Here is a 50,042-nt window from a genome sequence, read left to right on the forward strand (position 1 = left end):
GGAACCGTTCGAGAAGTTCGACGACGCAGATCTTCGATTGATCGGGATGTGGCTGGAGCAGAGTCTGGCCCGTTGGCCGATGCGGCGCACCTTGCGCGCGACACCGGATCGCAACGGAAAGCGCATCGACCTCCGCGCCACCATCCGTGCCTCACGCAGCACCGGGTGGGAGCCCGTGCATCTGGCCCGTCCCCGTCGGCGCCGCAGGCGCCGCCGGGTCGTGCTGGTTTGCGATATCAGCCGTTCCATGCAGCCGTATGCGGCGGTGTACCTGCATCTGATGCGTGCGGCCGCGCTGCGCCGGGCAGGCTTTCGCCCGGAGGTCTTCGTCTTTTCCACCACGCTGACCCGGCTGACTCCGGTGCTGGCACACCGCTCACCGGAGGTCGCCCTGACCCGGGCCAATGAGAAGGTGGTCGACCGGTACGGCGGCACCCACCTGGGCCGGGCGGTCACTGAACTGCTGGCGCCGCCGCACGGCAGATCCTTGCGCGGAGCGGTGGTGGTCATCGCCTCCGACGGCTGGGACAGCGATCCGCCGGAGTTGCTCGGCCATGCGCTGGCGCGACTGAAGCGCCGCGCCGCACACCTGGTCTGGCTAAACCCGCGGGCCGGCGCACCTGGGTTTCAGCCGTTGGCCGGCTCCATGGCCACCGCGCTTCCCTACTGCGATGTCTTCCTGCCCGCCCATTCGCTGCACGGTCTGCGGGACCTGTTTGAGGCCGTCGCAGACCTGTCCTGAGTTCCGCTGTTCCGCTGGGCCAGCGCGTCGGCTACTGTCGGCTCAGTTTCATCGCAGTTTGCTAGGGAGGTCCGCTGTGAGTGCATGTCGGTATGTCGGACGGGTCGGGGGACTGGCCGTCGCTCTCGGCATCGGGGCCGCGGTGTTCGGTGCCGTGGACGCGGATGCGTGGGCGGACAGTTCCTCGCCGTCCGCGCCGGTGTCGGCGGGGCCGGCCGATGGGCGATCTTCGCACTCCGCACCGGTTCGTGCCCGGACCCCCAGGCCGGCGGCCGCGCAGGTGACCCGGCGGCCCGCGGCAGCGTCGGGTCGCGGTGCTGCGGTGGCCCGAACGGCGGTGGCCCAAACGGCGGTGGCCCAAACGGCGGTGGCTCGACCGGCTGCGGCCGCACTGACCCAGCCCGTGATCATGGGGCCCAGCGGTGTGCCGATCCCGTCCGACCAGTACGTAGCCAAGGTGATGAACTACTACGTGCGCCAGTCCAGCGGTGCCCCACCGCAGCCGCCCTACGAGGACCCGCAACCGCAGGTCATCTTCACCCCCGAGGGCCTTTATCCGATCACCGGGGTGAAGAGCCTGCCGCTGAACACCTCGGTGGACCAGGGCATCCAGATTCTGTACAAGACGCTCACACCGCTACATGACGGAACTCCGACAACGGTGTTCGGCTACTCCCAGAGCGCCATCATCTCCGGGCTGCTGCAAAGCGGGTACACGACCGGCGGCGTCACCTACAACGTCCCGACCAATATCATCGACACCGTCGACTTCGTTCTCGTCGGCAACGAGCTGAATCCCAATGGCGGCTTCCTCTCCCGATTCACCGCGACCCCGTACGCGCCGGCGCTGTTTCTGCCCAGCCTCGGCATCCCGTTCTACGAGGCCACCCCCGCGGACGCCTATGCCACCACCAACTACACCCTGGAGTACGACGGCTTCGCCGACTTCCCGCGCTACCCGCTGAACCTGCTGGCCGACATCAACGCCGGTCTCGGGCTGGCCCTCGTCCACACCAAGTACGCCCCGGGCCCCAACTGCAGGACGTACTGCACGACCCTTCAGCAGGTTCTGGACGCGATCCCGCTACCGGTTTCGCCGACCTCGACGGAACAGAACTACTTCTTCATGCCGACCGAGGACCTGCCACTGCTGGCGCCGGTGCGGGCGATCCCGCTGATCGGCAACCCGATCGCCGATCTGGTCCAGCCGGTGCTCAAGGCGATCGTGGACCTCGGCTACGGCGACGCGGCCCACGGCTACCCATCCGGTGGCCAGCCGCCCGCGAACGTCCTGGTGCCGTTCGGATTGTTCCCCCAGGTCGATCCGCTCGAGGTTGCGATCAGGGTGTTCAACGGGATCGGCCAGGGGATCACCGACTTCATCAATGACTTCGGACCAACCGGATCTGTCGTTCGGGAACTGTCCGGCATTCAGCAGGCACTGTCCAGCATCCAACTGCCGAACCCGGCGTCCTTCGTATTGCCGGCTCCTGACAGCGTCCTGACCGGCATCCAGAACTTCGTCACCGGTGTCGCCAACGCGATCTCCTACAGCACCGCCAGCTACTACTCGGGGCTGCTTCCGACCGCCGACGTCGCCAATGCGTTCCTGACTTCGCTGCCCGGTTATAGCGTCAGCCTTTTCCTCGGGGGCGTGAAGCAGATGATCGCCGGTGATCTGATCGGCGGTCTGGTGAACGCCATCGGGTTGCCCATCGCCGCCAACGTGGGTCTGGTCACGACGGCCAGCCTGGTGGTCGCGCTGTCGTGGGCACAGGCGATCGCAGGTGTTTTCGGCATCAACCTCAGCGCCTAGTCAGGACCGTTCGAGCCCTCCCGCGGGAGGGCCGCGAAGCTAGGTCTGATCCTCCGGCGCGTCCATCAGCGACAGCCGGAAGACCATACCCAGTAGGAAGAAGATGATCAGCGCCGAGAAGGCGTCGAACCACTGGAATGGGTAGAGGCTCCCGTCGATCGAGAGCACCAAGATCGTCTCGATCAGGCCGAAGCCGGTGAAGAAGACAGCCAGTCTCACCCGGGTGATCTGGCGGTGCAACTGATTTCGCCGGGCCTCCACGGCCAGCGTCAGTAACAGCAGCGGTAGCACCTGAGCCAGGGTGGCGGCGGTGGCGCCGTCAAGCAGGACGATGCTGTGATCGGCCACTCAGCGGCCCGAGGAGGTGCTGCCCCCGGCCTCAGCGGGCAGCGGCGGCGGCAGCGGTACGCCCGTGCTGGGCGCGGCGGTCTGCGGTGCGCTGCTCGCGGTTGCCGACGGTGTGGCGAGGCCCGGTGTCGACGGTGCGGCGGTTCCCGACGTCGACGGCGTAGCCGTTGAGGTGGCGGTCGGCGACGCCGAGGTGCTCGGCACCGAGCTCGTCTTTCCCGACGCGCTCGCCGGCGCCGGGGCGCCGTGGAAGTCGACCCAGGATTCGGTGCGCACGGTTTTACCACCGATAGTGACGCTGAGCGCATTCGCGGTGACCGTGTAGGTCGCGCCATCGTTCGTGACGACGTAGGTGTCGGCGCCGGATTGTGTCGCGGCAGCCACCAGCTTGGCGCCGTCGCTGACCCGAACGCCGCGATATTCGTAGGCGCCGGCCGGGGTCTTGCAGATCGCGACCCGCGAGGTGTCGGTGGTGCCGAACAGCACTGCCTTATCCGGCAGGGTGCACCTGGCAGTGGAGTCGATGTAGCCCTGGCCGTCGGAAGGGGGCGCAGCGGTGGGCGCGGCGATCGCCAAGGGCACACCGATGGCGACGATCGCTGACGCGGCCGCCGCTCCGACGGCCAGGGCGAAATTCCGGGTTGTGGGTTTCATTTGTTCCACGAGAACACATCTGGACCCCGCCCTGCCAGTGATGTTGCCGAGCTACAACGCAATCGTTAGGCGCCCGAGATTCCTCAGACCCACGCGCCGCGGTATAGCACCGCCGCCACCGCGAGATCTTCGTCGAGAACCACGAGATCGGCATTGTTACCAGATACCAGCAGTGGGCTCGGGAGCCCCAGTGCGCGTGCCGGATTGACCGACGACTGGTGCACCGCCAGCATCATGGCCTCATCGCGCGGTAGTTCACTGCGACTCACTGCGAACCTGAACAGCCGGTCCATCGTGGCGGTGCTGCCGGCGATGGTCTCGGTACCGGACAGGTGCGCCACCCCGTCGGTGACATCGACCGCAAGGGGGCCGATCCGGTAGGCGCCGTCGGACATCCCCGCTGCAGCCATCGCATCGGTGACCAGTGCGACTCGGTCTTCACCAACGCTGCCGGTGATGTGGCGGTACAGCGCCGGGTCGATATGCACACCGTCGGCGATCACCTCGACGGTCACCCGAGGATCCTCGAGTAGGGCGATCACCGGACCGGGTTCGCGGTGGTGAATCGGGCGCATCGCGTTGAACAGATGTGTGCCCACCGTCGCTCCGGCCGCGATCGCGGCCCGGGCCTGGGCGTAGGTGGCCTCGGTATGACCAACGGCCGCAACCACATTGGCGTCCACCAGAGTCGCGATCGCCGCTATCGCGCCGGCGCGCTCCGGAGCCAGTGTCACCATCTTGATAGTGCCGTCGCCGGCATCCAGAACCTGCCGCAGTTCAGCGGGGTCGGGATCCCGCAGCAACACGGGGTCATGCGCACCGCAGCGCTGAACGGCCAGCCAGGGACCTTCCAGGTGGATTCCGGCGATCACCCCGTCTCGGACTTCGCCCGCCAGTTCGGTCACCTGCCGGAGCAGATCGTCGGGGCTCTCGGTCACCAGCGAGGCCACCATCGTGGTGGTTCCGTGCCTGCGGTGCAGAGCGACCGTCGTTGCCGTACCCCTCGATCCACCGGAGAAGCTTCCGCCGCCGCCGCCGTGGACGTGGGTGTCGACGAATCCGGGCACCACTGTCACCGCGCCCAGATCCCGGTCGGCACGGCGGCTCGGGACTCCAGCCCCGATTGCGGTGATCGTCGCGCCGGAAACCTCAATCCATCCGGGCCGCAACAACTCTGAGCCGGTAGCGATGGTTCCGGCGGTCAGCAGCACCTCAGATGCCCTGCCAATCCGGTTTGCAGCGGTAGGTCTCGCGGTAGTAGTCGGCGAGTTGCAGCCGCCGCGCTGCGGCATCGTCGATCAGGACGGTGGCGTGCGGGTGATGCTGCATGATCGTGGCGGGCCACATCGCGCTGACCGGTCCCTCCGCCAGGTGATGGATGGCCTCGGCCTTGTTGTGCCCGGTGGCCACCAGCAACAGATGCCGGGCGGCCATGATCGTGCCGAGCCCCTGGGTGAGGCAGTGGGTGGGGACGGCGTCGATGTTGTCGTCGAAGAACCGCGCGTTGTCCATTCGGGTCTGGCGGGTCAGCGTCTTGATCCTTGTGCGCGACGCCAGCGACGAGCCGGGTTCGTTGAAGCCGATATGACCGTCGGTGCCGATCCCGAGGATCTGAAGGTCGATACCGCCGGCCGAATGAATGGCCTGCTCGTAGGCAGCGCAGGCGGCCGGGATGTCGGTTGCCTGACCGTCCGGGCCGGCCACCGCCCCGGGTGCGAAGTCCACCCGCGAGACGAACACCGAGTCGATGACGTTGCGGTAGCTCTCGGGGTGCTCAGGTGGCAACCCGACGTACTCATCGAGGGTGAATCCGCGCGCGTTCTTGAACGACACCTGTCCCTGGGCGCAGCGCGCCGCCAGTTCGTCGTAGATGGCCAGTGGCGAGGATCCGGTGGCCAACCCCAGCACAGCATCCGGCTTGCGGGTCAACAGTGATTCGATGGTGTCGGCCGCCACCCGGCCGATCTCAGCCGGGTCATTGAGGATGACGACTTCCATCTGTTCCTACTTATCAGCGGTGAAAAGAGTTGCGCCGGTGGCTATTCCTGCCCCGGCGGTCACCGCTTCACTGACCGTGACATTGGCCGGATCACGCTCGTCCATGACGACCACCGGAACGATGGGGCTCATTCCCGCCGCGATGATCGCGGGCACGTCATAGGTGATGATCGGCTGGCCGGCGGTCACGGTATCGCCCTGGGCGACGTGGGTGGTGAAGCCCGCGCCATTGAGCTGCACGGTGTCCAGACCCAGATGCACCAGCACACCGACGTTGTCGGTGGTCATGATCACGTAGGCGTGCGGGAGGAGCTTGAGGATCTTGCCGCTGACCGGGGCCACCGCGTCGACCACCTGCTGTGGCGGGTCGATGGCAGCCCCGTAACCCACCATTCCTCCGGAGAAGACCGGATCGGGAACGTCGGCGAGGGCGACGGCCCGCCCCTCGACGGGGGCAAGGACGGTTGTGGTGCTCAAAGGGGCTCCTTAGTTCGGCTGTCCAAAGGATAGAGAGATCGTCGCATCATTGCGGCAAAAACCACCCTCGACGTGGATGGATTGTGGTCTAAGCTTCCGCTCCATGAGCAAAGCCACAGGCGCGCAATCGAAATCCGGTCTGAAGATTCCTGGGTTCGCACAGCTGCAGCGCCTCGGCAAGAGCCTCATGCTGCCGATCGCCGTGCTGCCGGCAGCCGGCATCCTGCTGCGGCTGGGCCAGGACGACCTGCTCGGCAAGATCAAGGCACCGGTGATCGGTCCGTTCTTCCAGGCCATGAGCGCTGCCGGTGGCGCGCTGTTCGAAAACCTCGCTCTGCTGTTCGCCGTCGGTGTGGCGATCGGTTTCGCTCGCAAGGCCGACGGGTCCACCGCGCTTTCGGCGGTGGTCGGCTATCTGGTGATGCAGGCGGTCTTCAAGACGATGTCGCCATTCGTGCTTGCCGGACAGGTGGACACTTCCGGCGGTCAGGCCCAGATCAACTACAGCGTGCTGGGCGGCATCGTGGTCGGTTTGATCACCGCGGTGCTGTTCGACCGGTACCACACCATCCAGTTGCCGTCGTATCTCGGCTTCTTCGGCGGCAGGCGATTCGTGCCGATTGCGGTCTCGATGACGATCCTGGTGGTGGCCTTCGCGATGAGCTACTTCTATCCGATCTTCGATGCCGGACTGACTGGTCTGGGTAAGTTCATCGGCGGCGCCGGCGCGCTGGGTGCCTTCATCTTCGGTTTCGCCAACCGGATGCTGATTCCCCTTGGGCTGCATCACATTCTGAACTCCTACGTGTACTTCATCTACGGCAGCTTCACCCCTCCAAGTGGCGGCGCCACGGTCACGGGCGAGCTGAGCCGGTTCGCCGCCGGCGATCTCACGGCCGGGCGGCTCACGGCCGGCTTCTATCCGATCCTGATGTTCGGCCTTCCCGCCGCTGCCCTGGCGATGATCCACGTGGCCAACGCCCGGCAGAAGAAGGTCGCCTTCGGCATCCTGTCGGCGGCCGCGCTGACGGCATTCCTCACCGGTGTCACCGAACCGCTGGAGTTCTCCTTCATGTTCGTGGCGTTCCCGCTCTATATCGTGCACGCGATCCTGACCGGGCTCTCGCTGGCAATCGCCTACGTGCTCGACATCCACCTCGGGTACTCGTTCTCCGCCGGGCTCATCGACCTGTTGCTGTGGGGCAATGCTCCGGCCGCCAAGAACGTCCCGTTGCTCATCGCGATGGGCCTGGTGTTCTTCGTCCTCTACTACGTGCTGTTCCGGTTCGTGATCACCAGGTGGAATATGCGCACACCGGGCCGCGAGATCGAATCCGAATTCGACGAGGAGGAGACGGCCAACCTCAGTGAGGGCCCCAACGCCCCGACGGCCATCCCCACCGGGGCTGGGGTCGCCACCGCCCCGGCGCGAGCCGATACCAAGGCCGAGCAACTGATCGCGGCCTTCGGCGGCCGGGAGAACCTGGTCAACGTGGATGCCTGCATCACCCGCTTGCGGATGGATGTCGCCGACACCTCCAAGGTCAATCACGACCGGCTCAAAGCCCTCGGCGCCGCCGGTGTGATCGAGGTGGGCAGCAGCGTGCAGGCGGTGTTCGGCACCCAGGCCGAAGCCCTCAAGAACGACATCCTCGACGTTCTGTAGCCGCCCGCCAATCCCGGCTCGCGCACCTGCCCGCTGTTACCGTCAGGTGTGCGAACCGGGGAGATCAAGGCGCTGACCGGGCTTCGCATCGTGGCGGCGCTGTGGGTGGTGCTGTTCCACTTCCGGCCGCTGCTGTGGGAGGCCTCGCCGCGACTGAAGGATGATCTGGCGCCGCTGTTGAACGCCGGCGCACAGGGCGTCGACCTGTTCTTCATCCTCAGTGGGTTCGTTCTGACGTGGAACTACATCGACCGGATGGGGCAGGCGTTCTCACTGCGCGCCACGCTGCACTTCCTGTGGCTGCGCCTGTCCCGCGTTTTCCCGATCTATCTGGTGACCATGCACATCGCCGCGCTGTGGATCATCGTCACATTGCACGTCGGCACCACACCGTCCCCCGACGTCGACAAGTTCACGGCGATCAGCTACCTGCGCCAGCTCTTCATGGTCCAACTCTGGTACGCGCCGTTCTTCGACGACACCAGCTGGGACGGACCGGCCTGGTCGATCAGCGCGGAATGGCTGGCGTACCTGCTTTTCGCACCGTTGATACTTCTTGTCTTCCGGATCGCCCGGGTATCGCGGGCCCGCACCCTGCTGATGCTCGCCGCCGCCGCGGCCCTGCCCCCGACGCTGCTACTCCTGGCCAACGGGGTGCTCTACACACCCTGGAGTTGGGTGCCGCGGATCCTCACGCAGTTCGCCGCGGGTGCGCTGGCGTGTGCGGCAGTGCGGCGGCTGCAGGTTTCCGAGCGGGGCACCCGGGTGGCCGGTTACGCCTCGCTGCTGATCCTTGCCGTCATCGTCGGGGGGCTGTATTACTACGACGCCCACCCGATCGCGGGGATGGTCGACTCCGGCGGCATCCTCGCGGTGTTGTTCATGCCACTGGTGGTGGCGCTGGCCATCGGTGCGGGCAGTCTGCCGGCGCTGCTGTCCACCAGGCCATTCATCTACGGCGGTCAGATCTCGTTCAGCCTCTACATGATTCACGAGCCGGTGCACACCATCTGGAACTGGATCGCGCAGGAACACAGGCTCGCGCTGCCGATGTGGGGGATGAAAATCGTTGTCATCGGGCTCATCGCGATCGCGCTGGTGACCTCGGCGGCGCTGTTCAGATTCGTTGAGGAACCCGCCCGGCGCTGGATGCGGCGGATGGTCGACCACCGGGACGTCAAGGGTGGCGGTGCGCGGCCCCCGGCCGGCGGTCGCCTGCAGGCCGTCGAGGACAGGGTCGTAGAAGGCAGTGGGGGGCTATCGCGCGCCTCCGCCTGAGTGCGGCCCCAGCGGATTACCCTTGGGGCTGGAGGTGCAGGTGAGACTCAAGTGGGCGATCTTTCGGGTCGGCGCGGCGGCCATGGCCGTGGTCGGCGTCGGGTGGTCGGCTGTCCTGGGTGCCGCGCCCGCACATAGCGCGGATCCACCCCGGATCGCGGTGATCGGTGATTCCTACACCGCCGGAACCGACGAGGGCGGCAGCGGACTGAGGTCGTGGCCGCAGATCGCCTGGCAGTTACTGGCCAGGCAGGGCGTGCCGATCGACGCCGATGTCGCGGCCGAAGGGGGCGCCGGCTATGGCCAGCGCGGCAGCCGCGGCAGCATCTTCGAAGACCTGACCGCACAGGCGGTTCGCAATAACGACGCCCTGGTCATCTTCTTCGGCTCCCGCAACGACCAACCGGTGGATCCGCAGAAGTTCTCCGGCTACGCCGCCGAGACCTTCCACCTGGCGCGCTACGCGGCACCGGGGGCCAAGTTCCTGGTGATCGGTCCGCCGTGGCCGACTGCCAGCCCGCCGCCGCCGGTACTCAAGATCCGGGACAGCCTGCGCGAACAGGCCGCCCGGATCGGCGCGGCGTTCATCGACCCGATCGCGGACGGATGGTTCGTCGGCCGCCCCGATCTGATCGGGTCCGACGGCGTGCACCCCAATGACGCCGGGCACGCCTACATGGCGGACAAGATAGCCCCGCTGATCTTTCATCAGCTCACCATCGCGATCTGACCGAAGTGCAGCGCTCCCGGGCGGTGCTGGCCGCATCGCTGACGGCGGTTGCCGTCGCCGGAATACTGCTCGGCGCCGACCGGCCATGGGATCCGGAACCGGCTCGGAACATCGACGGGCCCTACGCGCGTCTGCTCTCGGACTCCACCGATCTGGGCCCGGCGCGCGAACCGCGGATCCAACTGACCGTGGCGTTGCGCGACGACGATGAACCGGTTCGGCTGAACAGTTGGGCGCAACTTCACGAACTGTCGGTGCGCTGGCGCCAGGGTGATGACTGGGCAATCCTGGAGGGCGCTCCGGCCGCGATCGCCGATGCACTCGGGGTCGTCGTGCACGACTACCGCAGCCCGAAGGGTGTTCTCTTCTACGCCTCTCCGCAGCAGCCGACGGTCCCGTCCGCCGCTCACGATGAGGTCGCCGAGTTCGGACGGATCCTGAGTTATACCGATCCCCGCCAAGGCCTACCGCCCACGCCTCCGCGCGACGTTCCCGACGGCGGCCTGCTGCCCACCCAGGTGTCCAAGGCCTACGGTGCCGACGAACTGACCAAATCCGGGTACACCGGTAGGGGCCAGACGGTGGTGGTGTTCAGCTTCGACGGGTTCCGGCAGGCCGATATGGACACCTTCGCCGAGTGGTTCAACGTGCCGAAGTTCACTCCCGAGGTGGTCGGCGGCATGCCCGCTCAGATCACCGGCGAATCCACCATGGACCTTCAGGTCATCCATGCGGTTGCACCGGATGCCCGACTGGTGATGGTCAACGCCCGACCGACAGTGGAGTCCGGCGGCACCTTCGAAAGACTCGGCACGCTGATGAAGTCGGTAGATCAGCAGTTCCCCGGCGCGATCTGGAGTCTGTCCATCGGGTGGGGTTGCGATCGGTTGTTCACCGCAGCCGATCTCGCGCCGGTGCGCAGCGCGATCGCCACCGCCCACCAGCACGGAACGACGGTATTCGACGCCACCGGCGACCTTGCCGGTCTGGAATGCAAGGGGGGGCACAACTGGTCGGACCCGCCCAGCCCGGATGACGTCGGCGTCGATGCGGTCGCGTCCATCCCGGAGATCACCGCGGTGGGTGGCACCACCCTGTCCACCGACGCCCAGGGCGGCTACCTCGCCGAACAGGGTTGGTATGACGTGCCGCTCACCCAGGGCAGCGCCGGAGGCGCGTCGACATTGTTCGGCCGGCCGTCCTGGCAAGCGACCGGTTCCGGCGGCGCCTCCAAGGCCCGGCGGATGGTGCCCGATGTGGCCGCCGTCGCCGACCCGTTCACCGGCGTGAAATTCGTTCTGCTCCAGCAGGTTACGGTCGGTGGCGGCACATCCCAGGCGACTCCGGTCTGGGCGGGACTGGCCGCGGTGATGAATCAGGTGCTCAAGGAGCAGGGCGCCGATCCGCTCGGTGATCTCAACCCGTACCTCTACGCGGTGGCGAAGGGATCGGCCGCACCGGCGTTCCGGGACATCCAACTCGGCGGCAATGCCATCACCGTCCCGCACGCCGGCTACGACATGGTGACGGGACTGGGCAGTCCCCATGTGCTCAACCTCCTCAAAGGCATCCTGCTGGTCCGATCGGCGAACCGATGAAGCAGGTGGCGCAGCCGGATTCATTCGAGGGCTATGCCGTACCGGCCGGGCGCTACACCGCGAAGCGCACCCGCGGACCGCGCTACGTGATCACCGTGGGACTGTGGGTGCTCACCCTGGTTGCGGTGATGATGACCCTGGCCATCGTGGACCAGGCGGTGCCGGACGTGCCAACCCGGTACGTCTGCCCGCCCGACTGCGGCCGGCCGCCGACCGGCCAGCCGGTGGCCACCAACCCGCGCTTCACCGCCGCCGACGGCTCGTTCTCGGTGTCCTATCCCGCACCCGGCGCCGCGTACACCGTCAAGACCGAAGCCAACGGGGTCACCGCCGAGTGGGTCGGTGGTGACGGTGGCACCCTGCGGCTGTTCAGTCAGCCGGCAACCGGCCGGAACGCCCGGACCATCGCCGAGACGCTGCTCAACGAAGCCTTCCCCGGTGCGGTCAAGTCCTACGAGTTGCCCAATGCGACGGTCGGCTACCACCTCGGCTACGGAGAGGTCGCCGACTTCCACACCATGTCGGGTGGGGGTGAGTCCGGCCGGGTGCGGATCATCATCATCGTCGCGGTCAAGAACGATCTCGCCCTGGTCGCCGGCGCCGCTGGCCCGTTCCGCGAGTTCACCCCGAGCTTCGGACCCGGTCCGCCGTCACCGGCCAATCTCCAGATCGCCCAGGACATGGGCAAGTACGTCAACAGTTTCACCTGGCGCGGAGACCCACCCCGCTAGCTGTCGCCGGGCTCCTCGGGTTGCGGTTCGACCGGCGGCTGCCGGTTGAGCCAGTCCTTCAGCCGGAACAACTGACTGGCCACCAGACCCAGACCGAGCAGCAGCAGGCCGCCGACGATCAGCGCAGTCGTCATGGGCACTCCATCTCTCGGTCACTACCCTGGTACCAGTGTCCCAGCAGCCCCGCGATGACGTACGCGCACTGCGCGCCCGGCTGGACCTGCTGAGCCTGCGTGACGCCGCCCGGCTCGGGAGGCGGCTCAAGTCGTTGCGCGGACCGCTTAGCGCTGAGCAGTGGAAAAGCCTGGCAGCTCAGTTCGACGCCGGGGAGAAACTGATCGCCGCCCGCGTCGCGACGGTGCCGGCCATCAGCTACCCGGACCTTCCGGTCAGTGCGTGCCGCGAGGAACTCGCCGCCGCCATCCGCGACCACCAGGTGGTGGTGGTGGCCGGCGAGACCGGTTCGGGCAAGACCACCCAGCTGCCCAAGATCTGTCTGGAACTGGGACGGGGTATCCGCGGCACCATCGGGCACACCCAGCCGCGCAGGCTGGCGGCCCGCACAGTGGCCCAGCGGATCGCCGACGAACTCTGCGTCGAGTTGGGTGGCGCGATCGGCTACACCGTGCGATTCACCGACCAGGCCAGCGACCGGACGCTGGTCAAGCTGATGACCGACGACATCCTGCTCGCTGAGATGCAGCGCGACCGACGGCTGTTGCGCTACGACACCCTGATCCTCGACGAAGCGCACGAACGCAGCCTCAATATCGACTTCCTGCTGGGCTATCTGCGCCGGCTGCTGCCACGGCGGCCGGATCTCAAAGTGATCGTCACCTCCGCAACGATCGAGCCGCAGAGGTTCGCCGACCACTTCGGCGGTGCGCCGATCATCGAGGTCTCCGGTCGCACCTTTCCGGTCGAGATCCGCTATCGCCCTTTGGAATTGCCTGCCGATGATCGTGGCGACATCGTCGATTCGACAGAAGATCCCGACGATCCCGATCATGAGGTGGTCCGGGTCGAACCCCGCGATCAGACCGAGGCGATCATCGACGCTCTCCAGGAACTCTCCACCGAGCCCCCCGGTGACGTACTGGTTTTCCTGTCCGGCGAACGCGAGATCCGCGATACCGCCGAGGCGGTGCGCGCGGCGATGCCCACAGCCGAGGTGCTCCCGCTTTATGCGCGGCTGCCCACCGCCGAACAGCATCGGGTGTTCACGCCGAACACCAGTAATCTGAACCGCCGAATCGTGCTGGCCACCAACGTCGCCGAGACCTCGCTTACCGTCCCGGGCATCCGCTATGTCGTCGACCCGGGCACCGCCCGGATATCCCGCTTCAGTCGCCGCACGAAGGTGCAGCGACTGCCGATCGAACCCATCTCACAGGCCTCCGCAGCGCAACGGGCCGGCCGGTCCGGCCGGACCTCTCCGGGTGTGTGTATCCGGCTGTACGCGCACGCTGACTTCGAGGGCCGGCCGCGCTACACCGATCCTGAAATCCTGCGGACGAATCTGGCCGCGGTGATGCTGCAGATGGCCGCGCTGCATCTCGGCGACATGGAGGATTTTCCGTTCCTCGATCCGCCGGACCAACGCAGCATCCGCGACGGTGTGCAACTGCTGCAGGAACTCGGGGCGTTTGACACCACGGGCGCCATCACCGATATCGGCCGGCGGTTGGCGCAACTGCCCGTGGATCCGCGGTTGGGCCGGATGATTCTGGAGGCCGATGGTCAGGGCTGCGTCCGCGAGGTGCTGGTTCTGGCCGCGGCGCTGTCGATTCCCGATCCGCGTGAGCGTCCCGTCGACCGCGAGGAGGCGGCCCGACAGAAGCACGCCAGGTTCGCCGACGAGCAGTCCGACTTCCTGTCCTACCTGAACCTGTGGGGCTACCTGCGTGGACAGCGGAAAGCTTTGTCCGGCAGCGCCTTCCGACGGATGTGCCGCGAGGAGTTCCTGCACTACCTGCGGGTCCGGGAATGGCAGGACCTGGCCGGGCAGTTACGCAGCATCGCCCGCGATATCGGAATCCGGGAGTCCGGTGACTCCGAGCCCGCGGATCCGGCCCGGGTGCACGCGGCCCTGGTCGCCGGACTGCTGTCCCACATCGGTCTGCGCGAAGGTGACACCCGCGAATACACCGGAGCCAGAAACGCCAGGTTCGTCCTGGCCCCCGGCTCGGTGCTGACCCGCCGCCCGCCGCGCTGGATCGTGGTCGCCGACCTGGTGGAGACCAGCAGGCTCTATGGACGGATAGCCGCGCGGATCGACCCCGACACCATTGAACGGATCGCCGGGCATCTGGTTGCGCGCAGTTACAGCGAACCGCACTGGGATGCCCAACGGGGTGCGGTTGTGGCCTTCGAGCGGGTGACGCTCTACGGTCTGCCGCTGGTCGCCCGCCGCCAGATCGGTTACGCGGCAGTGGATCCGGTGGAGGCTAGGGAGATGTTCATCCGGCATGCGCTGGTGGACGGCGAGTGGCGGACGCGCCATCACTTCTTCGCCGACAACGTCCGGATGCGGGCCGAGGTCGCCGAGATGGAGGAGCGTGCCCGGCGGCGTGACCTGATGGTCACCGACACCGAGATCCATAAGTTCTACGACGACCGCATCCCCGCGGAGGTGGTCTCATCGCGGCACTTCGATGGGTGGTGGAAGAAGCAGCGGCACCTGACCCCGGACCTGCTGACCATGACCCGTGCCGATCTGATGCGCGTCGCCGATGCGGATGCGGACCGGCCGGACCACTGGAAGGCCGATGATCTCGCGCTGCCATTGAGCTATCGGTTCGACCCGGCTGCCGCCGATGACGGTGTCACCGTGCACATCCCGGTCGGAGTCCTGGCCCGCCTCGGCGGCGATCAGTTCGGCTGGCAGGTGCCCGCACTGCGGGAGGAACTGGTTACCGCGTTGATCAAGTCTCTGCCGAAGGATCTGAGACGTAACTTCGTTCCGGCGCCGGATACCGCCAGGCTCGTACTCGGTTCGTTGAATCCGGGTCAGGAGCCGCTACTGGAGGCCCTCCAGCGCGAACTCCATCGCCGCAGCGGGATTCTGGTCCCCATCGACGCATTCGACCTCGACAAGTTGCCGGCGCATCTGCGGGTGACCTTCGCCGTCGAGTCACCCGATGGTTCGGAGGTCGCTCGCGGTAAGGACCTCACCGCCCTGCAGACCACACTTGCCGGAACCACCCAGCGCGCGGTGACCGAGGCGGTGGCAGGGGACTGGGAGCGACGCGGAATACGTTCGTGGCCCGAGGATCTCGACGAGTTGCCCCGCAGTGTGGAACGCATGGTCGACGGGCATCTCGTGCGTGGCTTTCCCGGTCTGGCTGATGCGGGTTCGGCAGTCGATGTCCGGGTGTTCGCCACCGAGGCCGATCGTGACGCCGCCATGCGACCCGGATTGCGCCGGCTGTTGCGACTGGCGGTCCCGTCGCCGGTGAAGGCGTTGGAGAAGAAACTGGATATGCGCACCCGGCTGATGCTGGGCACCAATCCCGACGGGTCGCTGGGCGCCTTGCTGGAGGATTGCGCGGACGCCGCGATCGACGCGCTGGCTCCGGCGCCGGTGTGGACCAGAGCAGACTTCGCCGCACTGCGTCAGCGGGTGGTGAGCGACCTGCCCCCGGCGGCGACGGATATCGTCGGCCGGGTCGAGAAGGTGCTGGCGGCACTGCGCGAGGTCGAGGTGGCGGTTCCGGCCAAACCTCCGGCGGCCCAGGCCGATGGCATCGCCGATATCCGGGCTCAACTCGCGGCGCTGACGCCGAAGGGGTTCGTCGCTGCCGCGGGCGCCGCCCGGATGGGTGATCTGGCGCGGTATCTGACCGCTATCAGCCGGCGCCTGGAGCGCCTTCCCCATGCCCTCGCCGCCGATCGCGAGCGGATGGAGCGGGTCGGCGCCGTTCAGGATGCCTATGACGAACTGCTGCATGCCATTTCACCCACCCGAGCCGGCGGCGATGATGTGCGCGAGATCGCCTGGATGATCCAGGAGTTCCGGGTCAGTCTGTGGGCACAGCAGTTGGGCACCCCGCGGCCGGTCAGTGAGCAGCGCATCTATCGCGCTATCGACGACGTATTGGCCTAGCGTGCTGGCCTAGCGTGCTGGCCCAGCGGCGAATGGAACACCTATGTGTCCGCCTCAGAGCGACACTTGAGCGCACCGGGGCCGATTGTCGCTGTGAGGCGGGCACCAAGGCAACCGCTCTGGCGCCGTATCGAATGTGACTAGCCGGTGGCGACCGCGACCGCGCCGCTCTGTGCAATCGCGGTGTCGAGCACCATGTCGGCCACCCGTGCCCGGTGATGTTCGGCGCTGCCGAGCAGTGCGGCGTCGGTGGCGGCACGCTTGAAGTACAGGTGCGCCTGGTGTTCCCAGGTGAAGCCGATACCGCCGTGTACCTGGATGGTGTCGGCGGCGATCCGGCTGAAGGCCGCCGAGCTCACCGCCTGGGCGATCGCGGTCGCCAGTGCCGGGTCGTCAGAGGCGTCACTGAGCGCCCACACCGCGTGGTACGCCGTCGACCGGGCATGCTCGAGATCAACCAGCATGTCGGCGAGTTTGTGCTTGATGGCCTGAAACGAGCCGATCTGGCGGCCGAACTGTAGCCGTGATTTGGCGTAGTCCACCGATAGATCCAGCAGGTGCTGGGCGGCGCCGACCTGCTCGACGGCCAGCAGCGCCGAACCCACCTGTACGGCATGGGTGATCACCCGGTCGGCCTCGCCGGGTCCGGCCAGCGGAGTAGCCGGAGCGGCGTCCAGCGTGATGCGGGCCTGCGGCCGGGTCAGGTCCATGGTGACCAGCGAATCGCGCTGTACCCCTGGGCCATTCAGATCGACCGCGTAGAGCCCCAGACCCTCGGATCCGGTGCCTGCGATCAACAGCACATCGGCTGCGGCCCCGTCGACCACACGGGGGGCGGTGCCGGTCAGCTTCCCGTCGGCGGCGACGACAGGCTCAGCCTCGAAGGCGGCTGTGCGCTCACCGTCGACGAGCGCAGCGAGCAGTTCGTCGCGGGCGCCCCCGGCCGGGCAGGCGACCAGAGCCGGGATGGCGAGGTACACCGTTCCGAACAGCGGCCCGCAGGCCAGTGTTGCGCCGAACTCCTCGACGGCGACGGCCTGGTCCACCAGCGAGCCGCCGACACCACCGTCCGCCTCGGGTACCGACATGCCGAGGACCCCGAGCTCGGATCCCAGCCGGCGCCACACCGCCTGATCGAACCTCGGTTCGGATTCCATCAGCCGCCGCACGACGGCCTCATCGAAGTTCTCAGCGCAGAACTTACGCACCGCGGTGCGTAGGGCCTGCTGCTCCGTGCTGAACTCGAACTCAGCCACGCGCGACCTCTTTCCATGGTCCGGTGTCGGCGCGCAGGTCGCCGGGCAGCCCCAGCACCCGCTCGCCGAGGATGTTGCGCATCACCTCGGACGTGCCGCCCTCGATGGTGTTGGCCCGGCTGCGCAGGTAACGCTGTTGGATCGGCCCGCGCCAGTCACCGTCGTCGTTCGCGCCGTGCAGGGCGTAGGAGTGGTACAGAATGCCCTCCGGCCCGAGCAGATCCATGCAGAACTCGTAGATCTTCTGGTTCAGCTCGGCGCCGACCATCTTTCCGATCGAGGCCTCCGGTCCGGGGCTACCGGCGCCCGCCGACACCCGGGATCGCTCGGAGGTGAGCCGCTGGGCCTCGGAGCGCAGCCACAGCTGGGTCAGCCGGTCCCGTAGCACCGGGGTGTGCAGATCCGGACGCGACGCCCATAGTTGCACCGCCTCGGAGATGGTGCCGGCCCCGCGCCGGCTGCCGCTGCCGCCGAGTGCACTGCGCTCGTTCATCAGCGTGGTCATGGCCACCGCCCAGCCGTTGCCCACCGCGCCGAGCCGATGAATATCGGGGATGCGCGCGTCGGTGATGTAGACCTCGTTGAACTCCGCCTGTCCGGTCAACTGGCGCAGCGGTCGGCACTCGACGCCCGGATCGTGCATATCGAGCACGAAGTAACTCAGGCCCTTGTGCTTGGGGGCATCGGGATCGGTGCGCGCCAGCAGCAGACCCCAGCGTGCCTTGTGCGCCAGGCTGGTCCACACCTTCTGGCCGTTGATCACCCAGTCGTCGCCGTCGCGAACCGCGGAGGTGGCCAGGCCGGCGACGTCGGAACCCGCACCCGGCTCGGAGAACAGCTGACACCAGATGTCCTCGGTGGTGGCCAGCGGCCGCAGGAAGAACTTCTTCAGTTCCTCGGTCTGGGCATGCTCGCGCAGTGTCGGCGCGGCCATCCCGTAGCCCATCGGGTTCAGGCCCAGCGGCACCGGGCCGCCGGCGCCCTGCAGGATGCGGTCGGCCACGGACTGCAGTCCGCGGGACAGCCCGAGGCCGCCGAGGCCCTCGGGGAAGTTCACCCAGGACAGCCCGGCGTCGTAACAGGCGCCGAGGAACTCCGGCAGCGGAACTTCCTTGGGGTTGTGCTCGGTCACGACCGTGCGGGCCAGATCCGCGACGCGATCCTCGTCAGAAACGGTGCTCATCTGAGTCACGATACGACTAGGCGGCAGGCCGCATCGTGTTAGGTTCGCGCAGATGAGCAGAGGCCGTTCACTGGTCTTGGTAACGCTGGCGTATGCGGCCGCGATCGCCGTGGCTGCCGCCTGGCTGTATTGGGGCCCCGCCACCGGCCGGCTGTGGCTGGACACCCTGATCGCCGACGTGCTCGCCACCGTGGTGATCTTCGTGTTCAGCCGGGCCTACCGGAACTCGAGCTTCTACGACGCCTACTGGAGCGTGATCCCGCCACTGCTGCTGGCCTACTGGTGGTGGCAGGGCCCGATCGGCATCAGCGGGCCCGGCTCGGTGCGCACCTGGCTGATGGCAATCGTGATGGGTTACTGGGCGATTCGCCTGACCCGCAACTGGGCGATCGGTTTCCCGGGTCTGCATCATGAGGACTGGCGCTACCCGTTGTTGCGGGAGGCCGCCCCGCGGTTCGAGTTCCTGATCGACTTCTTCGGCATCCACCTGTTTCCGACGCTGCAGGTGTTCGTCGGCATGCTGCCGGTCTACATCGCCTGCACCCGGCCCGGCGACGGCGTCCTGTGGCTGGCCTGGCCGGCTTTCGTCATCGGCATGGCCGCGGTGACCCTGGAGCTGGTCGCCGACGCCCAGATGCGCCGATTCGTCGCCGCCCACCCGGGCACCCCGATGGATCAGGGCCTGTGGGCGTGGTCGCGGCACCCCAACTATCTCGGCGAGCTCGGATTCTGGCTCTCCATGGCGCTGTTCGGCATCGCGGCTGCTCCGGGACAGTGGTGGTGGCTGTTGGTCGGTGTCGCGGTGATGCTGGCGATGTTCCTGGGCGCGAGTATCCCGCTGATGGAGAAGCGCGGCCTCCAGCGCCGCCCGCAGTATCAGGACGTCATCGACCGGGTGCCCCGGCTGTTGCCGCGCCCGCCGCGTCGGACGAACACGTGAGCTCCGGGCCGGTCCGCGCCCCTAAAATTCGGCCCCGGGTGGTCATCGCAGGCCTCGGCGACAGCGGGTTGCTCACCGCGCTGCGGCTTGCCCGCTTCGCCGACGTGGTGGGTATCTCGGTCAATCCCGGTCTGGTCAGCGGCCAGGAACTCGGCGTGCGACTGACTCGGCCCGCCGAGTGGGCGCGGGACTACTGGGTCCCGTTCCACCGCTACCGCGGGCTGGACGGGGTCCGCATGATCCAGGCCCGGCTGACCGACGTGGACCTGCGCGGCAGGATCGTCTACGCCGAGCGCGCCGATGGCACCACCGTCGCGGAACCCTATGACTCCCTGGTCATTTCGACCGGGGTGAGCAACGGGTTCTGGCGTCGGCCACAACTGCAGTCCGCGATCGACGTCACCGCCGGCCTGACCGCCAGCCATCACCGGCTCGCCGATGCCGGGTCGGTGATGGTGATCGGCGGTGGAGCGGCCGCGGTGAGCGCGGCGGCGAACCTGGCCGCGCACTGGCCCGACAAGCAGATCGATCTGTACTTCCCCGGGGAGCGTCCGCTACCGCAGCACCACCCGCGAACGTGGGAGCACCTGCGGCGCAGGCTGGTTCGCTCCGGTGTCGGGTTGCACCCGGGACATCGGGCGGTGGTGCCCGATGGCTTCGACTGCGACGCGATCACCAGTGCGCCCGTGCACTGGAGCACCGGCCAGCCGCCGGCGGTGGCCGACGCCGTGCTGTGGACGATCGGACGGGTACGTCCCAATACCGACTGGCTGCCCCCGGAGCTGCTCGACGCCGAAGGTTTCGTGAAGGTCACCCCGGAGTTGCGGGTCCCGGGTTACCGAGGTGTGTTCGCCGTCGGTGACGTCGCAGCCACCGACCCGCTGCGTTCGTCGGCCCGGAATCGCGCGGATGTGATTCTGGCGCATAACATCCGGTCCGAACCTGCGGGCCGGCCGCTGCGGGCCTATCGGCCGCCGCGCCGGCGGTGGGGATCAGTGATCGGTATCCAATCCGACGGCGTGGAAGTGTTCGCGCCCAACGGCCGTCCCTTCCGGGTCCCGGCCCGGTTGGTCGAACGTGTGCTCATGCCGTGGATCGTGCGGCGCGGTATCTACCGCGGTGTGCGCGATAACCGGCCACTCGGATAGGAGATTCGATGGCAGCGATTCCGGGCACTCCGGACGACGTGACACCGCAGTGGCTCTCCGAAGTGCTCGGCGCACCGGTCATCGCTGCCGACGTCACACCGATCGGCACCGGCCAGACCGGCGCCACCTACCGCGTCACGGCGACCTATGGCGGCGCCACCGATCTACCGGGTTCCTTCGTCATCAAACTTCCGGCCCAGGACGAGACCGTGCATGAGCGGGTGGCCCCGAGCTACCGCTCGGAACACGCCTTTTACACCGAGGTCGCCGACACCCTCACCGTGCCACTGGCCCGGTGCTACCACTGCTCCATCGCCGACGATGGCGGTCAGTTCGCGCTATTGCTCGCCGATATGGCGCCGGCCGAACAGGGCGATCAGATCCTGGGCTGCACGCCGGCCGAGGCGCAACTTGCGGTGACCGCGCTGGCCGGGCTGCACGGCCCGCGCTGGGGTGATCCGGCCTGGCTGACGTTCGCCGGCACTGTCATGCCCAAGCCGGATGAGGCCACTGCCCGGGGCCTCGGTGAGATCACCAAGATCGCCACCGCGACGACACTGGAGAAGCTCGGACCGCGGATGAGCGCGGAAGACCGGGTTACGGTGGCGGACTCGGCGGAGCTGATCGGTGACTGGCTGTGGAACGTGCCGGACCGATTCAGCCTGCTGCACGGCGATTACCGGATCGACAACCTGCTGTTCGATCCGCTGCGCACCCGGGTGACGGTCGTCGATTGGCAGACGCTGGCGGTGGGGCTGCCCGCCCGTGACCTGTCCTACTTCGTCGCCACCAGCTTCCAGCCTGATGACCGCGGGGCTCAGGAGCGGGAACTCGTCGACCGCTATCACAGGGAAGTGAGTGAATACGTCGACGGGTACGACCGTGAAAGTTGTTGGCAGGATTACCGATTCGGGATGTTGCAAGTCCCGATGATCTCTACCCTGGGCTTTGCGTTCTCGGCCTCGACCGAGCGTGGTGACGACATGATGCTCGCCATGCTGGCGCGCGGTGCCCGGGCGATCCGGGAACTGGGAACCCTAGAACTTGTCAGAGCCGGCGACGTCCGGTGAGAACTCGTCGCCGGTGAGCGTTTCGGCTACCGGCGCGGGCTCGTCGACGGCCGGGCCGCTCGCGTGCTGTTCGGCGCCGCCGTCGGAACGCCAGTCCCGCACCAGTAGAACGATGCCCGCCAGTGCCAGCAGGACCACCGCGATCGCGGCGAAGGTATTGCCGGTTATCAGGGCGAGGATCAGCGCGACCAACGCTGCGACCGCCAACACCACTACTGTCCGCATGCCACCAGTGTCGCATTGACCGGCCGGATCAGGCCGCGTTGCGCGGCCGACCCGCGCCACTGAGATGGACGACCGTGGTCGACAGTGCCGGTATGGCCTCACCGCGGGAGAGCAACTCCACACTCTCGGGGAGTTCGCGCGGGTTGATCAGGCCGGCGGCGATATCGCGCAGCACCCGGTGGGCATGCGCCAACTGGTGACGCTTGCGGTACTGCCCGCCGGGTAGCTTCACCCCGGCCCACACCCCGTACTCCTCGCCGGCGTCGACGGCGCGCGCTGCGCACTGTCGCTGCTGGGCCAGGGGGCAGCGGCGCAGACAGATCATCCGGGCCCGGGTGGCGGACTGTTCGTAGACCCGGGCCTTGGCGGCTCCGTCGCTGGTGTCGTCATCGGAGTAGCCGAACCACAGGTCCGGCTCGTTCGAACACGGTTGGTAGCTCATCCAGGTCTCCTTCAATTTGGATACAGTGACGGAATCGTATATATGAAGATCGCACCACGCAAGCGATATGTGGATAGAAACATATAAACAGAGATCGCTGTGTACGATTTGACTGTGCGGGGAACGGGACGGTGAGCCGGGAGGCGGCGGGCGCGGCCATCCGTGCCCTGCGGGAGTCCCGGGACTGGTCGCTGGCCGATCTCGCCGCCGCCTCATCGGTGAGCGTGATGGGGCTCAGCTACCTCGAGCGCGGTACCCGTAAGCCGCATAAAGGCACTGTTCAGAAGGTTGAAAACGCGCTGGGGCTACCACCGGGAACGTTCGCCGCGCTGCAGCTGGCCGACGATCCGCAGGAGGAATTGCGGCGACTGCTGGCCTCGGCTCCGGCCCCGGTCGGGCGCCCCGAGTCCGTTGCCGTCAGCCGGCACACCGATACCGAGGTCCTCGAGGCGCACGCCCAGGCGCACCTGGACTCGCTCAACTCGCTGATCGCTCGCCTGCCTGCGGAGACATCAAACGAATACGAGTCCTATATTCATACAGTGATCGCTCAGTGTGTGAAGGCAGAACTGCTGGCCGCGAACTCCTGGCGGGTGGCCGTCAATGCCGGTGGCCCGTCGGCGGCGGTGCTGATGACGCACCTGCGGGAACTGGAGGCCATCCGGACCGGCCTGCTGGCCAGGATGCCGGCCGGTATCGGAGCGCGCTTCGATGCGGCCTGCGCCCGGTCCGGACTGCCGGAGGCGGTGATCGCCGGACTGCTCGGGGTCGGTCCGGAGGAGGTGTGGGATATCCGCAACCGCGGCGTCGTCGCGCCGGGCGTGCTGCCGCGGGTACGCGCCTTCCTGGAGTCGCAGTGATTCTCGACGACCTTGATGCGCTGTCTCGGGCACACGCACTATTCGATCTCCGCGGTGCGGGGCTCCAACCCGTCGCCCTGGGCACCCGTCCGGGCCCGCCGCCGCAATCGACCGGCGCGATGGGGGCGGCCTACCGCGGGGCGGGCGCCGCCGCGGTTTCCGCGCAGGCCGCCGCCGGCGACGTCGACGGCGAGTTCGCCCGCATCCTCACCAGGGCGGGCCTCGACCACCGGCGGGCCCACCTCGAGACCGCCGCCGTGCTGGCCGCGGCCCGCGCGGACCGGTCGGACGTGGACAACCCGATCGCAGCGCGGGAACTCCTACGCCGCAGACTGCATCGTCTGCACACGCAGCGCGCTCATGTGCTGGCCGCTCGCAGACGGGCGCGGCGCAACCGCGCGGCACTGCGGGCGTTGCGCTACCGGATGGCCCACCGGCGCTCGGCCTCCGGTGATGCCCGGGCCGCCGCCGCAGTGCGCGCCGCGCTGAGCAGGCTGGGCTGTCCCTATGTCTGGGGTGCCACCGGTCCGGACCGCTTCGACTGCTCCGGGTTGGTGAAGTGGTCCTACGCCCAAGCCGGTGTACCCCTGCACCGAACCACCTACGACCAGATCAACGATGGCATTCCGATCGCCCGCGCCGATATCCGTCCCGGCGACCTGGTCTTCCCGCACACAGGTCATGTGCAGATGTCGGTCGGGGGTGACCTCGTCGTCGAGGCCCCCTACGCCGGCGCTCCGGTGCGCATCAGCCGGATGGGCGCGGCGATCGCGATCCGTCGCCCCGGGTGAATTGTCGGAGTCACCCCTGCTGCGTAGCGTCGCTGTCATGTCGAAGGGTCAACAGCAGCACGGCCTCGCCGCCGCCCGCGCTGAACTGATCGCCCGCGACGGCGCCCTCGGCGATGCCGACCGTGCGCTGAGCGGGGTCGTGAGCGCGGCCGTCACACAGGCGACCGATGCCATCCGTCGTATCGAGGCTGTGCAGGCTGAGATCGAATCCGCCATATGCGACTGCACACCTCTGGAGAACCGTGAGCGTGCCCGGCAACTGCTGGACAGACAACGTGACGTCATCTCGATAATCAGCGGAGCCAGGGCGAATGCATCAACGAAAGCTATTGAGCTGCAACATATCAGAGAGCTCTATCTGAGCCGGCAAAGGTGAATTGTGGCCCTCCTGCCGGGTGGTTACAGTCACCGGCATGGAGGGTGCGGCGGTCGAAGCGATCCGTGATGCGGAGGCCTCACTGGCCGGTCAGCAATCGGTGGCCGCTCAGATCGACCTGCAGGTGGTCATCGCGATACTCAACGCCCATACCGAGCATGGCGAGAGCGTCGGTGCGCTCGAGCAGTTACAGCAGGATGTCGAGAACGCCGTCGCCGCGCACCCTGATCTGAGCACCGCGGCCGGAGCGCGGTCCTTCCAGCGGTACCTGATCGGGAAGGTGCGCGATATCCGCTCCGTCGTCGATGGCGCCGATCTCGATGCGACCTCCAAGGCTGCCCTGGTCGCAGCACTCTCATCTCTCTACACCTCGTCCGGAACTCCGGACGAAACCGTGCCGGCACCGGAACCTGCCGAGGACCCCAATCCGATTCCAGCGGAGAACAATTCGCCGCGGGATACGGCCCCGCCACCTACCGCCGCAGCGCCCCAGCCACCGGCCTGGGGTTCTGCAGCACCGGCCACCGGGCTGCCGGGGTTACCGAGCGGCTCCGATCTGTCCCCGTTGACGGAGCAGCCCCGGCATCGCCAGCACCCCGATCCCGCGGACGACCAACCGCAGGACCCACCGGTGCAGACTCCCGCCGATGCGGCCAACGGATCCACCGAGGTCCTGCTGCCCGGCGGCGAGACGATCACCGCACCGAGTCCGGAACTGGCGAAGGTCATCACCGCCGCGGTGGCCGGCACCCCCATTCCGGAGGCGTTCAGCCGACAGGGAATCACCATTGCGGCGGCGGGATCGACGGTCGATGAACCGGTGGATCCGGCCGGTCTGACGGCAGGTGATGTCGGCATCTTCACCGATCGGCATGCGCTGTCGCTCGGCAACGGCACAGCCCTGGTGGACAACGAGATCGTGCCCGTCACTTCCGTCGGCGGGGATGGGTTCCTCGGCTGGCAGCATCCCCCGAAACCTGAGCCGGCCGTGCGTGCGGTCCTAACAACGACACCGTGATCGACAGGAGTTGCAGATGACCGAACACCTCGATGTGGCACCGGAGGAACTACGTTCCGCCGCCGGGTATCACCGTGGCACCGCCGAGTACCTGCGCGCGGTACCGGCCGACAACGCCGGAATCATGGCCAGTCTGGAATCCCTCGGGCCGGTCTTCGCTGAACTTCGTGACGCCGGAAGGGAATTGCTCGACCAGCGCCGGGCCTGCTATCAGCAGCAGGCCGCCGAACACGAGGCACTCGCCGATCGTCTGGAGTGGGCGGCCGCGGTCTGGGAACACCACGACACCGACGGGGCCACCCGGCTGCGCGGGGTCAGCGAGGAGCGGAAGTGAACGACCACGATCCGGACTTCGACGCCATCCACCCGAGCGGGCAGGTGGTGTTCCGGTCCTGTGCCGGCGGGTACCTGCACAGCGTGGGTCTCGACGAGTCGGCGTTGCGTACCGACTCCGGCTCCCTGGCACGTGCGGTGCTGCTGACCGCGGAGGTCTCGCATCTGAAGGCCGTCATGCGGATCCGCGAGGACATCGTGGCGGCGGGCTTCACCCCGTCAGCCGAGATCGCCGGACCGGGTGACTTCGACCGCGCGTATGCGGCGCTACTGGGCCATCGGCTCGGGCCGGACCTGTGATGCCGGCGGCGCAACGGGGTTGGTCCCGAACAGGTTTCGCGCCCGGGCGACGATCTCGCGCATCTCGTTCAGGTGTTTCTGCAGCACCGACTCGGTCATGCCGCCACGCTAATCACGACGGGCCTCGCCGGCAATTCACCCGCGTGGGATCTCCGCGGTGATCCGATCCAGCAGTTCGGTGTAGCGCCGAGCCTCGGGGTGGCCGCCCGGCTTTCCGCTGGAGACCAGGCCCGCGGCGAGCCGTCGTTGCGGATCGGCCCAGATCACCACGTTGGTCAGCCCGGTGTGTCCGAAAGCCTCCGACGCATTGCGCCCGAATGGTCCGAACCGCTTGGAGCCCAACATGTATCCGGTGCCCCAGCGAATCGGCGCAAGGCCGGTGGCGACGTCGGGCCGCAATCGTCGGCACTCGGTGGTCGCCGCGGCGAGAGTCTCGGGCCGCATCACCCGGACGCCGTCGAGGTCGCCACCGCGGCGCAGAAGTTCGGCGAACCGGGAGAGTTCGTCAGCGGTGGACACCGTGCTCGACGACGGCACCACACTGGTGAGGAATGCGCGCGTATTGGAGAACGGGATGATCTGCTGCATCGAACCGCCCAGCGCGATGCGCAGTGCGGCGGCCGCCGGTGCGGGTAACGGCTTGCCGGTGACGTAGCTGGGTGCGACCAACGGCACGTCGGCCTCGCTCACCCCGTAATTGGTCCAGCGGAATCCCAGTGGATCGAGGATCTCGGTGGCCAGGATCTCGCGGATACTGCGCCCGGTTGCCGCAGAAACGATCTCGCGGATCAGCGGCCCCCAGGTCAGCCCGTGGTAGATGTGCACCAGGCCGGGTCGGTGGATGGGTTTGAGTCCGGCCAACTGCTCTCGCGCGTAGTCGCTGTCGTTCATCCGCCTGAGGTCGGGCCGTGCGCCGGTCACGAACGGCACCCCGGCGCTGTGTGTCAGCACATGCCGGATGGTGGTGCGGTGCTTGCCGTGGCTGGTGTAGCCGGGCAGGTAGTCGCAGACGCGGTCATCGAGGGCGAAGGCCCCGCGCTCGACCAGCATGTGCACCACCGTCGTGCTGATCGCCTTGGCCGCCGAGTACACACAGAACGGCGTCTGGGTGGTCACCGGAATCTTTTCGGCATCGGTCGGGTCGGCCGGACCGTTGCCCCGGGCGTGGCCGATGGCGCGGTTGAGCACCACCTGGCCGTCGTGACGCAGACACAGTTGGATGGCGGGCTGCATCCCGGCGGTGTACCAGTGGCGCACGGCGGACCAGATCCGTTCGACCGCTACCGCATCCACGGCGCCGGAATCCTCGGGACCGACGGCGGTGACGGCATCGAGATCGGCGGGGACGCGAATCCTGCCGTCGGTCACGACTGCCGGTTCAGACGTGCCGTCAGGTGGTGCTGCAGCGGCAGACCCATCGCACCCATCAGCAGGGTGTAGGTGAGCTCGTCACCCTCGACGCGGATCGAACGGGCCACCGACAGAACCTCTTTGGCGGTACTGGTCAGCCCGACCGACGTTGATACGAGTTCGATGACCAGTGCGCCGCCATCGGCGGAGACGGTTCCCTCGTCGATCTCGGTGACCCCGCTGGGTTGGGCCAGCACCAGTTCGACACGGCCTGCGGCGGGAACGCGCAGATACCCGGTCTCGGCGTGCATCGGTGCGCCATCGCCCGAGCGGGTGCGCTGGGTGTAGCTCAGGAACGGCTTGCCCACATGCCCGAAGGTCACTTCCTCGAGATAGTCGAAGCCCTCAATGGTGGGGTAGTCGCCGGTGCCCCGTCCGGCCCAGGTGCCGACCAGTGGGGCGAGGATCGCGATCCCGGGGTGCAGTTCGGCCACCGAAATCAGGCCAGCGGGCCGACCAGTTCGATCCAGTTGCCGTCCGGGTCGGCGACGAACATCCAGCCCATGCCGGGGACGGGGGTGAACTCGGCGGCGGGTTGGACGATTTCGTACCCGGCGTCGGCGACGTCCTGTGCTGCGGCGGTGACGCTCTTCACCAGGATGGTGAGGTAGCGGATGCCGGCTTGGGCGGGTCCGCCACCCGGCACCGCCGGGGCGGCCGGCGCCTGGTCGAGGGTGACCAGCTTGAGCACGTTGGCACCGAGCGTGTAGCGCTTCATCGTGCCACCGGGGAAGTCGAGATCACCCTGGTACGGCAGTCCGAGGCAGCCTTCGTAGAAGGCGACCATGGCGTCCAGATTGGTGGTCACCACACCGATTTCGACGGCGGGCGCGAGCATTTCGATGGCCATCGTCAGAGGATAACGACCGTAACGGTGCTGGACCTATGGTTTGGTGCCGACGGTCAGCAGATCCCAGACGCCGCGGGTCCACAGCGGCCGGTCGGGACGGTGCTGATCGGTGATCCGGAAACCGGCTTCGGTGAACAGCATCCGCATCTCGTCGCGAGACGGGTTGTGCGCCGGACTGGAGGGGCCGGACATCGCGGCCAGAATGCGCGGCAACGGCGGGCTGATGGTGGCGACCGCGAGCAGTCCCCCGGGCGCGAGCACCCGGTGGAACTCCCGCATGGCGGCCGGCTGATCGAAGAAGTGGAACGCCGAGGTGCTCACGACGGCATCCAGTGCGCCATCGGCGAACGGCAGTTCCTCGGCGGGGGCCTTGCGCCACCGCACCACCGTCGAACGGGCCTTCGCCTGTTCCAGCATGCCGTCGGACATATCGATGCCGTAGACCTCGTCGGGATCCAGCTCGGCCTGAATGCGGAAGGCCAGAATGCCGGTGCCGCAGGCGATATCGGCGATCCGGCGCGCTCCGTGGGCACGCAGTTGTGTGATCACCTCATCCTGCGGCGGGCGGTAGACCCACTGCTGCAGAAATGGGAGGTCATAGAGCGGTGCCGCGGCGGTCCAGAACCGGGTGACTCTGTCGTTGAACCGTCGGCCCGGGGTCGTCATTTTTCCGAGTGTAGGCCGATGTGCGGAACAGGCGATATCAGTCACCGGGCGCTGGAGCCAAGCCTTCCGAAGCTGACACCACGGGTGCTATCTTTCGGCTGACTGCTCTTCTGAGAGGCAACTATGAGCACCGCTTCGCAGCGCGCCGCACAGCTGGCACTGGTTTCCCGCCTCAAGGTCGTCTTCCCGGAAGTATCGGAGTGGCCGGCCCCCGATGAGATGACCCACGATCACTGGCTGGCGTATATGAAGACGCCGCACGATGTGGGCGGCGAACTGGATTATCCGCACCCCTACGAGAACAAAGAAGAAGAGCAGTGGGAGCTGATGACCTACGTGCTCTGCGAGGTTCTCGGCATGCGCGGTATCTGGGTCTCGGAGGAGCGCCGCCGGATCGGCAACGTCGACATCGGCCGCTCGGCCTACCTGGGAGTGCCGTACTACAGCCGCTGGCTGTGGGCGGTGGGCCGGTTGCTGATCGAGAAGAAGCACATCAGCTGGTCTGAGCTGACCGAACGGCTCGCCGAGGTTCAGCAGCGCTACGCCGGCGGTCTCGACGGGCGGCTGCCGGATGCGGAGCCGAAGTTCGCCGGCGACGGTTCCAACGTCAGACGAAACAAGCACCACATCGAGGCGGCCGGTATCGGCGACCCGCAGGTGTTCGCCGGCAAGGCCGGCCCCGCGAAGTTCAAGGCCGGGGACCGGGTGCGGGTTCGCGATCTGCCGGCGATGTTCTACACCCGCACCCCGGAATACTGCCGGGGTGCGGAGGGCGTCATCGCCGAGGTCACCTACGAGACCCCCGCTCCGGAGGACGAGACCTGGGATATCGAGGACGCTCCGGTGGAGTGGATGTACATCGTCCGGTTCAACCAGGCGCAGTTGTGGGACAACTACACCGGACCGCCCAACGACACCCTGCAGACCGAGATCCCCGAGCGCTGGCTGGAGGCCGCCCATGTCTGATCACGGTCACGATCACAGCCATGACGGGGACCACGCGCGCACCGTCAAGCCGATGGTCGACGAGATCACCGACTTCGAGGTGCTGGAGATCGCACTGCGCGAACTATGTATTGAGAAGGGTCTTTTCACCGCCGCCGAGCACCGGGTCTTCACCGAGTTCGCCGAGCAGATCGGTCCCACCCCGGCGGCCCGGCTGGTGGCCAGGGCATGGCTGGACCCTGAGTTCAAGAAGCTGGTCCTCAGTGACCCGGTGGCGGCCAGCAAGAAGGTGGGGGTGGACTGGCTGGACCCCACCGGTTTCGGCACGCCCAGCGACTTCGTCGCCTTCAAGGTTCTCGAGGACACCCCGACGGTGCACCACGTGATCGTCTGCGCGCTGTGCTCCTGCTACCCGCGGCCCATCCTCGGCAACTCCCCGGAGTGGTACCGCACCCCCAACTACCGGCGGCGCATCGTGCGCTGGCCTCGGCAGGTGCTCTCCGAGTTCGGCCTGGAACTGCCCGACGGTGTCGAGGTCCGGGTGGAGGACTCCAATCAGAAGCATCGATTCATGGTCATGCCGATGCGTCCGGAGGGTACCGAGGGCTGGACCGAGGATCAGCTCGCCGAGATCCTGACCCGCGACAGTCTGATCGGGGTGGCGCTGCCCACACCCGGTGTGACGACGAACGTCACTCCGCTGGTGCGGCCCGCCGTCCGGCCGATCGAGGGATGAGCACCGTAAACGGCGCTGCCCCCGAAGATTTCGTCGTCCTCGACGAGATCGTGCGGCGCAATCAGATTTGGCCGGTGATGACGGCCAAATACGGCGTGGAGAATCCGTTGCCGCCGTGGAAGACCAGCCTGGACGGTCTGTGCGACGTTCTAGACAAGTCTTGCGCGACGGAGGTGCCGATCACCTTCAAGGAGCGCCGCGACGAGGAGGATGATCTGTCGGCCACCCGGTATGCGGATCTGCCGTTCCCGGAGAGTCAACTGGTCAGCCTGGCGCACTCGCTACTGGCCCGCGGGATCATCAGCGAGGACGACCTGCGGGAGCGGCTGGCCGCCATCCGCGCCCGGCTGGAGGCTTAGTAACTTCTCCGCAGTATCGTCGTGGTGGCTATGACTAATCCATACCCGTCCTCGATGCCGCAGCGCGCTCCGTCGTGTTACCGCCACCCCGACCGGGTGACCTTCGTCAGCTGCAACAGGTGCGGCCGCCCGGTCTGCCCGGAGTGCATGCGCAGCGCCTCGGTGGGGCAGCAGTGCGTGGACTGCGTGCACCAGGGTGCCCAGACGGTGATCACGCCGGCTCGCGGCGCCAGGTTCGCCGGTCCGGTGCCGGTTGTCAGCTACACCCTGATCGCGATCAACGTCGCAGTCTTCCTGCTGCAACTGTTCTCCCCGGACCTCCAGCAGAAGCTGACGCTGTGGCCGGTGGCGGTGGCCGCCCATGGCGAGTACTACCGGCTCGTCACCTCGGCCTTCGTGCACTACGGGCTGCTGCACATCCTGTTCAACATGTACGCCCTGTACGTGCTGGGGCCGCCACTGGAACGCCACCTCGGCCGGGGCCGGTTCGCCGCGCTGTACGGGCTCAGCGCACTCGGTGGCTCGGTGTTGGTCTATCTGCTCTCACCGCTGAATGCGGCCACCGCCGGCGCCTCCGGCGCCATCTTCGGGCTTTTCGGTGCCACCTTTGTCGCATCCAGAAAGCTCAATCTCGACGTCCGCTGGCTGATCGGTCTCATCGCGGTCAACCTCGTCATGACCTTCAGCTTTCCCGGGGTCAGCTGGCAGGGCCACATCGGAGGTCTGATCACCGGTGGCGTGGTCGCCGCAGCGTATGTCTACCCACCGCGAGCGCAGCGCAACCTGGTTCAGGCCGGCGTGAGCATCGGCATCCTGGTGCTGTTCTTCGTGCTGATCGCTTGGCGCACAACCGCTCTGCTGACCTTGTTTAAAACCGGACCAGTCTGAACGGGTAGCTGAACATGCCGCCCGGCGCGTTATCGCAGCCGACGTCGAAGTAGGAGTCCAGCTTCCCGGTCAGCGTGACCGCGTCGAAGGTGTAGACGTCGTGGGTGGGGATGATCTGGCCGTAGTAGACGTTGCCGCAGCGCAGTCCGTCCGGCACATCGACGATCAGGGTGTAGGTGCCGTCGACCTGATGTGCCTGGGCGTACCACTGGAAGGCCCGCGCGATCGGCATCGGGTTTGCCGACACGATGGCGCACTGTTCGAGGCCGCCCGGCGGGTTACATGAGCTGAACGACCAGAGCCAGGTGTGGAAGTCGTAGCGCCCGTCGACGTAGGCGTTGTAGTGGCCGATCTGCAACGCGGCGCTCGCCGCCGGGGCCAGCGCCATCGCCGCCGGCACGACCATCGCCCCGGCCAGGGCTCTCCGCAGTCTGCGCATGAATCGAATCTAGGCGGTGAGGTCGGTCGGATTGCCCGGATTCCGAAGATCGGAACCGGCTAGCATCACCTGCTGTGCTCAGGGATGCGGAGGTGTCGCCACACGCGCCCCCGCAGTCGGCCCGCCCGGCCGTCGTCCTGGCCGCCCTCGGGGTGGTGTTCGGCGATATCGGCACCAGCCCGCTCTACAGCGTCCAGACGCTCTTCCACCCCGCCGGCCCGCATCCGATGTCGATGGGCAACCTGCACGTTTACGGGGTGGTGTCGCTGATCTTCTGGTCGGTGATGGCGATTGTCACCATCACCTACGTGATGCTGGTGATGCGCGTCGACAACGACGGCGAGGGCGGGGTGATGGCTCTGGTCGCACTGCTGCGTCGCTACGGCGAGGGCAACCCCCGCACAGTCTCGGTGCTGAGCGCCGTCGGAATCCTCGGCGTCGCACTGTTCTTCGGTGATTCCATGATCACCCCGGCCATCTCGGTGCTTTCCGCGGTCGAGGGACTGAAAGTCCTCGGGCCGGAGTTCGCCGACCTCGTCATCCCTCTCACCATGGCCGTCATCGCGGCGCTGTTCGCCCTGCAGCGTAAGGGCACCGAGATCGTCGGCCGGTTCTTCGGGCCGGTCATGGTGGTGTGGTTCATCGCGATCGCGGCACTGGGTGTTCGGGGAATCGCGATGCACCCGCAGATCCTGCGCGCGCTCTCGCCCACCTACGCGATCGACTTCGTGACGCGATACCCCTCCAGCGCATTCGTCTCGCTGACCGGCATCGTGCTGGCCGTCACCGGTGCGGAGGCCCTGTACGCCGATATGGGCCACTTCGGCAGACGGGCCATCACGGTGGCGTGGCTCGGTGGCGTGCTGCCCGCGCTGACCCTGAACTACTTCGGACAGGGCGCCGAACTACTTGCTGACCACGACATGGTCGAGGCGCCGTTCTTCCTGCTGGTGCCGCAGTGGCTGCAGATTCCGATGATCATCCTCGCGACCGCGGCCACCGTGATCGCCTCACAGGCCGTCATCACCGGCGCGTTCTCGGTGGCCTCACAGGCGGTGCAGATGGGTTACCTGCCGCGGCTGCGGGTGCGCCACACCTCGGAGTCCTCCATCGGCCAGATCTACGTGCCGTGGATCAACGGCGTACTCGTGGTCGCGGTGCTGTTGCTGGTGGTGTCCTTTCGGACCTCGGCCGCGCTGGCCTACACCTACGGCATGGCGGTGGCGGGCACCATTGCCGTCACCACCGTGTTGTTCCTCTACATCGCGCGCACGCACTGGCGGGCGCCGCTGTGGCTGGTGATCGGCGGCGGCGCGGTGCTGCTCACCATCGATGCCGCGTTCATCGCGGCCAATCTGATCAAGCTGCCGTACGGCGCGTGGCTGCCGCTGGTGATCGCGGTGCTGACGTTCACGGTGCTGATGACCTGGCGGCGGGGCAGTGAAATAGCCCTCGCCGAACGGACCCGGGCCGAGGGTCCGCTGCGCGACTTCGTCGATGAGATCCTGGACCGCCGGCCGCCGCTGGCGCGGGTTCCCGGAACCGCGGTTTTTCTGAATCGGGCATCTGAAACCGCCCCGATGGCATTGCGTGCCAACGTCGAACACAACCAGGTGCTGCACGACCGGGTGATCGTGCTGTCGATCGAGACCCCGTCAGTTCCCAGGGTGGAGGAGCACGATCGGATCAGCGTCGACGACCTCGGCGGTGGCCGGGTCCAGTTCGTGGTGGCGCGCTTCGGTTACATGGAGGATCCCGACGTGCCCGCAGCGCTGGCCCGTCTTGATCCGCCCGTCGACACCGCGACCGCGTCCTATTTCCTGTCCCGGGTCGACCTGGTCCCCGGACCGCAACCGACGATGCCGCGCTGGCGCAAGCGGCTGTTCATCGCGACGTCTCGTATCGCCACGGATTCGGCGGCGTATTTCGGGCTGCCACTGGACCGGACCGCGATCGTCGGCACCCGGATCGAGGTGTGAGTTGGCCACCGAGGTGACCACATCCCCGCAAGTGCCGGTGCCGCACGCGGGCGGACAGGCACTGCGTGCCGGCCTGGTCCTGGGGGCCCTCGGGGTGGTGTTCGGCGATATCGGCACCAGCCCCATCTACACCCTGCAGACCGTGTTCAACCCCGGAGACCCGCACCCGGTGCCGATCAACACCAACCACGTGTACGGGGTGGTGTCGCTGATCTTCTGGTCGGTGATGATCATCGTCACGCTCACCTACGTCGTTCTCGTCATGCGCGCCGACAACGAGGGCGAGGGCGGCGTGATGGCGCTGATCACCCTGGTCCAGCGTATCGGCGGCAGATCTGATCCACGTCTGATCCGTGCGCTGTCGCTGCTGGGATTACTCGGTGCCGCACTGTTTTTCGGCGACAGCATGATCACCCCCGCGATCTCGGTACTGTCCGCTGTCGAAGGCCTGAAGGTCATCGACCCGAAGTTCGCCGACTTCGTGGTTCCGGTCACCGCGCTGATCATCACCGGACTGTTCGCGGTGCAACGGCACGGCACCGCGATGGTTGGCCGGTTCTTCGGACCGGTGATGATGCTCTGGTTCGTGGTGATCGGCGGATGCGGGCTGCGCGGCATCCTCGGGCACCCGAAGATCCTGCGGGCGCTCTCCCCGACCTATGCGCTGGACTTCATCGCCGGTCACCCGAAGGTCGCGTTCTTCGCGCTTGCGGCTGTCGTGCTCGCGGTCACCGGTGCCGAGGCCCTCTACGCCGACATGGGCCATTTCGGCCGTCGTGCCATCACCGTCGCCTGGCTGGGTCTGGCCCTGCCGGCTCTGGTGCTCAACTACTTCGGCCAGGGCGCGCTGTTGCTCGGCGACCAGAGCATGGTCGGCGCCCCGTTCTTCATGCTGGTGCCCGATTGGGCGCAGATCCCGATGATCGTGCTGGCCATGGCGGCCACCGTGATCGCTTCGCAGGCGGTGATCACCGGCGCCTATTCGGTCGCCTCGCAGGCCGCCCAGATCGGTTATCTGCCGCGGTTGCGGATCGCGCACACCTCGGAATCCTCGATCGGCCAGATCTATGTGCCGTGGATCAGCGGCATGCTGTGGGTGGCGGTGCTGATCCTGGTGTTCGCCTTCCGCAGCTCGGCCGCGCTGGGCTACGCCTACGGTATGGCGGTCACCGGCACCATCACCATCACCACCCTGCTGTTCCTCTATGTGGCGAAGGTCCGCTGGAACGCGCCGCGCTGGTTGCTGATCCTGGGCGGCGGTTCACTGCTGGTGGTGGACCTGATGTTCCTCGGCGCCAATATGACCAAGCTGCTGCACGGCGCCTGGCTCCCGCTGCTGATCGGGTTGCTCACCTTCACCGTGCTGACCACCTGGCGCCGCGGGAGTGAGATCGTCACGCTGGCCCGCCAGCGGAACGAGGGTTCGCTGCCGGAGTTCATCGCCCAGATCGCCGACGGCCGGACCGCGGTGTCGCGACTACCCGGGACGGCGATCTTCCTCAACCGCGGCAAAACCACCGCGCCGCTGTCGATGCGGGCCAACGTCGACCACATCCACGTGCTGCAGGAGCACGTGCTCATCGTATCGGTTGACACGGTTCCGGTGCCGAGAGTGCCTGCCGGACAACGCATCACGGTCGACGACCTCGGCAGTCCGGCAGATGGCATCTTCTTCGTCGGTATCCGCTACGGCTACATGGAACATCCCGACGTGCCGTCCGCCCTGCGACTGATCGACCCGGTGCTGACCGGGGGCCCCCTCGATCTCGAGAACGCCACGTACTTCCTGTCCAAAGTGGACCTGATCGCGGGCGCCGCGCCGACGATGGCGCCCTGGCGCACACGGCTGTTCGTCGCCATCTCGCATATGACCGCCGATGCGGCCGGTTATTTCGGTCTGCCCCTGGACCGCACGGTCATCATCGGCACCCGCATTGAGGTCTAGGGTGAGCAGATGTCGCCTCTGATGTCTGGCCGCACCACCTGTGCGATCGTCGGTGGGGGTCCGGCCGGCATGGTGCTCGGACTGCTGCTGGCCCGGGCCGGTGTCGAGGTGACCCTGCTGGAGAAGCACGCGGACTTCCTGCGTGACTTCCGCGGTGACACAGTGCATCCCAGCACGTTGCGACTGCTCGACGACCTGGGTTTGTGGGACGAGTTCTCCAAAGTGCCGCAGAGCCGGATCGACCACCTGGGAATCGACGCCGGCGGTCGTCACGTGACGCTGGTCGACCTGCGTCGGCTGCATCAGCCGCACCCCTACATCGCGATGGTGCCGCAGTGGGACCTGCTGAACCTGCTCGCCGAGGCGGCTGCCGCCGAACCGACGTTCACCCTGAAGATGGAGCACGAGGTCACCGGCCTGCTGTGGTCGGGGGACCGGGTGACCGGGGTGCGGTATCGCAGTCCCGAGGGTTCCGGTGAACTGGCCGCCGATCTCACGGTGGCCTGTGACGGCCGCACCTCGACGGTTCGTCAGGAGTCCGGTCTGCCGGTGCACGAGTGGCCGGTGCCGTTCGATGTGTGGTGGTTCCGGCTGCCCCGCGACGCCGACGCCGAGTACTCGCTCATCCCGCGTATCGCGCCGGGCAAGGTGTTGATCATGATCCCGCGGGAGGGCTACTTCCAGATCGCCTACCTGATCCCCAAGGGCCACGACGAACAACTGCGGGCTCGTGGATTGGAGGTCCTCCGCGCCGAGGTCGCCGCACTCGCGCCGGAAGCCGATGCCACCCACCTGACATCGTGGGATGACGTGAAACTTCTTGACGTCAAACTCAACCGGCTCAAGCACTGGCACACCGATGGCCTGCTGTGCATCGGTGATGCCGCGCATGCGATGTCGCCGATGGGCGGCGTCGGGATCAATATCGCGGTGCAGGATGCGGTCGGCGCGGCCACCCTGCTGGCTGAACCGTTGCGCCGCGGGGATGTCACTCCGGCTGATCTCGCGGCCGTGCGCCGCCGTCGGCTTCCGGCCGCCGCCATCACACAGGCCATTCAGCGGGTCATGCACCGCCGGTTGATCGTCCCGGTCTTTGCGGGTGCCGACGGGCAACCGCCCGCGGTGTTCGTCGGCCTGTTAGAGAAGTTGCCCTGGCTTTCGGCGATCCCGGCCCGGGTCATCGGCGTCGGCATCCGACCCGAACGCGCACCGAAGTTCGCCCGCCGCTAGCCGAATTCCGCTGCCAGACCGCGCTTGTCGACCTTCTCGGTTCCGACGGTGGGTAGCGGCTCGCTGCGAATAACCCAGCGGGTGGGGATGGCGAAGTAGGCCACCTCGCCGGTCATGTGCTGCGTCAGGTCCTCTTCGGTGGGTACCCGGCCGCCGGTCCGGTAGATCACCACTGCGGCGAGTTCCTCACCGAGATCAGGATGGGGTAGTCCGATCGCGGCAGCGTCGACCACATCCGGATGGCGCATCAGCACCGCCTCCACGTGCGGGCAGGCGATGTTCTCCCCGCCGCGGATCACCATGTCCTTGCTGCGGCCGTCGATGAAGAGGTAGCCGTCGTCATTGAGGTGGCCGAGGTCTCCGGTGTGCAGCCAGCCTTCGGAATCTATTGTGCCGTCGTCGATTCCGATGTAGCCCAGCATGAGTGTGGGGGAGCGCACCAGAATCTCTCCGGAACCCTGCTCGCCGGGGTCGGCGATCTTGAGCTCGACGGTTGCGAACGCCCTGCCCACCGTCTTCGGGTAGCGCTCCAGATCGGGACCGATGGCGAGTGTGAAGAATCCGGCGCCCTCGCTCATACCCCAGGTGTTCGCCAGTCCGCGACCCTGCAGTTGCGGGATCCGAAGGGTCAGCCGCTCCAGGAGCACCGGTGGCACGGGCGCACCGCCGAGTGGGAAGGCCCGCAGACTGGACAGGTCGTAGGCATCGAAATCGGGATGCTCGAGTAGTCGGACGGCCATGGTCGGCACCGCCCCCCAACGCTGCACCCGCTCGCTGGTGATCAGTGCGAGTACCTGAGCCGGATCGAAACGCCCGACGTTGAAGATCACCCGGCCGCCGATCAGTGTCTGGGTGATCAGGGTGGCGAAGGCCCCGATGTGAAAGATCGGCGTGGACAGCAGCGTCACCGACTGGGGGCCATCGGTAGGGATCTGATGCGGTAGCTGGCGTGCCCGTGCCAATACGTTCTGCTGATTGGCCACCAGTGCGCGGAACGGAAGCTCAACAGCCTTGGGCATCCCGGTACTGCCGGAGGTGAACAGGATGAAGGCGGGGTCCTCTTCGGCGCCCGGCCCGGGAATGTCGGGACCCTCGACCGACGCATCGGTGAAGCAGCCGGCCAAATCGGCGAACGTGACGATCGGTGTGTCGTCGGAAGCCAGCTCCGTGGTGTCGGTGATGACGACCCGCGGCGATGTCAGAGCCAGCGAGTGCGCGGCCTCCGGGACACTCCACCACCGGTTACCCAGGACCGGTACCGCGCCCAGCGCCCAGACGGCCCACAGTGCCAGCACCCAGTCCGGACTGTTGTGGCCCAGCAGCATGACCCGATCGCCGGGCCCGATTCCGTGGCGGCGCAGATGCTCTCGCGCCTGGGCAACGGCTGCGAAGAACTGCCCGGTGGTGATCCGGCGGCTGCCCTGCACCAGGAACTCGCGATGACTCCAACGCTCGACGCCGGCGAGCAACTCGGCGAAGGTCCGGGGCCGCCGTTCGAAGATCAGGCCGGGATGGCCGCCGTATTCGCCGGCGACGACCTCATCACCCCAGGGGGAATCCATACCCCCGATGCTACGAGCGTGCGCACACTGCACGCGCGGGCGGCGTGTCGCTGCGCAGACACGCACGCTCGCGGGGATCAGGCGAGGGCTTCGATCCGGGCGGGTACATGCTTGTGCCAGGGGGTGCCTGCGTAGGCGTCGCGCCACTCGCTGGAGGTCAGCTCGTTGGGCGCCACCCCCGGCACCCGGCGATGGCCGGCGGCGTCGATGAAGTCGATCCCGTAGCCGTTGGGCAGTGAGGCGTGTCCGGCCAGCATGGCCTCGCTGATCTCGACTCTCGCCTCCGCGCTGCCGGCAGCGGTGGTGATCCGCGCCCGCCCACCGTCGGCCAGACCGAGTGCGGCGGCATCGGAGACGCTGACCCGCAATGCGCCGTCGGCGTCGCGCTTGCGCCAGTCCGGATTGCGCAGGATGTCGTTGGCGGTGAAGGCGCGCCGCTCGCCGGCAGAGAGCACGATCGGGAACTCGTCGGTGGTCAGTCCGGGCCGGGCGTCCTTCAGTGCGGCGAGATCGGCGAGCAGTTCGGGGATCACCAGGGCGATCTTGTGATCGGCATGACCGATCAGGTTCCAGTCGTCGCCGTACTCGTGTTCGGTGAAGATCACCCCCGACCGGCTGGACAGGATCGCCTCGAACAACGCGTTGCCGTCGGCGTGCCCGGCCCGGCGCACCGCATCCGGGTAGGTCATCACTGCCTTCTGCGCCAGGCCCCACAGCGCGGCCGCACCCCGCAGACCCTCGGGCAGGCTCGGACCGAGCGTCTCGTAGAGCACATACGGCAGCACCTTGTTCAGCGCCGGATTGGCGGCCATCTCAGTGAAGAAGGTCTGCAGGAATGTGTCGAGTCCCTGCTCGGCCGCCTTGCGCAACGGGCTCAACTCCTCCTCGGTGACGACACCGAGTTCGCGCACCAGCCGCGCCCAGATCTCCGGCTCGGGCAGCGTGCCGGCCAGCGGCTCGAACAGGCGGTGACGCAGATGAAAGGTGTTGTGCGGGAACTCCAGATTGAAGAACGTCGCCTCGCACTTCTCGAACTGACTGGCCGCCGGCAGCACATAGTGCGCGAGCCGCGCGGTCTCGGTCATCGCCACGTCGATGACGACCAGAAGTTCCAGCGACGCGAACGCCTCCCGGCAGGCCGCCGAGTCGGCGATCGAGTGGGCCGGGTTGGAACTCTCCACCATCATCGCCCGGAACCGGTCCGGGTGGTCGGTGAGGATCTCCTGCGGCACCGCGTTGGAGGGCACCAGGCCGGCGACGATCGGGGCGCCGGTCACCGGGGTGCGGCCGACGCCGGAACTGGAGGTCGAGATCAGCGGGCCGAACATCGAATGCAGATGCTGGCCGCCCCGCTTGGCGAAGTTCCCGGTGAGAATCCACAGCATCTTGTTCAGATAGGAGCACAGCGTGCTGTTCGGGCCCTGCTGGATGCCGAGATCCTCGAACACCGCCACACTGTCGGCCTCGGCGATCCGGCGGGCGGCCGCCCGGATCAGTTCCTCGTCGACGCCGCAGCGCTGCGCGTAGTCGGCGACCGGGATGGCGGCCAATGTCGCGCGCACCTCGCCGGCGCCGTGCACGTGCTCGGCAAGGAACTCCTCGTCGCAGAGGTTCTCCTGCACCAGCACGCCATCCAGTGCGGCCAGGCACCAGGCGTCGGTTCCGGGCCGCACCCGCAGATGGAAATCGGCCATCGCGGCGGTGTCGGTGACGACAGGGTCGATGACGATCATCGAGCGGGCCGGGTCCTTGGCGATCTCCTGCAGGACGGTACGCGCCTGCGGGAAGCTCTGCGACATCCACGGGTTCTTGCCGACGAACACCGACACCTCGGCGTGCTCGAACTCACCGCGGGTGTGGCCGCTGTAGAGATTGGCGTCCACCCAGAACTCGCCGGTCTTCTCCTGGGCCAGCGCGTTGGAGCGATAGCGCGAGCCGAGCGGCTTGAGGAACGCACCGCTGTAGGCGCCGCCGAGGTGGTTGCCCTGGCCGCCGCCGCCGTAATAGAAGATCTTGTCGCCGCCGTACTCATCGGCGATCCGGCGGAAGCCGGCTGCGACCTCGGAAATGGCGGTGTCCCAGTCGATCTCCTCGTAGCTGCCGTCCGGGCGGCGGCGCATCGGCGAGGTCAGGCGGTCGGGGTTGTTCTGATAGAAGTCCAGTCGCAGCGCCTTGTTGCAGGTGTACCCCTGCGACGCCGGATGGTCCTTGTCGCCGCGGATCTTGACCAGGCTGCGATCCTCGGTCTGCACGGTGATGCCGCAGTTGCACTCGCAGAGGATGCAGGCTGTCTTCTGCCACTCATCGGCCATGTCAGTTTCCTTCCGTCTCGGACTTCAGCAGGCTGCGCAGCCGTTTGTGCACGGCGTCCAGGGGAGCGACATCACGCGCCGTGCGGGCCATGACGAGCCCGCCCTCCAGGGCCGCGATCACCAGGGCCGCCAGTTCGACGGCCTTGCCGCGGCTGACGCCGTCGGCGATGAGCCGCTGGGCGATCAGCTGATTCCATCGCTCGAAAGCGTCCGCGGCGTGCTGCACGGCGGCAGCGGTCCGGGGGTCCGGATCGCCGGCCTCGACGGCCACCGCCATCACCGGGCAGCCCGCCCGGAAGTCACTGTCCAGCAGGCCCTTCCGATAGAAGCGAACAGCGACGTCGAGCATCCCCACCGCACTGGAGGCACCGGCGATGGCGTCGGCGACGTAGCCTGCCGCATAGTCGACCGCTTCGCAGAGCAACTGCTCGCGGCCGCCCGGGAAGTGGTGGTACGCCGATCCGCGCGGCGCACCGCTGTGCTCGAGAACATCGGCGATTGCGGTGGATCGCGCTCCGCGCTCCCGCATCAGCAGGGCGGCGGAGACGACCATCCGTTCACGGGGTCCAGCCATTTAAGTATGTAACCATACATAGTCCGCTGTCGTCGAGCGTGTGCCCCATGGACGGCAATCGGGCCTCAGATGTCCAACGGGCCCACGTTCAACCGGTGTGTCCCGTCGCGATCGCCTTCGCCCACCTGTAGTCGGCCTTGCCGGCCGGTGAGCGCACCACCTTCTCGGTGCGGATGAATGCCTTGGGGACCTTGTAGTCGGCGATGTGCTCCCGGCAGGCATCAGCGAGTTCTTCGTCTGTGGCGCTGCGGTTTTCGCTGAACTGCACGATCGCCACCACCTCCGCGCCCCAGCGCTCCGATGGCCGGCCGGTCACCACGACGTCGTAGACGGCGGGATGGCTGGCGACGGCGCGTTCGACCTCCTCGGCGAAGATCTTCTCGCCGCCGGAGTTGATCGTCACCGAGTCCCGGCCCAGCAGTTCGATACGGCCATCGGCCAGGATGCGCGCCTTGTCGCCGGGGATGGACCAACGCACACCGTCGATGGTGGGGAAGGTGCGGGCGGTCTTCTCCGCGTCCCCGAGGTAGCCCAGCGGCACGAACTCCCGACGGGCCAGCCAGCCGTCGCCCTCGCCGGGCAGGAGCACCCGGCTGAAGTCCGCTGCCACCACGGTGGTGTCAGCGAGTGCGGTGAATGTCGCCGCCTGCACGTCGGCGCCCTTGGTGGCGATGGTGGTCATCTGCGCGCCGGACTCCGATGCGCCCACGGCGTCCATGATCATCAGATTCGGGAGTGCCTCCAGGAGACGATCCCGGACCGTCGGCGACAGCGGTGCCCCGCCGTTGGTCAGGGCCAGCAGCCCGGACAGGTCGTAGTCGCCCTTCTCGATCTGATCGACGAGCGGACGGGCCATGGCGTCGCCGACCACCGGAATGCCGAGCACCCGTTCGCGGGCGGCAAGTTGCAGAATTCCATCGGCGTCGAACCGGACCACATCGTCGGGGATGGCGATCCAGCCACCGGTGCTGATGGTGTTGAACACACCCCATTGCGCAGCACCGTGCATCAGCGGCGGAAGCAGCAGCAGCGATCGGAAACCGGCTTGTGCGCGGACCTGTTCGATCAGGTCCTCGTAGGAGTTCAGCGCCGCTCCGCCCGCCATGAAGGGCCGGCCGCCCATCGCCGACATGAAGATGTCGTGCTGACGCCACAGCACCCCCTTGGGCATTCCGGTGGTGCCGCCGGTGTAGAGGACGTAGAGGTCGTCGCCGCTGGGAGTGGGCATCCCGCCGGCCGGAGCCGGTGTGGCGGTGATGGATTCGTAATCCACCGCACCCGGCAGCAGCTCGTTACCGGATCCGTCGTCGACCTGGATCAGCACCGTGAGGTCGGGCAGGTGGCCGAGGATGGCCTGCACGTTCGGGGCGAACTCACCGGCGTACACCAGTGCACGCGCCTTCGCGTCGCCGAGCAGGTACAGCAGTTCCTCTTCGACATAGCGGTAGTTGATGTTGAACGGCGCCACCCGGGCTCGGTAGCCGGCCACCATCGCCTCGAGGTACTCGTTGCCGTTGCGCAGGTACAGCCCGACGTGGTCCTGCCCGGACTGATGCCCCGCCAGCGAGTCGCGCTCGGCGTGACAGCCCAGGCCCTGGGCCGCCAGGTAGTGCGCGACGCCGTCGATGCGGGCGTCCATCTGCGCGTAGGTCAGCCGCCGGTCACGCCAGACGAAGACCTTCTGGTCCGGCAGTGTCTCTGCGACGGTTCGGAACACGGTGGAGAGATCGAAGCTGACGGCCATGGCCCTACTGTAAGCGTCGGCCACCCCGGCGGAAGCGTTGCGGAGGTCGATCGCCATGCTGACAGGTGAGAAATGACCGACGTCTAGGAGTGCGCCGTGATCAACCGAGCCCGCATCGATTTCCCGTCCCGCATCGGCGTCTGGTGGGCCAGCGAATTCTGGCCAATGCCGGCGGCCCAGGAGGTGGCTCGGGAGATCGAGTCGCTGGGGTACGGCTCACTGTTCCTGCCCGAGGTGGGACTCAAGGACGCCATGGTGGAATCGGCCGCCTTCCTCGACGCCACCGAACGCCTGGTGGTGGGCACCGGTATCGCCAACATCCATGCCCGCGGGGCCGGAACGATGGAGGGCGGCGGCCGCACACTGACGGCGCTGTACCCCGGCCGGTTCATCCTCGGCCTCGGAGTCAGCCACGGACCGCTCGTGGAGAACATGCTCGGCGGTACCTACGACAAGCCGCTGTCCACCATGCGGACGTATCTGGATCGGATGGCGGCCCTCCCGGAGGCGGTCGAGTCCGGTTCCGGTCGGCCCACCCGGCTGCTGGCGGCATTGGGCCCCAGGATGATTGAGCTTTCCGGGACCCACGCCGACGGGGCGCATCCGTACCTGGTCAACCCGGAGCAGACGGCGCGGACCCGCGAGATCCTCGGGCCGGACAAGTGGATCGTGTCCGAGCAGGCCGTCGTGGTCGGCGGTGACGATGCCGAGCAGATGGGTCGCGCGCATCAGCATCTGGAGATCTACTCCGGACTGCCGAACTACCGCAATTCATGGCTCCGGCAAGGTTTTGACGAGTCGGACTTCATCCCCGGTGGTTCGGAGCGGCTGGCCCGGGGCATCGTCGGTATGGGCTCAGTCCAGCAGGCTGCCGCGACGGTGACCGCGCACCTCGACGCCGGAGCCGATCATGTGGTGGTGCAGGTTCTCGGTGACGGTAACCCGATGTGGGATCCGCGCCCGGCGCTGCGGGAGCTGGCCGGGGTATTCGGCCTGACTAACGCTTGAGCCAGCCCTGCACCTTGGGAAGTTCGCGGGTGTAGACCTCGTACATATCGTCCTCGAAGTACACCGCACCGGAGATCGTCTCGCTGTCCTGCCAGATGACCCGGACGCGGATTTTGCCGCGGCCGAAAGCGTCGGTGCGGTCGCTGCTCATCAGGTGATTCCAGCCATGGTCTGCGCCCAGTTGGGTGAGTGCCTGACGTTCGTCGGTTCCAGCCATGACTTCCTCTTCTCCCGCCCGTGCCCTGCAGGAAGGCTACTTCATACTGGTGTGCGTGCCGCTGATCCGCGAGGACGTCCGCATCCCCTCCCACGGCGAAGAACTGGCCGCCTACCTGTACCGGCCGGCCGCCCGTGCTGCCGGCCCGGTGCCCTGCGTGGTGATGGCGCACGGCTTCTCGGCCACCCGCGATGACGCACTGCCCGGCTATGCCGAGGCCTTCGCGGACGCGGGCTTCGCGGTGGTGGTGTTCGACTACCGACACTTCGGCAGATCCGGAGGACAACCCCGGCAACTGCTCGATATCGGCCGCCAGCAGGACGACTATCGCGCGGTGATCGATTGGGCCCGCCACACCGAGGGCATCGATCCCGACCGCATCGCGCTGTGGGGTTCGTCGTTCAGCGGAGGCCATGTGCTGGCCGTGGCGGCCGGTGATCCGCGGATCGCCGCGGTGATCTCCCAGGCGCCCTTCACCGACAGTGTTGCAGCCGTCCGTGCCATGCCGGTGCGAAACGTCCTCCGGGCCGCCGTCGCCGCGGTGGCCGATCAACTCGGCGCCCTGCTCGGCCGGCCGCCGCGGTACCTGCCGGCGGTGGGCGAACCTGGAACCTTCGCCGCGATGACGGCACCGGAGGCCAAGCCCGGATTCGATGCGATCCGCACACCGGAGTCGTTGTGGCGCAACGAAGTCGCTGCGCGGATAGTTCTGCATCTCAGCCTCTACCGGCCCGGGCGCCTGGTCGCGCGGATCGGCGTTCCGGTGCTGTTCTGCGTCTGCGACGACGACGCCACCACACCGCCGGGGCCCAGCATCGAAGCCGCCCGGCGTGCGCCGCGCGGTGAGTTGCGGCGCTACCCCTACGGGCACTTCATGATCTACCACGACCCCCGGGTGAAGGCCGATCAGGTGGAGTTCCTCAGCCGCGTGCTCGGCGGGTGAGATCGACAGTCGCGGAACGCAGTTCGCCGAACGAGACCAGCGGCGTACCGAACCCCACCCGGGTGTAGGCGGGTGCGCCGCGTGGCGTCGTCACCTTGAGATCGAGGCCGTAACGGTCGATGCCGGTGCACACCGCCGTCTCGGCGTCCGGGTAACCGCCCAGGGCCCGGGCCATGTCGGACAGCGCGACGGCGTGGTCGGCGTTGAGGTGTTCGATGGCGCCGGCCGCATGCGGGCGGATCGGGTCCGGTGCGGCGGCCGCGTAGTCGGCCGCGGTCGCGGAATCCATCCGGCCGTAGCCGCCCACCCAGCGGACCCGCGCCACGCGCAGCACCCAGACTGAGAAATCGCTGTAGTCGATGTAGTACTTCGCTGCCGGGACGGCCGCCACATGCGCGGCGCGGGCGGCCTCCAACTCAGCGCCGGCCGGCTGCTCGACCACCCCTGCCAGGGTGATGCGCGCGCTGGCCAGCGGGTCGGCCTCGGCGTCGGGAGCGACGATGGACAGGCTGGCCCGCGGGTCGGCGGTCAGGTTGCGACCGTGCTCGGCCAGTTGCGAGACGCACAGCACCGGTGCCCCGCCCAGGAGTCCGTAGGTGACGAACGACGCCCATGGATCACCGGCGGTGGTCAGGCTGGCCAGTGTCGCGGCGTTGGTGGACGCGGCGATGGTGCGCGCCTCCTCGGCCGCGGACGGCCGTGCGGGGTCGGCGATCTCAGTCAGCGGCGGGGGAATGGTCGGGGCGTCCCCCGGGTCTCCGTGATCGCGGGTGGCCACGGACCGGACGATACCCCGGGGCGGGGATCAGCCGTGGTGCGGACGACGGCGGTACTCCTCCGTGCCCAGGGACGACCCGGTACCTTGTCGGCATGAGTCCGAACACGGGATCCAAGAAATTCGCCGAGCAGGAGCACGCCCGCCTGGAATCCGAGCTGGCCGAACTGCGGCGCCGGCGCGAGCAGCTGCACGCCGAGCTCCGGGCGGACGCCGAGAGCGTGGGCGACCGTGGTGACGCCGCCGAAGCCCTGCAGCGGGCCGAGGATCTCGGCGGGCTCGATGAGCAGATCGCCCGGTTGACCTGGCTCCTTGCCGGTGGCAACACCACCGTCGAGGGCCAGCTGCCCAACGGCACCCAGGTCAAGCTGCGCTGGCCGGACGGCGAGGAGACCAAGATGCGGGTGGTCAACTTCATCGAGGAGACCCCGGCCGGTGAGGAGGACACCACCCTGACCGCCGACAGCCCGCTGGGCCTGGCCCTGTTCGGGCACAAGGCCGGTGCGGAGATCACCTACCGCACCCCCCGCGGCGAGCAACAGGTCACTCTGCTGTCGATCAAGTTGCCCTGATGCGGGCGGTCCGGGTCGGTGCACTCGGTGGTCCCGAGTCGCTGGAGATCGTCGAGATCGACGAACCGGCCGCCGACGGCGGTGTCGTCGTCGATGTTCACGCCGCCGGGGTCGCGTTCCCGGACGCACTGCTGACCCGTGGGCTCTATCAGTACCGCCCGGAACTGCCGTTCACCCTCGGCGCCGAACTGGCCGGGGTGGTCCGATCCGCACCCGCGGGCGCGCACGTCAAACCCGGCGATCGGGTGCTCGGGCTGACGATGATCGGCGGCGCGATGGCAGAGACCGCGGTGCTCGGCGCCGAACGGGTCTTCCCGCTGCCCGACTCGGTCAGCTTCGAGGCCGGCGCCGGCCTGTTGTTCAACGATCTGACGGTGTACTTCGCACTCACCGTGCGCGGCCGGCTGGCACGGGGCGAGACGGTGCTGGTGCACGGTGCGGCCGGGGGTATCGGAACCTCGACACTGCGGCTGGCTCCGGCACTGGGAGCCTCCCGGGTGATCGCGGTGGTCAGTACCGAGGAGAAGGCCGACGTCGCCCGCGCGGCCGGTGCCACCGATGTGGTGCTCGCCGACGGATTCAAGGACGCGGTCGCTGAACTCACCGGCGGTAGGGGCGTCGACATCGTGATGGATCCGGTCGGTGGTGACCGGTTCACCGACTCGCTGCGCTCGCTTGCCCCGGCCGGCCGGCTGCTGGTGGTCGGTTTCACCGGCGGGGAGATCCCGACGGTCAAGGTGAACCGCTTGCTGCTCAACAACATCGACGTGGTCGGTGTCGGCTGGGGTGCCTGGACGATGAGCCATCCCGATGCTCTCCGGGAGCAGTGGCAGGGGCTGGCTGCGCTGCTGAAGTCCGGCGCGCTGGCCGCACCGCAGCCCGATGTCTACCCGCTCGCCCGCGCCGCCGAGGCTGTCGCGGCGCTGGAGAACCGCACCGCCCGAGGCAAGGTCGTGGTTCGCGTCCGCGACTGATGTCCGGTGAATCCTGATTGGGCGCAATGGCTTCCGCGTCAGCGCTGGTACGCCGGACGCGATCGAGTGCTGTCCTCGGTGCTGCCCCGTGTGGTGCTGCCGCTGCGCGACCAGGTGAATATCACGCTGCTGGATATCACCTACACCGATGGGTCAGCGCAGTGCTACCAGGTGGTCGTGCCACCGGAATCTGAGTCAGATGCCGCTCGGCAGTTGTTGGGATTGATGGAACCGAATGTCGTGCCGCACGTCAGTGCCTCCGCACGGGTGATCGGCTCCGAGCAGAGCAACACCAGTGTGGTTCTCGGCGAGCAGGTGATCCTGAAGCTGTTCCGCCGTGTGGCCGTCGGGGTGAACCCCGATGTCGAGCTCAACCGGATCCTCGGTGCGGCCGGCAATCCGCATGTGGCGCGACTGGTTGGCAGTTATGAAATCGCCGAGGGCGGTGAGTCCCGCGCGCTGGCCATCGCGAGTCAGTACTGCACCGGCGCCGTGGACGGCTGGACGATGGCGACAGCCGGCGATCTGGGTGCCGACGAGTCCTATCGCCTAGGCGAGGCGGTCGCCTCGGTGCACGGCGATTTGGCCACCGCACTCGGAACCTGGGTTGCCACCGTGCCTGTTGATCGGATGCGTGCGCGCCTCACCGTGGCCGTGGACAGTGTTCCTCAACTGAGTGACTTCGCATCGGCCATCGAGGAGCGCTATGCCGCGGTGGCCGGCACGCCGATGACCGTGCAGCGGGTGCATGGAGATCTGCACCTGGGTCAGGTGCTGCGCACACCGGAGGCGTGGCTGCTGATCGACTTCGAGGGCGAACCGGAACAGCCATTGAGCCAACGGCGCCAACCGGATTCGCCGCTGCGTGACGTTGCCGGGATGGTGCGGTCGTTCTCCTATGCCTCCTCCTGTGCCGCCGCCGATCACGCCGTTGCGGACCGTAACAGCGCGGCTTTCTGCGATGGTTATGCGGCCCGGTCGGGCGCAGATCCGCGACTGCACGCCGATGTGCTGACCGCCTACGAACTCGACAGGGCGGTGTATGAGGCTCGATACGAGGCCCGGCACCGGCCGGACTGGCTGCACATCCCGCTACGCTGCATCGCCCGCCTGGTGGGCTGATCCCCGCCGGGAGCGACGGTGCCGTGCTGCCCGCCTCGTAGCGACAATCCGCGCGCCGACGACTCGGGGCCGGCAATTGTCGCTATGAGGCGGGCACGAAGAGGTGCGCCTGGAATCCGGATCAGTCCAGAATCTTCAGCGCCAGCCGCGGGCAGCGCTTGACCGCGGCCTTGGCGTACTTCGCATCCCCGGCCGGGATCTCCGGCTCGCGTGATCCAGTGCGGGACAGCGGGTAACCCCAGTCGTCGCGGGTCAGCAGCTCGGGCAGCAGTTCGGTGCACAGCCCGCGGGCATCGCAGAGGGTCCAGTCGATATGCAGCCGGCTCACGGGTTCCGCCGAATCATTGCGGCCAGCCCCCGACCGTCCGCACCGATCCGTCATGGGCGATCAGGCGAGCCGGAACATCAAGGGAGGCAAGCCAATCGGGAGCCCGATGGCCGCGGATTATCGCTGCGGTGCTCAGGGTGTTGGCAGCCAGGCAGGTGTCGGCACCTACGCTGACGCTGCGCCACACCGGGTCGGCCGAGACGCCGGTGCGTGGGTCGACGATGTGGTGGTGCGCTTCGCCGGCCCGGAACCATCGTCGCCGCCGGGTGCTCGAGGTGGCCAGGCCCGCATCACTGAAGAGGGCCACCTGACATGCGGGGTCCTCGTCGGTGTCCTGCACCAGGACCTGCCAGCCGCCCTCGGGTGCGGGCCCCGCGGT

The 50,042-nt window shown here is 67.6% G+C and carries 53 protein-coding genes; 29 read left to right on the forward strand and 24 right to left on the reverse strand.

The features are described from left to right. Both ACR2JI_RS03840 and ACR2JI_RS03845 read left to right on the forward strand, forming a co-directional pair. A partial coding sequence (locus tag ACR2JI_RS03840) for a vWA domain-containing protein (RefSeq protein ID WP_526388206.1) occupies positions 1-742 on the forward strand: 742 nt, incomplete at its 5' end. Positions 743-818: 76 nt separating this feature from the next. Next, on the forward strand, positions 819-2,558 hold the full coding sequence (locus ACR2JI_RS03845; protein WP_526388208.1) for a PE-PPE domain-containing protein: 1,740 nt from the start codon (positions 819-821) through the stop codon (positions 2,556-2,558). Between the two features lie 39 nt (positions 2,559-2,597). On the opposite strand, the gene ACR2JI_RS03850 is transcribed toward ACR2JI_RS03845, so the two are convergent. The 5 genes from ACR2JI_RS03850 to ACR2JI_RS03870 all read right to left on the reverse strand — a co-directional run bounded on the left by ACR2JI_RS03850 (position 2,598) and on the right by ACR2JI_RS03870 (position 6,035). Next, positions 2,598-2,906, reverse strand: coding sequence for a hypothetical protein (locus ACR2JI_RS03850; protein WP_526388210.1), 309 nt, complete (start codon positions 2,904-2,906; stop codon positions 2,598-2,600). After that, complete coding sequence (locus ACR2JI_RS03855; protein WP_526388212.1) at positions 2,907-3,560, reverse strand: hypothetical protein; 654 nt, start codon at positions 3,558-3,560, stop codon at positions 2,907-2,909. A gap of 83 nt (positions 3,561-3,643) precedes the next feature. After that, complete coding sequence (gene nagA, locus ACR2JI_RS03860; RefSeq protein ID WP_526388214.1) at positions 3,644-4,771, reverse strand: N-acetylglucosamine-6-phosphate deacetylase; 1,128 nt, start codon at positions 4,769-4,771, stop codon at positions 3,644-3,646. 1 nt (position 4,772) lies between these two features. Beyond that, positions 4,773-5,558 carry a glucosamine-6-phosphate deaminase gene (gene nagB, locus ACR2JI_RS03865; RefSeq protein ID WP_526388216.1) on the reverse strand — a complete coding sequence of 262 codons (786 nt, stop codon included), beginning with the start codon at positions 5,556-5,558 and terminating at the stop codon, positions 4,773-4,775. 6 nt (positions 5,559-5,564) lie between these two features. Further along, complete coding sequence (locus ACR2JI_RS03870) at positions 5,565-6,035, reverse strand: PTS sugar transporter subunit IIA (RefSeq protein ID WP_526388218.1); 471 nt, start codon at positions 6,033-6,035, stop codon at positions 5,565-5,567. Positions 6,036-6,138: 103 nt separating this feature from the next. Between ACR2JI_RS03870 and ACR2JI_RS03875 the strand changes: the two genes are divergently transcribed. The 5 genes from ACR2JI_RS03875 to ACR2JI_RS03895 all read left to right on the forward strand — a co-directional run bounded on the left by ACR2JI_RS03875 (position 6,139) and on the right by ACR2JI_RS03895 (position 12,038). After that, positions 6,139-7,701, forward strand: coding sequence for a PTS transporter subunit EIIC (locus ACR2JI_RS03875; protein WP_526388220.1), 1,563 nt, complete (start codon positions 6,139-6,141; stop codon positions 7,699-7,701). Positions 7,702-7,749: 48 nt separating this feature from the next. Further along, entirely contained in the window at positions 7,750-8,979 is a 1,230-nt protein-coding gene (locus ACR2JI_RS03880) for an acyltransferase family protein (RefSeq protein WP_526388222.1), read from the forward strand. Positions 8,980-9,061: 82 nt separating this feature from the next. Continuing rightward, entirely contained in the window at positions 9,062-9,709 is a 648-nt protein-coding gene (locus ACR2JI_RS03885) for an Rv0518 family GDSL lipase (protein ID WP_526388301.1), read from the forward strand. A 5-nt stretch (positions 9,710-9,714) separates the two neighbouring features. Continuing rightward, complete coding sequence (locus tag ACR2JI_RS03890; protein WP_526388224.1) at positions 9,715-11,307, forward strand: S53 family peptidase; 1,593 nt, start codon at positions 9,715-9,717, stop codon at positions 11,305-11,307. Further along, a complete protein-coding gene (locus ACR2JI_RS03895; RefSeq protein ID WP_526388226.1) occupies positions 11,304-12,038 on the forward strand; it encodes a hypothetical protein in 735 nt (244 codons plus the stop codon). The genes ACR2JI_RS03890 and ACR2JI_RS03895 overlap by 4 nt, the downstream gene beginning before the upstream one ends. Here ACR2JI_RS03895 and ACR2JI_RS03900 read toward each other — a convergent pair. Further along, on the reverse strand, positions 12,035-12,172 hold the full coding sequence (locus ACR2JI_RS03900) for a hypothetical protein (RefSeq protein ID WP_526388228.1): 138 nt from the start codon (positions 12,170-12,172) through the stop codon (positions 12,035-12,037). The genes ACR2JI_RS03895 and ACR2JI_RS03900 overlap by 4 nt on opposite strands. 35 nt (positions 12,173-12,207) lie before the next feature. Here ACR2JI_RS03900 and hrpA point away from each other — a divergent pair, with 35 nt between their 5' ends. Then, positions 12,208-16,143: an ATP-dependent RNA helicase HrpA gene (gene hrpA / locus ACR2JI_RS03905; protein ID WP_526388230.1), complete on the forward strand. Its 3,936-nt coding sequence runs from the start codon at positions 12,208-12,210 to the stop codon at positions 16,141-16,143. A gap of 140 nt (positions 16,144-16,283) precedes the next feature. On the opposite strand, the gene ACR2JI_RS03910 is transcribed toward hrpA, so the two are convergent. Together ACR2JI_RS03910 and ACR2JI_RS03915 are read right to left on the reverse strand one after the other, a co-directional pair. Beyond that, entirely contained in the window at positions 16,284-17,399 is a 1,116-nt protein-coding gene (locus ACR2JI_RS03910) for an acyl-CoA dehydrogenase family protein (protein ID WP_526388232.1), read from the reverse strand. Continuing rightward, a complete protein-coding gene (locus ACR2JI_RS03915) occupies positions 17,392-18,582 on the reverse strand; it encodes an acyl-CoA dehydrogenase family protein (protein ID WP_526388234.1) in 1,191 nt (396 codons plus the stop codon). Before ACR2JI_RS03915 ends, ACR2JI_RS03910 begins: the two co-directional genes overlap by 8 nt. 52 nt (positions 18,583-18,634) lie before the next feature. On the opposite strand from ACR2JI_RS03915, the gene ACR2JI_RS03920 reads away from it, so the two are divergent. The 3 genes from ACR2JI_RS03920 to ACR2JI_RS03930 are packed head-to-tail and all read left to right on the forward strand — an operon-like array spanning position 18,635 to position 21,740. Further along, positions 18,635-19,522, forward strand: a complete 888-nt coding sequence (locus tag ACR2JI_RS03920) for a DUF1295 domain-containing protein (RefSeq protein ID WP_526388236.1) — start codon at positions 18,635-18,637, stop codon at positions 19,520-19,522. Positions 19,523-19,548: 26 nt separating this feature from the next. Next, the gene (locus ACR2JI_RS03925; RefSeq protein ID WP_526388303.1) at positions 19,549-20,670 is read left to right on the forward strand and encodes an FAD-dependent oxidoreductase; all 1,122 of its coding nucleotides are present in this window, start codon (positions 19,549-19,551) and stop codon (positions 20,668-20,670) included. Between the two features lie 8 nt (positions 20,671-20,678). Continuing rightward, positions 20,679-21,740 carry a phosphotransferase family protein gene (locus tag ACR2JI_RS03930; protein WP_526388238.1) on the forward strand — a complete coding sequence of 354 codons (1,062 nt, stop codon included), beginning with the start codon at positions 20,679-20,681 and terminating at the stop codon, positions 21,738-21,740. Here the strand turns inward: ACR2JI_RS03930 and ACR2JI_RS03935 are convergent. Together ACR2JI_RS03935 and ACR2JI_RS03940 are read right to left on the reverse strand one after the other, a co-directional pair. Continuing rightward, positions 21,708-21,965, reverse strand: coding sequence for a hypothetical protein (locus ACR2JI_RS03935; RefSeq protein ID WP_526388240.1), 258 nt, complete (start codon positions 21,963-21,965; stop codon positions 21,708-21,710). The genes ACR2JI_RS03930 and ACR2JI_RS03935 overlap by 33 nt on opposite strands. Positions 21,966-21,993: 28 nt before the next feature. After that, positions 21,994-22,407 carry a WhiB family transcriptional regulator gene (locus ACR2JI_RS03940; protein ID WP_526388242.1) on the reverse strand — a complete coding sequence of 138 codons (414 nt, stop codon included), beginning with the start codon at positions 22,405-22,407 and terminating at the stop codon, positions 21,994-21,996. 131 nt (positions 22,408-22,538) lie between these two features. Between ACR2JI_RS03940 and ACR2JI_RS03945 the strand changes: the two genes are divergently transcribed. Genes ACR2JI_RS03945 through ACR2JI_RS03970 form a run of 6 tightly spaced genes read left to right on the forward strand, consistent with a single transcriptional unit; the run spans position 22,539 to position 26,085 of the window. Further along, complete coding sequence (locus ACR2JI_RS03945) at positions 22,539-23,267, forward strand: helix-turn-helix domain-containing protein (protein ID WP_526388243.1); 729 nt, start codon at positions 22,539-22,541, stop codon at positions 23,265-23,267. Further along, positions 23,264-24,058, forward strand: coding sequence for a C40 family peptidase (locus ACR2JI_RS03950; RefSeq protein ID WP_526388245.1), 795 nt, complete (start codon positions 23,264-23,266; stop codon positions 24,056-24,058). Before ACR2JI_RS03945 ends, ACR2JI_RS03950 begins: the two co-directional genes overlap by 4 nt. 37 nt (positions 24,059-24,095) lie before the next feature. Continuing rightward, on the forward strand, positions 24,096-24,434 hold the full coding sequence (locus tag ACR2JI_RS03955; RefSeq protein WP_526388247.1) for a DUF4226 domain-containing protein: 339 nt from the start codon (positions 24,096-24,098) through the stop codon (positions 24,432-24,434). A 37-nt stretch (positions 24,435-24,471) separates the two neighbouring features. Continuing rightward, complete coding sequence (locus tag ACR2JI_RS03960; protein ID WP_526388249.1) at positions 24,472-25,452, forward strand: DUF4226 domain-containing protein; 981 nt, start codon at positions 24,472-24,474, stop codon at positions 25,450-25,452. 16 nt (positions 25,453-25,468) lie between these two features. Then, on the forward strand, positions 25,469-25,786 hold the full coding sequence (locus ACR2JI_RS03965) for a type VII secretion target (protein ID WP_526388251.1): 318 nt from the start codon (positions 25,469-25,471) through the stop codon (positions 25,784-25,786). Continuing rightward, the gene (locus ACR2JI_RS03970) at positions 25,783-26,085 is read left to right on the forward strand and encodes a DUF2694 family protein (protein ID WP_526388253.1); all 303 of its coding nucleotides are present in this window, start codon (positions 25,783-25,785) and stop codon (positions 26,083-26,085) included. The genes ACR2JI_RS03965 and ACR2JI_RS03970 overlap by 4 nt, the downstream gene beginning before the upstream one ends. Here the strand turns inward: ACR2JI_RS03970 and ACR2JI_RS03975 are convergent. The 5 genes from ACR2JI_RS03975 to ACR2JI_RS03995 are packed head-to-tail and all read right to left on the reverse strand — an operon-like array spanning position 26,053 to position 29,011. Continuing rightward, positions 26,053-26,184: a hypothetical protein gene (locus ACR2JI_RS03975; protein WP_526388255.1), complete on the reverse strand. Its 132-nt coding sequence runs from the start codon at positions 26,182-26,184 to the stop codon at positions 26,053-26,055. The two genes, ACR2JI_RS03970 and ACR2JI_RS03975, sit on opposite strands and share 33 nt — an antisense overlap. A 36-nt stretch (positions 26,185-26,220) precedes the next feature. Further along, positions 26,221-27,453, reverse strand: coding sequence for a lipase LipE (lipE, locus tag ACR2JI_RS03980; protein WP_526388257.1), 1,233 nt, complete (start codon positions 27,451-27,453; stop codon positions 26,221-26,223). Continuing rightward, positions 27,450-27,929, reverse strand: a complete 480-nt coding sequence (locus tag ACR2JI_RS03985; protein WP_526388259.1) for a peroxynitrite isomerase — start codon at positions 27,927-27,929, stop codon at positions 27,450-27,452. The genes lipE and ACR2JI_RS03985 overlap by 4 nt, the downstream gene beginning before the upstream one ends. A 5-nt stretch (positions 27,930-27,934) precedes the next feature. After that, positions 27,935-28,345 (reverse strand): VOC family protein, encoded by a 411-nt coding sequence (locus ACR2JI_RS03990; protein WP_526388261.1) that lies wholly within the window; start codon positions 28,343-28,345, stop codon positions 27,935-27,937. 33 nt (positions 28,346-28,378) lie between these two features. Continuing rightward, entirely contained in the window at positions 28,379-29,011 is a 633-nt protein-coding gene (locus ACR2JI_RS03995; RefSeq protein ID WP_526388263.1) for a methyltransferase domain-containing protein, read from the reverse strand. Positions 29,012-29,134: 123 nt separating this feature from the next. Here ACR2JI_RS03995 and ACR2JI_RS04000 point away from each other — a divergent pair, with 123 nt between their 5' ends. From ACR2JI_RS04000 to ACR2JI_RS04015, 4 genes are read left to right on the forward strand one after another with little or no spacing between them, the layout of a single operon-like run. Beyond that, positions 29,135-29,977, forward strand: coding sequence for an SH3-like domain-containing protein (locus tag ACR2JI_RS04000; protein WP_526388265.1), 843 nt, complete (start codon positions 29,135-29,137; stop codon positions 29,975-29,977). Beyond that, entirely contained in the window at positions 29,970-30,692 is a 723-nt protein-coding gene (scnC, locus tag ACR2JI_RS04005; protein ID WP_526388267.1) for a thiocyanate hydrolase subunit gamma, read from the forward strand. Before ACR2JI_RS04000 ends, scnC begins: the two co-directional genes overlap by 8 nt. Next, positions 30,689-31,051: a thiocyanate hydrolase gene (locus tag ACR2JI_RS04010; RefSeq protein WP_526388269.1), complete on the forward strand. Its 363-nt coding sequence runs from the start codon at positions 30,689-30,691 to the stop codon at positions 31,049-31,051. The genes scnC and ACR2JI_RS04010 overlap by 4 nt, the downstream gene beginning before the upstream one ends. A 30-nt stretch (positions 31,052-31,081) precedes the next feature. Next, positions 31,082-31,939: a rhomboid family intramembrane serine protease gene (locus tag ACR2JI_RS04015; RefSeq protein ID WP_526388271.1), complete on the forward strand. Its 858-nt coding sequence runs from the start codon at positions 31,082-31,084 to the stop codon at positions 31,937-31,939. Here ACR2JI_RS04015 and ACR2JI_RS04020 read toward each other — a convergent pair. Next, positions 31,920-32,378 (reverse strand): hypothetical protein, encoded by a 459-nt coding sequence (locus ACR2JI_RS04020; RefSeq protein WP_526388273.1) that lies wholly within the window; start codon positions 32,376-32,378, stop codon positions 31,920-31,922. The two genes, ACR2JI_RS04015 and ACR2JI_RS04020, sit on opposite strands and share 20 nt — an antisense overlap. A gap of 74 nt (positions 32,379-32,452) precedes the next feature. On the opposite strand from ACR2JI_RS04020, the gene ACR2JI_RS04025 reads away from it, so the two are divergent. The 3 genes from ACR2JI_RS04025 to ACR2JI_RS04035 are packed head-to-tail and all read left to right on the forward strand — an operon-like array spanning position 32,453 to position 37,532. After that, complete coding sequence (locus tag ACR2JI_RS04025; protein ID WP_526388275.1) at positions 32,453-34,357, forward strand: potassium transporter Kup; 1,905 nt, start codon at positions 32,453-32,455, stop codon at positions 34,355-34,357. 1 nt (position 34,358) lies between these two features. After that, positions 34,359-36,302, forward strand: coding sequence for a potassium transporter Kup (locus ACR2JI_RS04030; protein ID WP_526388277.1), 1,944 nt, complete (start codon positions 34,359-34,361; stop codon positions 36,300-36,302). Between the two features lie 21 nt (positions 36,303-36,323). Continuing rightward, positions 36,324-37,532, forward strand: a complete 1,209-nt coding sequence (locus tag ACR2JI_RS04035) for an FAD-dependent oxidoreductase (protein ID WP_526388305.1) — start codon at positions 36,324-36,326, stop codon at positions 37,530-37,532. Here the strand turns inward: ACR2JI_RS04035 and ACR2JI_RS04040 are convergent. From ACR2JI_RS04040 to ACR2JI_RS04055, 4 genes are all read right to left on the reverse strand, one after another. Further along, positions 37,529-39,094, reverse strand: a complete 1,566-nt coding sequence (locus tag ACR2JI_RS04040) for a class I adenylate-forming enzyme family protein (RefSeq protein WP_526388279.1) — start codon at positions 39,092-39,094, stop codon at positions 37,529-37,531. The genes ACR2JI_RS04035 and ACR2JI_RS04040 overlap by 4 nt on opposite strands. 77 nt (positions 39,095-39,171) lie before the next feature. Continuing rightward, complete coding sequence (locus ACR2JI_RS04045; RefSeq protein ID WP_526388281.1) at positions 39,172-41,406, reverse strand: molybdopterin-dependent oxidoreductase; 2,235 nt, start codon at positions 41,404-41,406, stop codon at positions 39,172-39,174. 1 nt (position 41,407) lies between these two features. Then, complete coding sequence (locus ACR2JI_RS04050; RefSeq protein WP_526388283.1) at positions 41,408-41,980, reverse strand: TetR/AcrR family transcriptional regulator; 573 nt, start codon at positions 41,978-41,980, stop codon at positions 41,408-41,410. A gap of 88 nt (positions 41,981-42,068) precedes the next feature. Beyond that, positions 42,069-43,724, reverse strand: a complete 1,656-nt coding sequence (locus ACR2JI_RS04055; protein ID WP_526388285.1) for an AMP-binding protein — start codon at positions 43,722-43,724, stop codon at positions 42,069-42,071. A gap of 99 nt (positions 43,725-43,823) precedes the next feature. Between ACR2JI_RS04055 and ACR2JI_RS04060 the strand changes: the two genes are divergently transcribed. Further along, positions 43,824-44,732 (forward strand): LLM class F420-dependent oxidoreductase, encoded by a 909-nt coding sequence (locus tag ACR2JI_RS04060; RefSeq protein WP_526388307.1) that lies wholly within the window; start codon positions 43,824-43,826, stop codon positions 44,730-44,732. Here the strand turns inward: ACR2JI_RS04060 and ACR2JI_RS04065 are convergent. Continuing rightward, the gene (locus ACR2JI_RS04065; protein WP_526388287.1) at positions 44,722-44,949 is read right to left on the reverse strand and encodes a hypothetical protein; all 228 of its coding nucleotides are present in this window, start codon (positions 44,947-44,949) and stop codon (positions 44,722-44,724) included. The two genes, ACR2JI_RS04060 and ACR2JI_RS04065, sit on opposite strands and share 11 nt — an antisense overlap. A 61-nt stretch (positions 44,950-45,010) precedes the next feature. Between ACR2JI_RS04065 and ACR2JI_RS04070 the strand changes: the two genes are divergently transcribed. Continuing rightward, the gene (locus ACR2JI_RS04070; protein ID WP_526388309.1) at positions 45,011-45,892 is read left to right on the forward strand and encodes an alpha/beta hydrolase; all 882 of its coding nucleotides are present in this window, start codon (positions 45,011-45,013) and stop codon (positions 45,890-45,892) included. On the opposite strand, the gene ACR2JI_RS04075 is transcribed toward ACR2JI_RS04070, so the two are convergent. Then, a complete protein-coding gene (locus tag ACR2JI_RS04075) occupies positions 45,870-46,670 on the reverse strand; it encodes a HugZ family pyridoxamine 5'-phosphate oxidase (protein ID WP_526388289.1) in 801 nt (266 codons plus the stop codon). The two genes, ACR2JI_RS04070 and ACR2JI_RS04075, sit on opposite strands and share 23 nt — an antisense overlap. A gap of 92 nt (positions 46,671-46,762) precedes the next feature. Here ACR2JI_RS04075 and ACR2JI_RS04080 point away from each other — a divergent pair, with 92 nt between their 5' ends. The 3 genes from ACR2JI_RS04080 to ACR2JI_RS04090 are packed head-to-tail and all read left to right on the forward strand — an operon-like array spanning position 46,763 to position 49,335. After that, the gene (locus ACR2JI_RS04080) at positions 46,763-47,239 is read left to right on the forward strand and encodes a GreA/GreB family elongation factor (protein ID WP_526388291.1); all 477 of its coding nucleotides are present in this window, start codon (positions 46,763-46,765) and stop codon (positions 47,237-47,239) included. Continuing rightward, positions 47,239-48,213 (forward strand): NADPH:quinone oxidoreductase family protein, encoded by a 975-nt coding sequence (locus ACR2JI_RS04085; RefSeq protein WP_526388293.1) that lies wholly within the window; start codon positions 47,239-47,241, stop codon positions 48,211-48,213. The genes ACR2JI_RS04080 and ACR2JI_RS04085 overlap by 1 nt, the downstream gene beginning before the upstream one ends. Before the next feature lie 6 nt (positions 48,214-48,219). Continuing rightward, positions 48,220-49,335, forward strand: coding sequence for a maltokinase N-terminal cap-like domain-containing protein (locus tag ACR2JI_RS04090; protein ID WP_526388295.1), 1,116 nt, complete (start codon positions 48,220-48,222; stop codon positions 49,333-49,335). Between the two features lie 121 nt (positions 49,336-49,456). On the opposite strand, the gene ACR2JI_RS04095 is transcribed toward ACR2JI_RS04090, so the two are convergent. Together ACR2JI_RS04095 and ACR2JI_RS04100 are read right to left on the reverse strand one after the other, a co-directional pair. Next, positions 49,457-49,663: a ferredoxin gene (locus ACR2JI_RS04095; protein ID WP_526388297.1), complete on the reverse strand. Its 207-nt coding sequence runs from the start codon at positions 49,661-49,663 to the stop codon at positions 49,457-49,459. A gap of 13 nt (positions 49,664-49,676) precedes the next feature. Beyond that, the coding region (locus ACR2JI_RS04100) for an FAD:protein FMN transferase (RefSeq protein WP_526388299.1) at positions 49,677-50,042 on the reverse strand (366 nt) is incomplete at its 5' end.

It is taken from the genome of Mycobacterium sp., from assembly GCF_051006775.1.
In the GTDB taxonomy this organism is placed as follows: Bacteria; Actinomycetota; Actinomycetes; order Mycobacteriales; family Mycobacteriaceae; genus Mycobacterium.

What these genes read in the sequence shown, in the direction of transcription:
- ACR2JI_RS03855 (WP_526388212.1), bottom strand. Translation starts at nt 3,560, where the DNA reads ATGAAACCCACAACCCGGAATTTCGCCCTGGCCGTCGGAGCGGCGGCC.
- nagB (WP_526388216.1), bottom strand. Translation starts at nt 5,558, where the DNA reads ATGGAAGTCGTCATCCTCAATGACCCGGCTGAGATCGGCCGGGTGGCG.
- ACR2JI_RS03875 (WP_526388220.1), top strand. Translation starts at nt 6,139, where the DNA reads ATGAGCAAAGCCACAGGCGCGCAATCGAAATCCGGTCTGAAGATTCCT.
- ACR2JI_RS03885 (WP_526388301.1), top strand. Translation starts at nt 9,062, where the DNA reads ATGGCCGTGGTCGGCGTCGGGTGGTCGGCTGTCCTGGGTGCCGCGCCC.
- ACR2JI_RS03895 (WP_526388226.1), top strand. Translation starts at nt 11,304, where the DNA reads ATGAAGCAGGTGGCGCAGCCGGATTCATTCGAGGGCTATGCCGTACCG.
- ACR2JI_RS03900 (WP_526388228.1), bottom strand. Translation starts at nt 12,172, where the DNA reads ATGACGACTGCGCTGATCGTCGGCGGCCTGCTGCTGCTCGGTCTGGGT.
- ACR2JI_RS03915 (WP_526388234.1), bottom strand. Translation starts at nt 18,582, where the DNA reads ATGAGCACCGTTTCTGACGAGGATCGCGTCGCGGATCTGGCCCGCACG.
- ACR2JI_RS03920 (WP_526388236.1), top strand. Translation starts at nt 18,635, where the DNA reads ATGAGCAGAGGCCGTTCACTGGTCTTGGTAACGCTGGCGTATGCGGCC.
- ACR2JI_RS03930 (WP_526388238.1), top strand. Translation starts at nt 20,679, where the DNA reads ATGGCAGCGATTCCGGGCACTCCGGACGACGTGACACCGCAGTGGCTC.
- ACR2JI_RS03935 (WP_526388240.1), bottom strand. Translation starts at nt 21,965, where the DNA reads ATGCGGACAGTAGTGGTGTTGGCGGTCGCAGCGTTGGTCGCGCTGATC.
- ACR2JI_RS03940 (WP_526388242.1), bottom strand. Translation starts at nt 22,407, where the DNA reads ATGAGCTACCAACCGTGTTCGAACGAGCCGGACCTGTGGTTCGGCTAC.
- ACR2JI_RS03955 (WP_526388247.1), top strand. Translation starts at nt 24,096, where the DNA reads ATGTCGAAGGGTCAACAGCAGCACGGCCTCGCCGCCGCCCGCGCTGAA.
- ACR2JI_RS03960 (WP_526388249.1), top strand. Translation starts at nt 24,472, where the DNA reads ATGGAGGGTGCGGCGGTCGAAGCGATCCGTGATGCGGAGGCCTCACTG.
- ACR2JI_RS03965 (WP_526388251.1), top strand. Translation starts at nt 25,469, where the DNA reads ATGACCGAACACCTCGATGTGGCACCGGAGGAACTACGTTCCGCCGCC.
- ACR2JI_RS03975 (WP_526388255.1), bottom strand. Translation starts at nt 26,184, where the DNA reads ATGACCGAGTCGGTGCTGCAGAAACACCTGAACGAGATGCGCGAGATC.
- ACR2JI_RS03990 (WP_526388261.1), bottom strand. Translation starts at nt 28,345, where the DNA reads ATGGCCATCGAAATGCTCGCGCCCGCCGTCGAAATCGGTGTGGTGACC.
- ACR2JI_RS03995 (WP_526388263.1), bottom strand. Translation starts at nt 29,011, where the DNA reads ATGACGACCCCGGGCCGACGGTTCAACGACAGAGTCACCCGGTTCTGG.
- ACR2JI_RS04000 (WP_526388265.1), top strand. Translation starts at nt 29,135, where the DNA reads ATGAGCACCGCTTCGCAGCGCGCCGCACAGCTGGCACTGGTTTCCCGC.
- scnC (WP_526388267.1), top strand. Translation starts at nt 29,970, where the DNA reads ATGTCTGATCACGGTCACGATCACAGCCATGACGGGGACCACGCGCGC.
- ACR2JI_RS04010 (WP_526388269.1), top strand. Translation starts at nt 30,689, where the DNA reads ATGAGCACCGTAAACGGCGCTGCCCCCGAAGATTTCGTCGTCCTCGAC.
- ACR2JI_RS04015 (WP_526388271.1), top strand. Translation starts at nt 31,082, where the DNA reads ATGACTAATCCATACCCGTCCTCGATGCCGCAGCGCGCTCCGTCGTGT.
- ACR2JI_RS04020 (WP_526388273.1), bottom strand. Translation starts at nt 32,378, where the DNA reads ATGCGCAGACTGCGGAGAGCCCTGGCCGGGGCGATGGTCGTGCCGGCG.
- ACR2JI_RS04035 (WP_526388305.1), top strand. Translation starts at nt 36,324, where the DNA reads ATGTCTGGCCGCACCACCTGTGCGATCGTCGGTGGGGGTCCGGCCGGC.
- ACR2JI_RS04040 (WP_526388279.1), bottom strand. Translation starts at nt 39,094, where the DNA reads ATGGATTCCCCCTGGGGTGATGAGGTCGTCGCCGGCGAATACGGCGGC.
- ACR2JI_RS04045 (WP_526388281.1), bottom strand. Translation starts at nt 41,406, where the DNA reads ATGGCCGATGAGTGGCAGAAGACAGCCTGCATCCTCTGCGAGTGCAAC.
- ACR2JI_RS04050 (WP_526388283.1), bottom strand. Translation starts at nt 41,980, where the DNA reads ATGGCTGGACCCCGTGAACGGATGGTCGTCTCCGCCGCCCTGCTGATG.
- ACR2JI_RS04055 (WP_526388285.1), bottom strand. Translation starts at nt 43,724, where the DNA reads ATGGCCGTCAGCTTCGATCTCTCCACCGTGTTCCGAACCGTCGCAGAG.
- ACR2JI_RS04065 (WP_526388287.1), bottom strand. Translation starts at nt 44,949, where the DNA reads ATGGCTGGAACCGACGAACGTCAGGCACTCACCCAACTGGGCGCAGAC.
- ACR2JI_RS04080 (WP_526388291.1), top strand. Translation starts at nt 46,763, where the DNA reads ATGAGTCCGAACACGGGATCCAAGAAATTCGCCGAGCAGGAGCACGCC.
- ACR2JI_RS04085 (WP_526388293.1), top strand. Translation starts at nt 47,239, where the DNA reads ATGCGGGCGGTCCGGGTCGGTGCACTCGGTGGTCCCGAGTCGCTGGAG.